General features: G+C 62.1%; 54 protein-coding genes, 1 tRNA gene and 1 pseudogene (2 of these 56 running past the window's edge). 34 read left to right on the forward strand and 22 right to left on the reverse strand.

The features are described 5' to 3' along the window. Together JQ597_RS27505 and galE are read right to left on the reverse strand one after the other, a co-directional pair. A protein-coding gene (locus tag JQ597_RS27505; protein ID WP_212268612.1) for a hypothetical protein crosses the window boundary here: on the reverse strand, positions 1 to 1,562 show its 5' portion. Its footprint begins 613 nt before the window's first position; 1,562 of the gene's 2,175 nt are visible here — the first part of the coding sequence; the start codon lies at positions 1,560 to 1,562; its stop codon lies off the left edge, out of view. Positions 1,563 to 1,809: 247 nt separating this feature from the next. Further along, entirely contained in the window at positions 1,810 to 2,796 is a 987-nt protein-coding gene (gene galE, locus JQ597_RS27510; protein ID WP_212268614.1) for a UDP-glucose 4-epimerase GalE, read from the reverse strand. A 39-nt stretch (positions 2,797 to 2,835) separates the two neighbouring features. On the opposite strand from galE, the gene JQ597_RS27515 reads away from it, so the two are divergent. Next, positions 2,836 to 3,765: a GNAT family N-acetyltransferase gene (locus tag JQ597_RS27515; protein ID WP_212268617.1), complete on the forward strand. Its 930-nt coding sequence runs from the start codon at positions 2,836 to 2,838 to the stop codon at positions 3,763 to 3,765. Between the two features lie 5 nt (positions 3,766 to 3,770). Here JQ597_RS27515 and JQ597_RS27520 read toward each other — a convergent pair whose 3' ends face one another. From JQ597_RS27520 to JQ597_RS27530, 3 genes are all read right to left on the reverse strand, one after another. Continuing rightward, positions 3,771 to 4,559 carry a class I SAM-dependent methyltransferase gene (locus JQ597_RS27520; protein WP_212268619.1) on the reverse strand — a complete coding sequence of 263 codons (789 nt, stop codon included), beginning with the start codon at positions 4,557 to 4,559 and terminating at the stop codon, positions 3,771 to 3,773. A 60-nt stretch (positions 4,560 to 4,619) separates the two neighbouring features. Next, positions 4,620 to 5,549 carry a glycosyltransferase family 2 protein gene (locus tag JQ597_RS27525; protein WP_212268621.1) on the reverse strand — a complete coding sequence of 310 codons (930 nt, stop codon included), beginning with the start codon at positions 5,547 to 5,549 and terminating at the stop codon, positions 4,620 to 4,622. Between the two features lie 482 nt (positions 5,550 to 6,031). Further along, complete coding sequence (locus JQ597_RS27530; RefSeq protein WP_212268623.1) at positions 6,032 to 6,199, reverse strand: hypothetical protein; 168 nt, start codon at positions 6,197 to 6,199, stop codon at positions 6,032 to 6,034. A 315-nt stretch (positions 6,200 to 6,514) separates the two neighbouring features. On the opposite strand from JQ597_RS27530, the gene JQ597_RS38140 reads away from it, so the two are divergent. The 3 genes from JQ597_RS38140 to JQ597_RS27540 all read left to right on the forward strand — a co-directional run bounded on the left by JQ597_RS38140 (position 6,515) and on the right by JQ597_RS27540 (position 7,994). Next, on the forward strand, positions 6,515 to 6,637 hold the full coding sequence (locus JQ597_RS38140; RefSeq protein ID WP_283813455.1) for a hypothetical protein: 123 nt from the start codon (positions 6,515 to 6,517) through the stop codon (positions 6,635 to 6,637). 28 nt (positions 6,638 to 6,665) lie between these two features. Then, positions 6,666 to 7,406, forward strand: a complete 741-nt coding sequence (locus JQ597_RS27535; RefSeq protein ID WP_212268625.1) for a hypothetical protein — start codon at positions 6,666 to 6,668, stop codon at positions 7,404 to 7,406. Positions 7,407 to 7,532: 126 nt separating this feature from the next. After that, a complete protein-coding gene (locus tag JQ597_RS27540) occupies positions 7,533 to 7,994 on the forward strand; it encodes a hypothetical protein (RefSeq protein WP_212268627.1) in 462 nt (153 codons plus the stop codon). Positions 7,995 to 8,078: 84 nt separating this feature from the next. Here JQ597_RS27540 and JQ597_RS27545 read toward each other — a convergent pair whose 3' ends face one another. Continuing rightward, positions 8,079 to 9,095 carry a polysaccharide deacetylase family protein gene (locus tag JQ597_RS27545; protein WP_212268629.1) on the reverse strand — a complete coding sequence of 339 codons (1,017 nt, stop codon included), beginning with the start codon at positions 9,093 to 9,095 and terminating at the stop codon, positions 8,079 to 8,081. Positions 9,096 to 9,307: 212 nt separating this feature from the next. On the opposite strand from JQ597_RS27545, the gene JQ597_RS27550 reads away from it, so the two are divergent. Beyond that, entirely contained in the window at positions 9,308 to 9,586 is a 279-nt protein-coding gene (locus tag JQ597_RS27550; RefSeq protein ID WP_212268631.1) for a hypothetical protein, read from the forward strand. Positions 9,587 to 9,768: 182 nt separating this feature from the next. Further along, positions 9,769 to 9,984 (forward strand): hypothetical protein, encoded by a 216-nt coding sequence (locus tag JQ597_RS27555; protein WP_212268633.1) that lies wholly within the window; start codon positions 9,769 to 9,771, stop codon positions 9,982 to 9,984. A gap of 61 nt (positions 9,985 to 10,045) precedes the next feature. Here the strand turns inward: JQ597_RS27555 and JQ597_RS27560 are convergent, their stop codons facing one another. Continuing rightward, positions 10,046 to 11,734: an MFS transporter gene (locus JQ597_RS27560; RefSeq protein ID WP_212268635.1), complete on the reverse strand. Its 1,689-nt coding sequence runs from the start codon at positions 11,732 to 11,734 to the stop codon at positions 10,046 to 10,048. Positions 11,735 to 11,883: 149 nt separating this feature from the next. Here JQ597_RS27560 and JQ597_RS27565 point away from each other — a divergent pair, with 149 nt between their 5' ends. The 7 genes from JQ597_RS27565 to JQ597_RS27595 all read left to right on the forward strand — a co-directional run bounded on the left by JQ597_RS27565 (position 11,884) and on the right by JQ597_RS27595 (position 19,898). Next, positions 11,884 to 13,248: a hydrolase gene (locus tag JQ597_RS27565; RefSeq protein WP_212268637.1), complete on the forward strand. Its 1,365-nt coding sequence runs from the start codon at positions 11,884 to 11,886 to the stop codon at positions 13,246 to 13,248. A 162-nt stretch (positions 13,249 to 13,410) separates the two neighbouring features. Then, the gene (locus tag JQ597_RS27570) at positions 13,411 to 14,814 is read left to right on the forward strand and encodes a cytochrome P450 (protein WP_212268639.1); all 1,404 of its coding nucleotides are present in this window, start codon (positions 13,411 to 13,413) and stop codon (positions 14,812 to 14,814) included. A 57-nt stretch (positions 14,815 to 14,871) separates the two neighbouring features. Next, complete coding sequence (locus tag JQ597_RS27575; RefSeq protein ID WP_212268641.1) at positions 14,872 to 16,284, forward strand: adenylate/guanylate cyclase domain-containing protein; 1,413 nt, start codon at positions 14,872 to 14,874, stop codon at positions 16,282 to 16,284. A gap of 204 nt (positions 16,285 to 16,488) precedes the next feature. After that, a complete protein-coding gene (locus JQ597_RS27580) occupies positions 16,489 to 17,016 on the forward strand; it encodes a tellurite resistance TerB family protein (RefSeq protein WP_212268642.1) in 528 nt (175 codons plus the stop codon). A 216-nt stretch (positions 17,017 to 17,232) separates the two neighbouring features. Then, complete coding sequence (locus JQ597_RS27585; protein ID WP_212268643.1) at positions 17,233 to 18,012, forward strand: SDR family NAD(P)-dependent oxidoreductase; 780 nt, start codon at positions 17,233 to 17,235, stop codon at positions 18,010 to 18,012. 140 nt (positions 18,013 to 18,152) lie between these two features. Beyond that, positions 18,153 to 18,959: a glutamine amidotransferase gene (locus JQ597_RS27590; protein ID WP_212268644.1), complete on the forward strand. Its 807-nt coding sequence runs from the start codon at positions 18,153 to 18,155 to the stop codon at positions 18,957 to 18,959. A gap of 129 nt (positions 18,960 to 19,088) precedes the next feature. After that, positions 19,089 to 19,898 (forward strand): enoyl-CoA hydratase, encoded by an 810-nt coding sequence (locus JQ597_RS27595; RefSeq protein WP_212268645.1) that lies wholly within the window; start codon positions 19,089 to 19,091, stop codon positions 19,896 to 19,898. 136 nt (positions 19,899 to 20,034) lie between these two features. Here the strand turns inward: JQ597_RS27595 and JQ597_RS27600 are convergent. Then, positions 20,035 to 20,110, reverse strand: a tRNA-Ala gene (locus tag JQ597_RS27600). A 182-nt stretch (positions 20,111 to 20,292) separates the two neighbouring features. On the opposite strand from JQ597_RS27600, the gene JQ597_RS27605 reads away from it, so the two are divergent. From JQ597_RS27605 to folD, 3 genes are read left to right on the forward strand one after another with little or no spacing between them, the layout of a single operon-like run. Continuing rightward, positions 20,293 to 20,583, forward strand: a complete 291-nt coding sequence (locus JQ597_RS27605; RefSeq protein WP_212268646.1) for a YggT family protein — start codon at positions 20,293 to 20,295, stop codon at positions 20,581 to 20,583. Positions 20,584 to 20,602: 19 nt separating this feature from the next. Then, on the forward strand, positions 20,603 to 20,932 hold the full coding sequence (locus JQ597_RS27610) for a DUF167 domain-containing protein (RefSeq protein WP_212268647.1): 330 nt from the start codon (positions 20,603 to 20,605) through the stop codon (positions 20,930 to 20,932). Between the two features lies 1 nt (position 20,933). Beyond that, positions 20,934 to 21,818: a bifunctional methylenetetrahydrofolate dehydrogenase/methenyltetrahydrofolate cyclohydrolase FolD gene (gene folD, locus JQ597_RS27615; protein WP_212268648.1), complete on the forward strand. Its 885-nt coding sequence runs from the start codon at positions 20,934 to 20,936 to the stop codon at positions 21,816 to 21,818. 145 nt (positions 21,819 to 21,963) lie between these two features. Here folD and JQ597_RS27620 read toward each other — a convergent pair whose 3' ends face one another. From JQ597_RS27620 to JQ597_RS27630, 3 genes are all read right to left on the reverse strand, one after another. Beyond that, positions 21,964 to 23,445 (reverse strand): M20 family peptidase, encoded by a 1,482-nt coding sequence (locus JQ597_RS27620; RefSeq protein WP_212268649.1) that lies wholly within the window; start codon positions 23,443 to 23,445, stop codon positions 21,964 to 21,966. A 173-nt stretch (positions 23,446 to 23,618) separates the two neighbouring features. Next, entirely contained in the window at positions 23,619 to 24,152 is a 534-nt protein-coding gene (gene ppa, locus JQ597_RS27625; RefSeq protein ID WP_212268650.1) for an inorganic diphosphatase, read from the reverse strand. 222 nt (positions 24,153 to 24,374) lie between these two features. Further along, positions 24,375 to 24,884, reverse strand: a complete 510-nt coding sequence (locus JQ597_RS27630) for a GNAT family N-acetyltransferase (protein ID WP_192739389.1) — start codon at positions 24,882 to 24,884, stop codon at positions 24,375 to 24,377. Positions 24,885 to 25,172: 288 nt separating this feature from the next. On the opposite strand from JQ597_RS27630, the gene JQ597_RS27635 reads away from it, so the two are divergent. The 5 genes from JQ597_RS27635 to JQ597_RS27655 are packed head-to-tail and all read left to right on the forward strand — an operon-like array spanning position 25,173 to position 29,453. Continuing rightward, complete coding sequence (locus tag JQ597_RS27635) at positions 25,173 to 26,072, forward strand: alpha/beta hydrolase family protein (RefSeq protein WP_212268651.1); 900 nt, start codon at positions 25,173 to 25,175, stop codon at positions 26,070 to 26,072. 7 nt (positions 26,073 to 26,079) lie between these two features. Then, entirely contained in the window at positions 26,080 to 26,547 is a 468-nt protein-coding gene (locus tag JQ597_RS27640) for a DUF2269 family protein (protein ID WP_212268652.1), read from the forward strand. 9 nt (positions 26,548 to 26,556) lie between these two features. Further along, on the forward strand, positions 26,557 to 27,888 hold the full coding sequence (locus tag JQ597_RS27645) for an SDR family oxidoreductase (protein WP_212268653.1): 1,332 nt from the start codon (positions 26,557 to 26,559) through the stop codon (positions 27,886 to 27,888). Next, complete coding sequence (locus JQ597_RS27650) at positions 27,885 to 28,292, forward strand: thiol-disulfide oxidoreductase DCC family protein (RefSeq protein WP_212268654.1); 408 nt, start codon at positions 27,885 to 27,887, stop codon at positions 28,290 to 28,292. Before JQ597_RS27645 ends, JQ597_RS27650 begins: the two co-directional genes overlap by 4 nt. A gap of 6 nt (positions 28,293 to 28,298) precedes the next feature. After that, positions 28,299 to 29,453: a serine hydrolase domain-containing protein gene (locus JQ597_RS27655; RefSeq protein ID WP_212268655.1), complete on the forward strand. Its 1,155-nt coding sequence runs from the start codon at positions 28,299 to 28,301 to the stop codon at positions 29,451 to 29,453. A 155-nt stretch (positions 29,454 to 29,608) separates the two neighbouring features. Here JQ597_RS27655 and JQ597_RS27660 read toward each other — a convergent pair whose 3' ends face one another. Further along, positions 29,609 to 30,868, reverse strand: a complete 1,260-nt coding sequence (locus tag JQ597_RS27660) for a flavin monoamine oxidase family protein (RefSeq protein WP_212268656.1) — start codon at positions 30,866 to 30,868, stop codon at positions 29,609 to 29,611. Between the two features lie 226 nt (positions 30,869 to 31,094). On the opposite strand from JQ597_RS27660, the gene JQ597_RS27665 reads away from it, so the two are divergent. Then, complete coding sequence (locus tag JQ597_RS27665) at positions 31,095 to 32,972, forward strand: hypothetical protein (RefSeq protein WP_212268657.1); 1,878 nt, start codon at positions 31,095 to 31,097, stop codon at positions 32,970 to 32,972. A 24-nt stretch (positions 32,973 to 32,996) separates the two neighbouring features. On the opposite strand, the gene typA is transcribed toward JQ597_RS27665, so the two are convergent. Continuing rightward, on the reverse strand, positions 32,997 to 34,823 hold the full coding sequence (typA, locus tag JQ597_RS27670; protein WP_212210332.1) for a translational GTPase TypA: 1,827 nt from the start codon (positions 34,821 to 34,823) through the stop codon (positions 32,997 to 32,999). Here typA and JQ597_RS27675 point away from each other — a divergent pair. Continuing rightward, a complete protein-coding gene (locus tag JQ597_RS27675; RefSeq protein ID WP_192739380.1) occupies positions 34,822 to 35,046 on the forward strand; it encodes a hypothetical protein in 225 nt (74 codons plus the stop codon). The genes typA and JQ597_RS27675 overlap by 2 nt on opposite strands. Positions 35,047 to 35,069: 23 nt before the next feature. Here JQ597_RS27675 and JQ597_RS27680 read toward each other — a convergent pair whose 3' ends face one another. Then, positions 35,070 to 35,825, reverse strand: a complete 756-nt coding sequence (locus JQ597_RS27680) for a Crp/Fnr family transcriptional regulator (RefSeq protein WP_212268658.1) — start codon at positions 35,823 to 35,825, stop codon at positions 35,070 to 35,072. Positions 35,826 to 36,025: 200 nt separating this feature from the next. On the opposite strand from JQ597_RS27680, the gene JQ597_RS27685 reads away from it, so the two are divergent. Next, positions 36,026 to 36,394 (forward strand): response regulator, encoded by a 369-nt coding sequence (locus JQ597_RS27685; RefSeq protein ID WP_212268659.1) that lies wholly within the window; start codon positions 36,026 to 36,028, stop codon positions 36,392 to 36,394. Positions 36,395 to 36,526: 132 nt separating this feature from the next. On the opposite strand, the gene JQ597_RS27690 is transcribed toward JQ597_RS27685, so the two are convergent. Then, positions 36,527 to 38,077 (reverse strand): alkaline phosphatase D family protein, encoded by a 1,551-nt coding sequence (locus JQ597_RS27690; protein ID WP_212268660.1) that lies wholly within the window; start codon positions 38,075 to 38,077, stop codon positions 36,527 to 36,529. Between the two features lie 199 nt (positions 38,078 to 38,276). After that, positions 38,277 to 39,704, reverse strand: a complete 1,428-nt coding sequence (locus tag JQ597_RS27695; RefSeq protein ID WP_212268661.1) for a TAXI family TRAP transporter solute-binding subunit — start codon at positions 39,702 to 39,704, stop codon at positions 38,277 to 38,279. A gap of 209 nt (positions 39,705 to 39,913) precedes the next feature. Between JQ597_RS27695 and JQ597_RS27700 the strand changes: the two are divergent. Both JQ597_RS27700 and JQ597_RS27705 read left to right on the forward strand, forming a co-directional pair. Next, positions 39,914 to 40,228, forward strand: a pseudogene (locus tag JQ597_RS27700) (4a-hydroxytetrahydrobiopterin dehydratase); the annotation flags it as partial. 160 nt (positions 40,229 to 40,388) lie between these two features. After that, a complete protein-coding gene (locus JQ597_RS27705) occupies positions 40,389 to 40,772 on the forward strand; it encodes a YkvA family protein (RefSeq protein ID WP_212268663.1) in 384 nt (127 codons plus the stop codon). Between the two features lie 62 nt (positions 40,773 to 40,834). Here the strand turns inward: JQ597_RS27705 and JQ597_RS27710 are convergent, their stop codons facing one another. The 4 genes from JQ597_RS27710 to JQ597_RS27725 all read right to left on the reverse strand — a co-directional run bounded on the left by JQ597_RS27710 (position 40,835) and on the right by JQ597_RS27725 (position 44,407). Beyond that, positions 40,835 to 42,022, reverse strand: coding sequence for a TAXI family TRAP transporter solute-binding subunit (locus tag JQ597_RS27710; RefSeq protein WP_212268664.1), 1,188 nt, complete (start codon positions 42,020 to 42,022; stop codon positions 40,835 to 40,837). A gap of 76 nt (positions 42,023 to 42,098) precedes the next feature. Continuing rightward, positions 42,099 to 42,977, reverse strand: coding sequence for a hypothetical protein (locus JQ597_RS27715; RefSeq protein ID WP_212268665.1), 879 nt, complete (start codon positions 42,975 to 42,977; stop codon positions 42,099 to 42,101). A 168-nt stretch (positions 42,978 to 43,145) separates the two neighbouring features. Continuing rightward, the gene (locus JQ597_RS27720; RefSeq protein WP_212268666.1) at positions 43,146 to 43,436 is read right to left on the reverse strand and encodes a hypothetical protein; all 291 of its coding nucleotides are present in this window, start codon (positions 43,434 to 43,436) and stop codon (positions 43,146 to 43,148) included. Further along, positions 43,433 to 44,407 carry an NADPH:quinone oxidoreductase family protein gene (locus tag JQ597_RS27725; protein WP_212268667.1) on the reverse strand — a complete coding sequence of 325 codons (975 nt, stop codon included), beginning with the start codon at positions 44,405 to 44,407 and terminating at the stop codon, positions 43,433 to 43,435. Before JQ597_RS27725 ends, JQ597_RS27720 begins: the two co-directional genes overlap by 4 nt. Positions 44,408 to 44,621: 214 nt before the next feature. Here JQ597_RS27725 and JQ597_RS27730 point away from each other — a divergent pair, with 214 nt between their 5' ends. From JQ597_RS27730 to JQ597_RS27760, 7 genes are all read left to right on the forward strand, one after another. After that, positions 44,622 to 45,461: an SDR family oxidoreductase gene (locus tag JQ597_RS27730; protein WP_212268668.1), complete on the forward strand. Its 840-nt coding sequence runs from the start codon at positions 44,622 to 44,624 to the stop codon at positions 45,459 to 45,461. Between the two features lie 162 nt (positions 45,462 to 45,623). Continuing rightward, the gene (locus tag JQ597_RS27735) at positions 45,624 to 46,262 is read left to right on the forward strand and encodes an invasion associated locus B family protein (protein WP_312011010.1); all 639 of its coding nucleotides are present in this window, start codon (positions 45,624 to 45,626) and stop codon (positions 46,260 to 46,262) included. An 84-nt stretch (positions 46,263 to 46,346) separates the two neighbouring features. Continuing rightward, positions 46,347 to 47,561 carry a dual-specificity RNA methyltransferase RlmN gene (rlmN, locus tag JQ597_RS27740; RefSeq protein WP_212268688.1) on the forward strand — a complete coding sequence of 405 codons (1,215 nt, stop codon included), beginning with the start codon at positions 46,347 to 46,349 and terminating at the stop codon, positions 47,559 to 47,561. Between the two features lie 192 nt (positions 47,562 to 47,753). After that, positions 47,754 to 48,245: a hypothetical protein gene (locus JQ597_RS27745; protein ID WP_212268670.1), complete on the forward strand. Its 492-nt coding sequence runs from the start codon at positions 47,754 to 47,756 to the stop codon at positions 48,243 to 48,245. 39 nt (positions 48,246 to 48,284) lie between these two features. Further along, a complete protein-coding gene (locus JQ597_RS27750) occupies positions 48,285 to 49,040 on the forward strand; it encodes a phosphatase PAP2 family protein (RefSeq protein ID WP_212268671.1) in 756 nt (251 codons plus the stop codon). A 118-nt stretch (positions 49,041 to 49,158) separates the two neighbouring features. Further along, positions 49,159 to 50,496, forward strand: a complete 1,338-nt coding sequence (gene argG / locus JQ597_RS27755; RefSeq protein ID WP_212268672.1) for an argininosuccinate synthase — start codon at positions 49,159 to 49,161, stop codon at positions 50,494 to 50,496. A 153-nt stretch (positions 50,497 to 50,649) separates the two neighbouring features. Beyond that, entirely contained in the window at positions 50,650 to 52,407 is a 1,758-nt protein-coding gene (locus JQ597_RS27760; RefSeq protein WP_212268673.1) for an alkaline phosphatase, read from the forward strand. Positions 52,408 to 52,423: 16 nt separating this feature from the next. Here JQ597_RS27760 and JQ597_RS27765 read toward each other — a convergent pair whose 3' ends face one another. Next, positions 52,424 to 53,044, reverse strand: coding sequence for a TetR/AcrR family transcriptional regulator (locus JQ597_RS27765; protein ID WP_212268674.1), 621 nt, complete (start codon positions 53,042 to 53,044; stop codon positions 52,424 to 52,426). A 233-nt stretch (positions 53,045 to 53,277) separates the two neighbouring features. Here JQ597_RS27765 and JQ597_RS27770 point away from each other — a divergent pair, with 233 nt between their 5' ends. Then, a complete protein-coding gene (locus JQ597_RS27770) occupies positions 53,278 to 54,234 on the forward strand; it encodes a homocysteine S-methyltransferase family protein (RefSeq protein ID WP_212268675.1) in 957 nt (318 codons plus the stop codon). 54 nt (positions 54,235 to 54,288) lie between these two features. On the opposite strand, the gene JQ597_RS27775 is transcribed toward JQ597_RS27770, so the two are convergent. Then, on the reverse strand, positions 54,289 to 56,330 hold the 3' portion of the coding sequence (locus tag JQ597_RS27775; RefSeq protein WP_212268676.1) for an OmpA family protein. The gene runs 61 nt beyond the window's last position; 2,042 of the gene's 2,103 nt are visible here — the last part of the coding sequence; the start codon falls outside the window, past its right edge; its stop codon occupies positions 54,289 to 54,291.

Here is a 56,330-nt window from a genome sequence, read left to right on the forward strand (position 1 = left end):
GACTCCGGCCAAATATCAACGGTGATAACGCCGACGCAAACAATCAAGAATGCCGCTGGCCGTATGGAGATTTTGCGGCGAACGGCTGTAGACATGAAGAATGCCATCGTCAGCGCAGAAACGACGCCCATGAGCGGGTACCACCAAGCGGGCCCAAGCTGAGCTACGGCATAATGGAGCCAGTAGTAATCAAACGTTGCACCGAACAAAAGGCCGAGTTGAACTGCGACCACGAGTGCCATGAATGAATACAGAGCGAACTTACACGACCGAGATAGATCGCTTGGCGAAATCAGCTGTGTTTCGAAGACTTGCCAAGCGCGAGCAAGAAGGAGCGCGAAGACCGGAAGCAATACGATATTCAGGCGGCCCCAAATTCGCAGACCTTGCAGAAAAGGAAATGTGCTCCAGACCATGTCAAACAAATATGAATACCGCCCGAGTGTCATGCCAGTTACGGTCGCGATCCAGCATGCGCTGAGTACAATGAGCCAAAAGTCCTCGCTTCGCGTCTTGGGCCTGTGCAGCACAATCACAACGAAGAATGAAATGATGAAGAGGCTGAGCGTACCGAAATAGACCCACCCCTCTGGATTTCCCACGGGCGGGAAGACGTAGGCACCGAGAGTCTGAAGTGGCGAGTAAGAGTATTTGGTGGCGAAGTCATAGTCAGCAGTTGAGCGCGCGGCGGTAAAGCTCAAGATCTGGCGCACTTCCAACAGCCAAGGCAAGCTTGCCAGACCGCCAATTGTCAGGGCGGAGGTACCCACCACCAGATTTTTGAGAAATCCCCCTCCTGGAACTCCTTCGTTCAAGGAGATGACACCTCGCGTCGGGCCGTAGCTCACGATCAACAAGTAGGGTCCGATTAGAAATAGGGCGTAGATTATGAAGTATGGATAGCCAGCGGTGCAAAGATTCAAGGTCGAGGCAATCGTGACAAGCCATCCGACCAATGCGAAGCCCTTACGCGTGCATAACGTCAATCCAATGAGTATCCACGGATACCAGGCTACGCTGAACACTGCGTTTGGGAACCGCAGAATGTCGGTCATCTTGAAGCTGACTGCGATAATGAGCGCAGCAAACAACGCGGCTCGTGCTGAAAGGCCCAGTTGGCGGCGTAGCCAAATTACGATTCCCAAACTGAAGAGGCAGACATGGAGTATGGTGTACCAATGATAGTCAAAGCTGCTGAACCCACCGACCACGCGGTAGAAACCAACGAGAAGGATAGTCGGCGGATAGAATGGTTGGGCGAGCGCACTTCCAATCAGGGAAAAGCCGGCTGCCTCAGTCGGCGACCAAATCGGCATGCGAAGTTGCGCATAGAAATCCAGCAAATAAGGCTTGTACACGTAGTATAATAGGAAATCGTTGCTGATCGTCAGGGAATAGCGGCCGCCGACGCTCCCGATCAAATAGCGATGCAAGAAGATGACTGGCCAGATAAACGCGAGTATTTCCACATAATGCTGCTGTAAAAATAGCCGCACTCGTCGCGTTGCATGCCAACTGCGTCTAAAAAGGCTTATCGCAGTCGCATAATATTGGGAGCTCATAAGGTATCGTCCGATAAAGTCATACGTTTAAACGGCAAGAAGCGAGAGGGGCGGGGGTCGACATCGATTCAGTTGCTACCACAGTGCCGCCCTATCTTGCCATCACTGAAGTGGGCTGAGCGAGGGTCGCGGTTCGGATGGCTTTGATATCGTCCATGACCCGATGGGTCACGCCGATGGCCAACTAACTCGCTATCGTAAGCGGCAGCGATTCCAACGAAAATGAACTGACCCCCATCGAACGAGATTACTCCGGGTCGTAATTAGCCAAAGTCATTTCCCAACTGTAAGCGTGTTCGATGATCGTGGACAAATTGTCGAACTTTGGCTTCCATCCTAGACCGCGTAAGCGTGAACTATCTGAGACGAGTGACACAGGATCACCGATCCTCCTGCTGGCGATACGCTTTGGAATTGTTTTACCCGTCACGGTCTCTACCGCCTTCAAGACCTCCTTTACGGAATAGCCTCTGCCGTAGCCGCAATTCAAGGTGATGCTTTCCCCCGCAGTTTGTAGATGTTCGAGCGCGAAGATATGTGCGCTGGCAACGTCCGAAACATGGATGAAATCACGGATGCAGGTGCCATCTCGCGTCGAATAATCATCGCCGTAAATCTCGATGAACGGCCTGCGCCCGATTATGACCGACAATGCCGTCTTGATGAGATGAGTAGCGTTTCGTGTAACCTGTCCACATCGTCCGCCAGGATCAGCGCCCGCCACATTAAAATACCTAAGGATCGCATAGTTTAAGCCGTGAGCAGCGTGGGCATCGCTAAGGATTTGCTCTGTCATCAGCTTTGACCGACCGTAGGGAGAGATCGGAGCTAGCGGGGACGCCTCATGTACTAAAGAGGATTCCGATCGCCCGTACACAGCTGCAGTTGAGGAAAAAATGAACGTTTTGACTCCGCTATCCGCAGCGGCTTTGATGATCGATTGAGCCTTGATCGTATTGGTTAGATAATATTCCATTGGATTCGCGATCGACTCCGCAACATCCACCTTTCCCGCAAAATGAATAATGGTATCTATTTTATTCTTCTGAATGACGTCGATTGCCAGATCTCTATTGCCGATATCTCCGACGACGAGTTCAACATTCTTTGGCACAAAGTCACTGAATCCGGCGGAAAGATCATCTAAAACGATTGGACAAAGCCCTCGTTCCAGCAGCGCCAAAACTGTGTGAGCGCCGATATAGCCGGCGCCACCAGTCACCAATATTGCCATTGTTGGCCCTCCTTTCGATTGACCGAGTCGAGCACGAAAATGCAAGTCACAGTCGTCAACGCCCGCGAACTGGATATTGATCGTCACATTCGATTGCTACGCGAGGCATTCGAACGGTCTACTTGGGCGAACCAAATCGGGGCGACACTAACTCGGGAGTTCTATCTCTGGAAGTATTTCTCGCCCGTTGGTGAGACCGTAATTTCCAGCGTTCGGGACAAGGGAACGATCGTTTCCAGCGTCTCTGCGATTCCAACATTATTCCGCACGCCCTCTGGTGTAAAAAACGGATGGCAAGTAGGGGACATCGCAACGCTCCCTTCACAACGAAGCAAGGGGCATTATCGCACATGCCTGAGCGCATTGGTTGAAAAACTAGGGAGCCAACTCCTTGTCTGTTTCCCCAACGAAAACTCAAGGCGGGGGATCGAGAGCCAAGGCTTCGGGCTCGCCGCTGATGTGCTGACGTTTGTAAGGCCTCTAAATCCCTTTGCGACAAGATCGAGGCTTGATGATCCTGGAAATAGTCGGATCACCTTTGGAGATTTCAATCCAGTTGATCGCGATGGCAGTTACTCGTTCTTCAGAAGCCGAGAATATCTTGAATGGAGATACAAGAAAAATCCGGCTTGTCGATACGACATCATTCAGAGAGAAGAAGGGTATTGCGTGCAAAGATCGTTCAATATCTTTGGACGCAAGGTCGGCATAGTCATGGAAGTCGCAGCTCGCAGCGAAAGGGCACTTGCTGATCTGATAAAGGAATCAGAAAGCGTCGGTGCGGGCAAGGGCATGCAAGCGAATTTCATTATGACCAGCCCGCCGTTGTACCCCAGCTTAAGAAGAAGATATCTGCGACTTCCGCAAGTTCTACTGCCAAAACGTCAGTCGCTCTATTTTCGGGCACCCGGCGCCGAGCAAGTTCCAGCTGATTGGAACGTCCAGATCGGCGATTGGGATGGGCTCTAGATGCCCTATGGTTTTTGCCAAACTGAAAGCGTTGCAAACGAGAGCGCCCGTCCCAATGCATTTTTATAAAAGAGCTTATCGAACGAGTACAACAAACTCACAAACGATTTCCCACCAATGTTCAGGGCAGGAAATGCGTCGGGATTGTAGTAGAGAATGTAGGAAAGCAGGCCTGGATATCGGATGAGCTCTCGCCTTAATCCAGCGTCAACAAACAATTTGCAGAGCTCACTTACAGGAAACGCACGTTCGGTTTGTTCATCGAACAAAGAGTTGTTCTTATAGATGCCTTCGCGCACCATTCGAAAAAGCGGGTTGCCGTGCGTCGGCTCATAGCTGACAAACAGACCGCCAGTTCGTAAACCTGTTGTGAGGTTTCTAACAATGTCTTGTGCGTCCAGGGGGGTGTGATGGAGGCCGCCAATCAAGATGATCAGGTCATAACTATCGACTGCAGGCAAATACTTGGTTGCATCGGCTTGCCATACTTGAATTCCGGGATTGGTCTTCTTGATCGACTCAACAACCGCGTCGCTATAATCGAATCCCTGGTAGCTGATATCTGCTGAAAGGTGATTTCGGACGATATCATACCCGTCGCAAAATCCACACATCGGCTCGAGAACATCAAGATGCGAGCCCTTTAGATTCTGAAAACTGGAGAAAATATCACTCCACATCAGATCTTTTAGGAAGCGATGATTGGAGGCTTGCCGTCCTTCATGGTAACGATCGGCAATCGAATTGAAATGCTCTCGTTGCCGTTCCAGCAGCTGCACTTTTTTATCGTCCATGTGCGCGACCTCCGAGGTCTGTATGGATGGTATAGACATCCTCGTGTCGAAAGACCGCCATCATTCTCCTGCTCGATCAATGTTTGATTGCGAAATCACATATCCAGGTCGGTTCCGGGTCTCCCGAAGAATTCTTCCCACATACTCTCCCACCACTCCGAGCACAAACAGCTGGAGAGCCCCGATGACCGAGACCACCAATGCAACTGATGTCCAGCCAGGAACGACTCGGCCATAAGTCAGGAATATCATCATCGCGTACATCGCGTAGAGAGCACTAAGACTTGCGATAATGAGAGCTAGAATTGTAGCCAGCCTCAGGGGCTGAACGCTATTTGCAATAACACCGGTGATCGCGAACGAGATCATCTTTCGCAGGGAATACTTGGTCGAACCGTATAGCCTCTGATCCGGTGTATAATCAATTTTCGTAACGGGAAATCCGACCCACGGAATGATGCCTCGAAGGAAAAAATCATGTTCGGAAAGGTTATTGATAACGTCCACTACTTTGCGATCGAGCAAACGGAAATCAGCACTCCCTGGATCGATTGAAACGTCCGAGACAGAATTCATGAGCTTATAAAAGAGGGAGGAAGTTAGACGCTTAAAGCCAGAAAGATTTTCGACATCCTTTCGTATGGTCAAAACAATCTTGAAACCTTCACGCCACTTCGACACCAAGTCAGGAAGCAGGCGCGGAGGATGTTGAAGGTCGGCATCCATGGTGATGACGCAGTCGCCAGTCGCGGCCCTCAATCCGGCGCGGAGAGCAGTCTGGTGCCCGAAATTTCGCGAGAACCCGATATATTTTATCCGTTGATCTGAGTGAGACGCCGCCTTGACAAGGGCAAGAGAGTCGTCGGTGCTTCCATCATCCACGACAATTATTTCATGCAACCCCGTCGGAATAGCGTTGAGAATCTGATCAAGCAATACCGGCAAGTTCTCTTGCTCATTATGAGCCGGGACTACTACGGAAATTTGCATTCGTGTCGACCACTATTGGCGGGATTTACGTACTTCTGGGACTGCTTCCGACAGTTTGCCCAGATCATTGTTTTGATTGGAACCGCAATTGAAGAGAGTGTCAAATCTCGGCGCTTAGGGTTTCCCTGATGGGCGCCGTCCCTAGATTCTCTCACTCGTGCAGGCACAAATCGTTCTGTAATAAGCCGCGCTTCATGCGCCCAGATTACGAATGGTGAATCAAAGCCAGGCCCGGTACACGACTTGTCGCGGGGACGCGGGGACCGGCGAAGACCCGCCAAGATACTATTAGCTAACTGGCCGAGGGGACCCTGTGGCACCAGCTTTTGCGGTTTGACGGGCCTTAGGCGAACTGCTGCACCATCCCAAGCAATGGCGGGGAACAGGTTCGAGTCCTGTTTGCGGCACCAGCTTTCCGACGAGTCCGAGGCGTCTTGCGGAGTACCAAGATCATTCCGACAACCTCAGGGCTCGAGATCTATCTAGAACAATCCAAAAAAAGTTTTGGGCTTACTGTCAGCGATCATCTTGGCAAGGATGCGCTCATATTCCGCTTTCGTAACTTGCTGCTTCGCGCCGCCGTACACAGCTGCAAGCGCTTCATCGGTCAGCACGTCAGGGGCTGCAATCTGCTGGGTCTGCGTGTTCATGGCTCTCTCTGCTGTTGAGTCGGGCGCGACCGTTCGCGTCCTGTGATTGGGAGAATGCCTGAAGGTGAAACGGCGCGCTGTTCCCCAGGTAACAGCTGGTTCTGTAGCCGACTACGTTCCAGCGATGGTGCCCGCTGTTCTCAGCCCCGAGGTGGCCGTGCCGGCATTTTCCGTGCCCATCCCGCGCCGTTAACCCTCCATTAACCATGTCGGCGCACCCTGCGTCGTCCCTTCTGGAAACGAGTGTGCGGCGAGAAGCCGTCTCCGCTGTCCCGGTGACCGGCTTTTTGCCTTTCCGAACCGTGGAGTAGAGCCATGTCTGAACCGGGCAAGGTGCAACTGGGGGTAAATTTGCTTTCCGCATTCACATCGACAATTGCCGTTGCCCTGGTCTTGGGCTTGCCAATGGCGGTCGCTATTATCTGGCTTTGCTCCTGATTTCTTCGCCTGGCCAGAGGGCAAGGCAGTGTTTGACTGGTGGAAATCGAAAAAGCCTTCGACGAAGTCCGCCGACACGGGGCGCGTTGGCGGACCGCACGCGATCCTTGAAGAAATACGCAGCCGCGTTCCGCGATACCTCGATGATGCCGATAACGGCAAACTGATCTATCCGGCCTGCAAGCGGGCGCTTTCGGATCTGGATGGCGATATCAGCTCGGTTTGGGATCACACCCGGCTCGAAGCGATGCGATATGTGACGATGGTGCCAAGCCCGCAATTCGAGTTGCTGACCGGTGCGGACCGCCAGATCGAGATGATGAACGCTTATCTGTTTCAGCGCCCTCACGACGAGACCGTGATCGATTTCACCGGAACTGCGACGACCGATTTTGCGATCGCTATTTTGGCTGGCCTCAATTGGATGACACATTGCGCTCAATTGTCCGGCGTTCACCCCGGCAAGCAGTCCGGCACGATTCGTAATTTTCGAAGGATTGTCACGTTGGCGCACCAATGGTGGCTCACCGAGGGAGCCGGCGAACGCGCCAGCCAATTGCTTGATAATGGAGAGCAGCCACCACTGATGTTCTATTTGATTTGGAACGACTACACGCAACTGGCAAAGCACGTCGCGGCAGCCACCGTATTTGGATCGTCCATCAACCGTGCAGCAAAGCTGGTTGCACTTCCCGCCGACATCATTCCCCGTTTTGAGGCCGCTCAAGATCCCCTGGAACTGGCCGACGGCGCAGCACGGCCCCGCTAGTGTTGTGCGCCCACGGGTTCGAATGCCGGCACCCCGCCCATCGTACACGCCCTTACGTGACCTATCTCACATAACGATCCGCGGTCCTCGCCTAGTTTTCCCGCCACCAAAAACGGGAGACACATCATGCGCAAACTCATTCTGATCGCAGGGTTCGTTTTGGCGTCTGCCACCGCGCAAGGAGGGGATAACCGGAGCCTCTCGCTGGCCGGAAGCGGCCTGCAGACGACCGCCCCGGCACCCGCCCCCAAGGCAAACACAATTTCGCAGACCGCCGAAGCCCCGCGCGTTGCGGAAGTCGCGCAAGCAGCCGAAGCGCCAAAGGCGGACGCGCCGAAGACCGAGGCTCCGAAATATGTCGAGCGTCCGGCGATCGTCGAACCCAAGCCCGAACGCTACAGGGACGAGCCGCGATACAAGGAAGAACCGCGATATCGGGATGAGCCGAAATACAAGGACGACCCCCGATACTCGGACTCGCGTCGGCCGTATGACGATGGTCCGCGCTACGATAAGCCCCGGAAGAAGCGTTACTGGAACGAAGCGCGCATCATCAACGAACTGCGTCGGCACGGCATCTACTGGTAATCCGAGAAAACAAGATGCGCCCCCGGATCAATCCGGGGGCGCGTTGCTGCTTGGGATGATTGCGTTGGCGGCGCCGCGATCGCCTTAGTCCTGAGCCGTCTGCACCACGCTGGCGATCGGGCGGCTGGCAACGGTCGGGACCTTGAGGTCCTTGACCAGCATCGCATCATACTCGGCCAAGGTCTCAAGCTGCACCTTGGCCTTCATCAGCACGACCTTGTAGCCGCCGGCCTTGAGGCGGCGCAGCAGCGTCGGCAGCGCGGTCGCCGTGTGCTTCTGCAGATCGTGCATCAGGATGACGCCTTTGCCCTGCTTGTCGAGCTTGGTCATGACGTTCTGGATGACCTGGTCGGGACCGCTCGATTTGAAGTCGTTGGAATCGACGTCGACCGAGAACATCGAGATGTTTCGCGTGCCGAGATAGGCCAGCGTGGGTTGGGTGTGTCCGAGCCCGGGGAAGCGGAAGAACGGCGCGGGTGCAGCGCCGATCGCCATCTTCACGGCGCTGAAGCCCTTCTCGATCTCTTCCTTGGCCTGCGCTTCCGTCATCTTCTTACTGTCGAGATGCGCGTGCGACCAGGTGTGCGAGCCGACGGTGTGGCCGGCTACGAAAACCTGGCGGAGGATTTCCGGGTGATAGGTGGTGTGCTTGCCGACCGGGAAGAACACCGCCTTGGTGCATTCGTCCGCCAGCGCCTTCAGCACCGCAGGCGTGGTCGGCCACGGACCGTCGTCGAAGGTCAGCACGACCTCTTTCTCGGTCAGGAAGTCGAATTGCTTGTATTGCAGGAAACCGAAACCCGGTCCGCCCGTGGTGTCGATAATGACGGTGCGGCTGACGCCGAGCGCATCGGGATTGGCGCAAACGGATTTTGCGACCACCGGCGCAGCAGGTGCCGGCGGCGGGGCCGGCTTCGTGAGCGAAGCCGTTACCTCGACGTCATCCTTTGGCTTGGCGGCGGCCGGCAACGGCTCGGCCTTGCGGGCGGCGACAGTTTGAGGGGCCGCATCAGCACGCGGCGAGGAGGTCCAGAACCAAACACCGGCGATCACAGCCGCCGAAACAACAGTGGCCAGCATCAGGCCTAACGCATTACGCATCGCTACACTTTCCACATAACGCAAGGGACACAACGCAACGGGCCATTAATGCCAATAAGGTCTTAACGCCTCCCCAACACGGCGCCGGGAGTTCAGGAAAATTAGGGGCTTATCTCTGTGTGATGAACGTCACAGCGGGGTGTGGGAACCCCGGTGCATGGTGCGGTCATCAACAAGGGGCCCCGCATCCGCGGCGCCAATGGGAGCCGAAAATGACCGCTTTCTTCACCACCGTTCGCAACGTCAGCATTGCGCTCGCCGTTGCCGCTTCGCTTTCCGCTGTTACCTCGACCGCGGGCTACGCCTTCAGCGAAGAAGCCCGCTCGCAGTGCACGGGCGATGCCTTCCGCCTCTGCAGCTCCGAAATCCCGAACATTCCGAAGATCACCGCCTGCATGGTCAAGAATCGCGGCAATCTCTCCAGCGGTTGCCGCGCGGTGATGGACCGCGATTTCGCCGCGCAGAAGTCCAGCAAGGTCGCCGCGCAATAATCCCATTCCGCTTCGGCTCTCGAAAAGCGCTTGCGTCGATGCGACGCAGGCGTTTTTTCGTTTCCCGGCCGCTGACTTCCTGCACCAAACCGTCTTTTGCCGGATCAGGTCCGGGCTGGCTTTCGCCTGAAAACGCGATAGAAGGCGGGGATCGTTTATTGCTGTGTGTGAAGGCAACTAAGATGACCAGATTTCTTTTCGTTATTCCCTTGGTTCTGATGACCTCAATGGCTTCGGCGCAGCAGCAGCCGGGCCATGACGCCTGCGCCCGCGACGTCTCGCGCTTTTGCCGCGCCCAGATGAATGACGGCGACATGGTCGTGCTGGCGTGCCTGCAGCAGCACCGCACTCGTATCAGCAAGGGCTGTCAGCAAACGCTGGCGAGCCACGGACGGTAGTTAGTCTCTCCGTCATTCCGGGTTCGATGCTTCGCATCGCCCCGGAATGACGTGATTGGATTTACGTACTGCTCCCCGCCACGGTCGCGACCGGCAACACCTCGTTAGCCGCGCGATCGGGCGTATCTTCCTTCCAGCGCACCGATCCGAACGGCCGCTCCAGCATGCGGCGCACGCGGATCGGCTCGGGTCCGAGGTGGAAGTCGATCGCGCGCTGATGCAACGCGCGTTCGGATTGCGTCGCGCGGTTGCGCTGGCGCAGATAATCCAGCCAGGTCGGGCAATGATAGCGTTCGGTCCACAATTCGGGATCGGCGATGTCGCGCGCGATCGACCAGCCATAGGCGCCGTTGCGCTGGCGGCTCAGCTGCACTTCCTGCATCACATTGTGGAACAGCCGGGCGTTGTCCTGTGCCACGCGATATTCGATCTCGACCACCAGCGGTCCGCTGCGTCCGGTCAGCGACAGCCGCACTTCGGGATCGGCCAGCACTTCGGTGGCAGCCTCGTTGCGCGCGCCGACCGGCGGCATGCGCAGCCAAATGCCGAGAACAGGCGAAACCAGCATCAGGCCTGCGGAGACCAGCAATGCGGCCTCGACGCCGGCGTAGTCCGTAAGATGGCCCCAGCCCCAGCTCCCGACCGCGATGCCGCCGGCGATCGCGGCCTGGAAGGCCGCCAGCGAGCGGCCCGCGACCCAGCGCGGCGCCGAGAGCTGCACGCCGATGTTGAACAGGGCGACCGCCAGCATCCACACGCCGCCGGCGAGTACGAGGGCCGCTGCGGTCAGCGCCGCGTTCTTGCTGAATGCGACGGCGGCAATCGCGCCGGCCATCGATATCGCGCAGGCGCGCACCGCGGCTTCGCCGCTTAGCCGCTTGCGCACTTCCGTGATGTTGAGCGCCCCGATAACGGCGCCCATGCCGAAGGCGCCCAACATGATGCCGTAGGTTTGCGCGCCGCCATGCAGCAGATCGCGCGCCACCAGCGGCATCAGCGCAGAGACCGAACCGCCGATCAGTCCGGTGACCAATGTTCGTATCAGCACGATGCGGATCGACGGCGAGTTGGCGATATAGCGCACGCCGGAGACCATCGCGCGGTTGAGACGCTCGCGCGGCAGGCGCGACGGCTCATGGGTGCGGTTCCACAGAAACAGCACGACCATCAGCGGCAGATAGAGCACCGCGTTGACCGCGAACGCCGCGACCGCACCCGCGGTCGCGACCACGATGCCGCCGACCGCCGGTCCAAAGCTTCGCGCGATGTTATAGCTGATGCCGTTGAGCGCGACGGCCTGCGGCAATGTTTCCGCCGGCACCTGCTCGCTGACCGAGGCCTGCCAGGCCGGCCCGAACAACGCCATGCCGCAGCCGACGATGAAGCACAGCGCCAGCAGCACATTCGGGGTGACGAGGTCAAGCCACGCCAGCACGGTCAGCGCGGTGGCGCCGACCAGTGCGATCGACAGCGAGACCAGCGCCACGACGCGCCGGTCGTGCATGTCGGCGATGGCGCCGGCCGGCATCGAGATCAGCATGATGGGGAGCATCAGCGCGGTTTGCACCAATGCGACCTTGTCGGCCGAGGACGTCATCTGCGTCATCGCCCAGGCCGCGCCGACGCCCTGGATCAACAGGCCGAGATTGGACACCAGGCTGGCGAGCCATATCCGGCGGAACACCGCGTGCCGTAGCGGCGCTGCGATGCTGTCGGCGGCAAAACGCGAGCGCTTCGGCTGGTCGGTCATGGTCCGTTCCGCCTGTCCCCTGTCACTGGTTTGATTCCATTTGATTTTAAAGTGATGCCTGCGAAAACCCCGCCCTGTCCAGTAGTTACACCGCTCTCGGTGGTGCTAGGACACAGCTAAAGTACTGAAAAGTAACGGAAGGTCACATAATGAGTCTATCGCGGCGATCGATCCTGAAAAGCGCCGGCGCGCTATCTTTGCTGGGCGGCCCCTTCGGATTCGGGGCGTTGGCACAGGCTGTGCCTGCGGCCGCCGAGATTCCGCCGATCCTGTTCGTGCACGGCAATGGCGATCATGCCGCTCTCTGGATCACCACGCTGTGGCGGATGGAGTCGAACGGCGTGCCGCACGATCGGATGTTCGCGATCAACTTCACCGATCCCCTGGCGCGCAGCGACGACAAGATGGAGCAGCCGAACCGTTCGTCGACCGAAGACCAGCGCCGCGAACTCGCGGAAGCGATCAAGGAACTGAAGCGCCGCACCGGTGCGCCGCGCGTCGCGCTGGTCGGCAATTCGCGCGGCGGCAATTCGATACGCAACTACGTCAAGAACGGCGGCGGCGGCGATGTCGGCCATGCCGTGCTGTGCGGCGTTCCCAACCACGGCGTCTATGACTGGGACGACGGCCTCGGCGGCGAGTTCAACGGCCGCGGGCCTTTTCTGCGCGGCCTCAACGAGGGCGAAAACGAGGTTACGGCGGGCACGGCATTTCTGACGCTGCGCAGCGATGGCATCGACAAATTCGCGCAAGCCGACGGCCGCTTCGTCGGCAAGCCGGGCACGCCAACCGGCGTGACCGCAGAAGGTCCGGCGCTGAAGGGAGCAACCAATCTGGCGCTTGGGGCAATCGATCATCGCGAGACCGCGTACCATCCGCGCGCGTTCCGCGAGATCTACAAATTCATTGCCGGCCGCGAACCGTCGCGTCTCGATATCGTGCCGGAAGCGCAGGTCAGGCTGAGCGGGCTGGTGACGGGCACGCCGACCGGCGTTCAGACCAACCGTCCGGTTTCCGGCGCAACGGTCGACGTCTATCGCGTCTCCGCCGAGACCGGCGAACGCAATGGCGGGCCGATTCATTCTTCGCAGACCGGCGCCGATGGCCGCTGGGGTCCGGCGCAGGTCGATCCCAGCTGGTACCTCGAAATCGTGCTGACCTCGCCGCACGCGACCACGACGCATTTTTACCGTTCGCCATTCCCGCGCTCCTCCGACATCCTGCATTTGCGGGCCGCCCGGCCGCTCGGGTCTGCCGATTCCGGGGCCGGCGCTGTCGTGCTGATGTCGCGGCCGCGGGGCTATTTCGGTCTGCCGCGCGACGTGGTGCTGTTCGACGGCAAGGAGCCCAAGGACGTGAAACCGGGCGTGCCGACCGATTCGGTCACCACCTTGCGGCTTCCGGCCGAGGAGGCGGGCCGCGCCGTGGTGGCGCTGTTCAACCAGGAGCGAATCGTGGCGCGGGCCTGGCCGGCAGCGGAAAACCGGATTGCGGTAGCTGAGCTGACTTATTAGCTGTTTCTCGACCATTCCCGGTGCCGACGCCTTTGTCATGCCGGGATCGGAGACATAGATAGATATTGGATAGATTTTGGCCCGCATGAGCGCAGCGATATGCGGGGCTTTGGCACCATCCCGGATATCGCTTCGCTCATCCGGGCTACGAAAGTGGCGCCCATGAGCATTGCCGAAGCCTACGATATGCCGGTCGCGCAGCCGCTGGTGCCACCGAGCCCGCCGCGTGCGCCTGACGACATGACGATGCTGCGGCGGATCAAGGCGATCCGCGAGAACGTGATCGGCAGCTGGGGCCAGCGGGCCTATGAAGAGGACATCGTCCGCGGCCGTTTTTTCCGGCGCAGCACCTTCATTCTCAACACGCCGGACGCCATCCGGCATGTCCTGGTCGACAATTACGAGAATTATACGCGCACGCCGGCCAGCTTCCGGGTGCTACGGCCGCTGGTCGGCGACGGATTGTTGACCGCCGAGGGACGCGCCTGGAAACATCAGCGCCGAACGCTGTCGCCGGCCTTCACGCCGCGCGCGGTGACGACGCTGGTTCCGCACATGCTGGCCGCTACCGACCAGACCATCGCCAAGCTCAGGGCCGCCAGCAATGCGCCGGTCGATTTGCGCGAAGCGATGCAGCGGATGACGCTGGAGATTGCCGGACGCACGATGTTTTCGTTCGGTATGGACCGCCATGGCGCCGCCTTGCGCAATTTCGTGACGGAGTATGGCGAGCGGCTGGCGTCGCCGCATTTTCTCGACATGCTGCTGCCGCCGCGCTGGCCAAGCCCGCAGGATTTCGCGCGCGCCCGCTTCCGCAAGCGCTGGACGGCCTTTGTCGGCATGCTGATGGAAGAGCGCCGCGCCGCCGGCAAGACTGAAGGCGCCCCGCCGCGCGATCTGTTCGACCTGATGGGCGCGGCGCGCGATCCCGAAACCGGCGATGCCTTCACCGACGAACAACTCGGCGATGAAGTCGCGACCATGATTCTCGCAGGCCACGAGACGACTGCCACCGCGCTGTTCTGGTCGCTCTATCTTCTGGCACTCGACCCCACGACCCAGGAACAGGTTGCGGCCGAGGTGCAGGGCGCGAGCGTCAATGGCGAGCTCGCCACCGTAAACGGGGCGGTTGACATCGAGCGGTTGAAATTCACCCGCGCGGTGGTCGACGAGACCATGCGGCTTTACCCGCCCGCTTTCCTGATCATACGCGCGGCGGCCGGGCCGGATACGATCGGCGGCATGCCGGTGAAGAAAAACGACGTCGTGCTGATCGCGCCGTGGCTGCTGCACCGGCACGAAAAGCTCTGGCGTGATCCGAACGCGTTCGTGCCCTCGCGCTTCATGACGGGGACGCCGCCCGATCGCTTCGCCTATCTGCCGTTCGGCGTCGGCGCGCGCGTCTGCATCGGCGCGCATTTCGCGCTGGTGGAGGCGGTGCTGGCGCTGGCCAAGATGATCGGCGCGTTCCGTATCAGCATGGTCGACAAGGCGCCGGTGATGCCGGTCGGCGTGGTGACGACCCAGCCGGACCGCTCACCGCTGTTTGCCATCGAGCCGCGGTAATGCGCATGGCGCATTGCCTGGCTTGGAGGCCCGCTCAAACTGCTCTAGGCTGCGATCATGAGTGACGTAAAAGCGCAATTTTCCATGCTCAATCAGACCGCCGATCCCGCGGTGGCCGATGCGATCCGGCTTGCGGTCGAGAACGGCCAGGACCATGAGCTCAACCGCATCAACGTGCTGGATTTTGCGAAACGCAGCGGGCTGGACGAAGAGCGGGTGATTTCGGGCTTTCTGCACGCGTCGCGGCTTGGATTGTTCGACCTGACCTGGAACGTGTTGTGCCCCGGTTGCGGCGGTGTGCTCGGCGCCCACAGCACGCTGAAATCGCTCAGTCCGGACGACTACCATTGCGGCCTTTGCGCCTGCGGTTACGAGGCCTCGGTCGACGAGCAGGTCGAGGTGGCCTTTACCGTCAGCCCGCGGGTCAGGCGTATCGCCGCGCATGATCCCAATACGCTGCCGGTCTGGGAATACTACAAACAGATGTTCTGGAGTTCGGGCATCGATTTCGACGCGGCTGATATCGCGACGCTGGCCGACGAAGTGACGCTGGATACGCTCGAACTGCCGGCGGGCGAGAAGGCGGTGCTGTCCCTGCAATTGCCGAAAGAATTCATCATCGTGTTCGAACCGGTGACGCATTCGGCGGAGTTCATCGACGTTCAGGGCGAGCCGACCAAGGAACGCCAGCAGCTGTCGCTGGTCTACAACAAGACCGCGACGCCGACGGGCGGAACCAGGACCCTGCGTCCAGGACCGCTGCGATTGTCGCTCGACAATCAGGCCGATGTGCGGACGTTGCCTACGGTCTTTATCGCGGGTGATGTGATGCATCACCTGATCGGCAAGCGGAAACCGTTTCTCACGGCCAAGCGGATGCTGTCGAACCAGACCTTCCGCGACGTGTTCAAGGCCGACAATCTCAGCGTCGATCAACGCCTCAAGATCACGTCGCTGACCTTCCTGTTCACCGATCTGAAAGGATCGACCGCCTTGTACGAGCGGGTCGGCGATCTCGCCGCGTTCGATCTGGTGCGCGCACATTTCCACGCGCTGCTGGAAATCATCTCGTCGGAAAAGGGCGCCGTCGTCAAAACGATTGGCGATGCCGTGATGGCGACGTTCATCAAACCTGAACACGCGATCGTTGCAGGCTTGCGCATGCGCTCCGCGATGGACGCCCTCAATGCTGCGCGCGGCACCGAGGACCTCGTCGTCAAGATCGGCATTCACGAAGGCCCGTGTCTTGCGGTCATGCTCAACGACCGCCAGGACTATTTCGGCCAGACCGTGAATATCGCCGCGCGTGTGCAGAGCCTGTCGACCTCGCAGGAAATGCACATCACCGGTCCGGTGATCGAGTCGCCTGCGGTTGCTGGCATCCTCGAGAGAGAAGCGATCAAGCCGATCCAGAAACAGGCGGCGCTGCGCGGCATCGCCGACAAGATCGTGGTGTACGAAATACCGTAGAGATGGGTCCGTCATTCCGGGGCGATGCGAAGCATCGAACCCGGAATCTCGAGATTCCGGGTCTGGTGCTAACGCGCCATCCCGGAATGACGACGTGATCCAGATTGCGTAAACGTAATGCTTCTCCAGCAGCCCCCGCGCATTGCGCGGCCTGATTTTCCACGCCATATAACCGCTATCAATCTTCGTTCCATAGAGGTGTCGATGCTCGACGGACTTCGCCAATTCATCGCCGACATTGTCTCCCCCGATGCGAATCAGGATCGGGCGTTCGACGATACCGGGTATCTTCTGGCGGCGACGGCGCTGCTGGTTCACGTCGTCTCGCTCGACGGCGAGCCGACGGCGCTGGAGAAGCGCAAATTGCACAGCCTGATCGAAAGCCGCTTTGAGCTCGATCCCGGCACCGCGGACCGATTGATTGCCTCGGCGACGCGGGTCGAAGGCGACGCGGTCGATCTCTATCATTTCACCAGCGTCATCATGCGCAGCGTGAATGAGGAGGGCAGGCTCCGCATCGTCGAGATGATGTGGGAAATGGTCTATGCCGACGGTGACGTCACCGAGTTCGAGGATAACGTGCTCTGGCGCGCCGCAGATCTCCTGGGCGTCTCGTCGCGCGACCGTATCGATCTCAAGCACCGTGTCGCGGAGCGGCAAGGAAATTCCGAAGGCAAGTCTCAAGGCAAGCCCCTCGCGGGCGCGACGAAGGCGGCCGACGCGACGACGTAAGCGCTGTGCCTAGCCGCAGATGACGAAACTTTAATGTGGAGCGCGGCCCGCGATCCCGACGCGCGATAGACCCTGAAAATACTGGACTTCGATCCAGCAAACGCGTGCCTTTGCATGGCGATATGCTTGCGGGGTGGCTTGCGTCGCACCACAAGCCTATGCTCTCGTTCTCCCGTTGGGCGGCATTTCCGTAATTCATTTTAAGAGCATTCGATCGTGACTGAGCGTGTGGCGCTGATTACCGGTGCATCGGCGGGCATCGGCACCGAACTGGCGCGCGTGTTTGCTTCCAGGGGCCATCGCGTGGCGCTGGTGGCGCGGCGCGCGGACCGGTTGACGGCGTTGGCGGCTGAAATCACGGCGGCCGGCGGTGCTGCGCCGATCGTGATTCCCTGCGATCTCACCCAAACGGGGGCGACCGACCAGATTGCCGACGCACTGACGGCGGCCGGCGTCGAAGTGGAATATGTCGTCAACAATGCCGGCTTCGGCGTGTTCGGCAAAGCGATCCAGCGCGATCGCGCCGATCAGCTCGACATGATCACGGTCAACATCCGTGCACTGACGGATCTGTCACTGCGGTTTGCCGATCAGCTGATCCGCCATCGCGGCGGCCTGCTCAATCTGGGCTCGGTCGCGGGTTTTCTGCCCGGCCCGGGGATGGCGGTCTATTACGCGTCGAAGGCCTATGTATTGTCGTTCACCGAAGCGATGCGGGCGGAACTGGCGCCGCGTGGCGTCCGCGTCACCGTGGTGTGTCCGGGCCCGGTGCCGTCGGAGTTCCAGGCCCGCGCCGGCTTTGCGCCCGGATTCGATTCGGTGATCCTCAACGTCCTGCCCGCCGATGTCGCCAGACAGGCCTATGACGGGCTGATGGCCAACAAGCGCGCGGTGTTGCCCGGTCTTGGCATCAAGATCGTGCCGTTCCTGCTCAGGTTCTTCCCGCGCTCGTTCATTCTGGCGGCGGTCGGCCGTTTCCAGCTGCGCAAGCGCTGAAAAGCGGCGTGATACGCCTCACAGACGCTCTGGCCCGCGATTTGCTTACAGATATTTGCAAATATCTGCAGGCCCCGCATGAACTCACCTGAAATTAAGACTCACTTAGGTATGGTTTTGGTTTGAGGCCCTGAGCATCGATGTCGTTCCGGTCGCGAAAAAATGGCGAAAACGTCCTGCCCTTTCCGGGGCGAAGGGCGCTGGCTGCCGCACCGACCCAAGAAACCCTACCTCTGCTGCCGGTCCTGATCGTCCTGCACCAGGAGAGCTCGACGCCGGGCCGGGTCGGCAACGCGCTGCGTGCGCTGGGGCATACCCTCGACATTCGCCGCCCGAGGTTTGGCGACCCCCTGCCGGAAACGCTGGATCTGCATGCCGGCGCGGTGATCTTCGGCGGCCCGATGAGCGCCAATGACGGCGACGAATATGTGCGCCGGGAGATCGACTGGATCGAAATTGCCCTGCGCGAGCAGCGGCCGTTCCTCGGCGTCTGCCTCGGCGCCCAGATGCTCGCCAAACAATTGGGCGCGCCGGTAGCACCCCATCCGCAAGGCCGTACCCAGATCGGCTATTACCCGATCCGCCCGACGAAAGCCGGCCACGCGGTTTGCCCGAACTGGCCGGATCAGGTTTACCACTGGCACCGCGAGGGGTTCGAACTGCCGGTCGGCGCCGAATTGCTGGCGGAGGGCGACGACTTTCCGGTGCAGGCGTTCCAGTCTGGCCATGCCTTCGGCTTCCAGTTTCACCCCGACGTGACCTACGCGATGATGCATCGCTGGACCACGCGCTGCGAGACAATGGATTTGCCGGGTGCGCGGGCGCCGCATTCGCACTTCGCCGATCGCGCGGTGCACGACGTCGCTGAGCGCGAGTGGCTGCAGCAATTCATCGCCGGCTGGCTCAAGCGCATGCCGATGTCGATCATGTCGGAAGCTGCCGAATAGCCGCCACGCGGAATTTCCCCGCGCCTCCACGCGCCTTTCAAAATCATCAGATGTGCTAATCTGTCCGCAAGGCGTGGCCGAAAGGCTCGCGCGCGAAACTCAATAAAAGAAAACAAGAGGGAGATCGCCGTGGACTATCAGCATATTCTTTATGAGGTCAGCGAGAAGGTCGCGACCATTACGCTCAACCGGCCGGACCGCATGAACGCGTGGACCGCGATCATGGAGCGCGACGTGCGCCATGCGATGGAAACGGCGGCCGCCGACGACAATGTGCGCGTCATCGTGCTGACAGGCGCGGGTCGCGCGTTCTGCGCCGGCGCCGATATGGAAGGGTTGAAGGGGATCGATCCCAACGAAATCAGGCGCGGCGAGAACACGCCGTTCGACATGAACCGGCGTGCCGACTGGCAGACGCGTTACGCTTATTACCCGGCGATTCCAAAACCCGTGATCGGCATGCTGAACGGCGCCACCGCCGGCATCGGCCTCGTGCATGCGCTGTATTGCGATCTGCGCTTTGCCGCCGACAACACCGTGTTCACGACCGCGTTCTCGCGCCGCGGGCTGATCGCCGAGCATGGCATCAGCTGGATGCTGCCGCGAATCGTCGGCCACGCCAACGCGCTCGATCTGCTGATGTCCTCGCGCCGCGTTTCCAGCGAGGAAGCGCTGCGCATCGGCCTCGTCAACCGGCTCTATGCGCCGGATCAATTGCGCGAGCAAACCAACGCCTATGCCCGCGACCTCGCCGATTTCGTCTCGCCCAGCGCGATCTCGGTGATCAAGCGCCAGCTCTACGACGTGCCGTTCCAGACGCTCGCCGAGGCCACCATCGACGCCAACCGGGAAATGCAGATCGCGCTCAAGGGCAGCGATTTCAAAGAGGGCGTAGCGAGCTTCATGGAGAAGCGGCCGCCAAGGTTTACGGGGAAGTGAGGGGGAGTAGCCCGGATGAGCGAAGCGATATCCGGGACTTTCCGGCAGACCCCGCTACGTACTCTGTGTGTTGAACCAGCCCGTCGTCGCCCTTCGGGCTATGCCGGGCGCCACGCGTAGCCCGAAGGGCGAAGCGTGGTGGAGCCAGGCGGGATCGAACCGCCGACCTCGTCATTGCGAACGACGCGCTCTCCCAGCTGAGCTATGGCCCCGTCGCGGCCGCCCAAACTGAGAACAGGCGACCGACAATCGGCGCCATTTACAGTCCGGCCCAAGGTCAAGTCAAGAACGGTTAAAGCGCCGATTCCGGGGTCTTTTTGATGGGAACTTCCCTTGTTTGCGGGGGGATGAACCGATATCTAGCAGGTTACCCCACCTGCGAGCCCCCTCCATCATGCGCGCTGTCCTCGACATCATCTCCATCGTCCTCGACCTCTATATCTGGCTCTTGATCGCCTCCGCCATCCTGTCCTGGCTGATAGCCTTCAATGTCGTGAATACGCGCAACCAGTTCGTCGCGGCGGTGGCCGAATTCCTCTACCGGATCACCGAGCCGGTGCTGGCGCCGATACGCCGGATGCTGCCCAGTCTGGGCGGGCTCGACATCTCGCCGATTGTCCTGATCCTGATCATCATGTTCATCCAGCGGGTGATCGCCTACTACATCTATCCCAACGTCATCTGATCGAGGGCGCCGCGAATTGATGGATCCTTGGCGTTATTCCACCGAGGGCATCAGTGTGGCGCTGCGGGTCACGCCGCGCGGCGGCCGCGACGACATCGACGGGATTGAAACGCTCGCCAACGGGCGTTCCGTGGTCAAGGTGCGGGTTCGCGCCATCGCCGAGGGCGGCGAGGCCAATCGCGCGGTCATGGAACTGATGGCAAAGGCGCTCGGCGTGCCCAAGGCCAGGGTGAAAATCCTGTCGGGCGTGACATCGCGTCTCAAGCAGGTTGCCGTCGACGGCGATCCCAAATCGCTCGGCGATACCTTGCGCAGGCTGACCGCAGTCAAACCGGATACGAAGGATTGAGATGACCGCCCGCATCATCGATGGAAAGATCATTGCAGCAGAGCTCCGCGGCCGCGTTGCCGGCGAGGTCGCACGGATCAAGGCCGCGCATCAGATAATTCCGGGGCTCGCGGTGGTGCTGGTCGGCAGCGACCCGGCGAGCCAGGTCTATGTCCGCAGCAAGCACAAGCAGACCCAGGAAGCCGGCATGGCGTCGTTCGAGCACGTGCTGCCCGAAGACGTCGCGCAGACGGACTTGCTGGCGTTGATCGCGCAACTCAATCGCGATCCCGCGGTGCATGGCATTCTCGTGCAACTGCCGCTGCCGAAATCGCTGCATACCGAGACCGTCATCAATGCGATCGATCCCGCCAAGGATGTCGACGGGCTGCATCCGAACAATGCCGGGCGCCTCGCCGGTGGCTTTGCCGCGCTGTCGCCGTGCACGCCGCTCGGCTGCATTATTCTCACCAAGAGCGTGCATGCCTCGCTCGAGGGCATGAACGCCATCGTGATCGGCCGCTCCAACCTGGTCGGCCGTCCCCTGGTGCAGTTGCTGCTCAATGAAAACGCGACGGTGACGATCGCACATTCGCGCTCGCGCGATCTGGCGCAATTATGCGCCCGCGCCGATCTGGTCTATGCGGCCGTCGGCAAGCCGGAAATGGTGCGCGGCGACTGGATCAAGCCGGGCGCTACCGTGATCGACGTCGGCATCAACCGCCTGCCGGCCGCCGACGGCAAGACGCGCCTGGTCGGCGACGTCGCCTATGCCGAAGCGCTCAACGTCGCCGGTGCGATCACGCCGGTGCCGGGCGGCGTCGGGCAAATGACGGTGGCGTGCCTGCTGGTGAACACGCTGCGCGCGGCGTGTGCGATTCATGGGTTGCCGAAGCCGGCTGTTTAGGGTCTCACACGCGAATCTCACCTCGTCATTGCCTGCGACAAACGCGAAGCGTTTGCGCACGGGAGCGCAGCGACGAAGCAATCTATTCTTTCCCCGCATGGAGGGCTGGATTGCTTGGACTCGCTCGCAATGACGAAGGAAAGTTTCACCCCGCAGCGTTCTCGATCAGCCGCCGATAAAACCGGATCATGTCGGCATAGCCCTCAAGGCTGAGGCGTTCGTTGGTGCCGTGGAAGCGCTTCAGATCGTCGGAATTGGCGCGCACCGGCGAGAAGCGGAAAATCTTGTCGGTGATCCCGGCAAAGTGGCGCGAATCGGTTGCGCCCACCATCAGTCCGGGCGCCACGATGACGTCAGGAAAAACCTCGCGGATGGTACGGTTGAACATCTGGAACGATGGGCTCGCGGTGCCCGTCACGGGTGGCGGATCGGTGTTACCGGGGAACGGTTTGATCGAAATGCGGTCGTTGCGGATCGTGCTGCGCACATGGTCGGTGACACTGGCCTGGGTGTCGCCTGGGATCATGCGGAAGTTGACGGTGGCTTCGGCGTTGCCGGGCAGCACGTTATCCTTGTCGCCGGCATTGAAAATCGTCAGCGCCGTGGTGGTGCGGATTGTCGCCTCGCTCGGGCCGTTCTTCTCGAACTCGCGGAGCAACAGCGGCTTGAACAGCCACAGGTTCGACAGCACCACGCGGTTGAAGCCGTTCATCTCCGGCGCCAGCGTGTCGAACATTTCGGCGACCGTGCCGCGGATATGCATCGGCAGGCGATGGTCTTCGAGCCGCGCCAGCGCCGCGCTCAGCATGCCGATCGCGGTGTCGCGCGGCGGCATTGAGGAATGACCGGGCGTTGCCTGCGCGTTCAGGACCAGCGTGGCGTAGCCCTTTTCGGCAACGCCGATCAGCGCCGCTGATTTGTCGAGGCCCTTGATCATGCCTTCGGTGATCAGGAGGCCCTCGTCGACGACGAAATCGAGGCGGACGCCGCGCGAGGCCAGCAACGCCGCGATGGCCTTGGCACCCGCGGTGCCGGCAGTTTCCTCGTCATGGCCAAAGGCAAAGTAGACCGTTCGCTTCGGCCGGAAGCCGCCCTTGGTCATCGTCTCGGCGGCCTCCAGCATCGAATAGAGGTTGCCCTTGTCATCCCAGGAGCCGCGGCCCCAGATGAAACCATCGGCAACGACGCCGTCAAAAGGCGGTTGCTGCCAGTCCTTCTCGGTGCCAGGCGCCACCGGCACCACGTCCTGATGCGCGAGCAGCGCGATCGGCGGCGCTTTGGAGTCGGAGCCTTCCCAAGTGTAGAGCAGGCTGTACTGGCCGACGATCTCGCGCTTCGCCGCGGCGTGGAACGCCGGAAAGCTCTTCTCGATATGCGCCTGCATGCCGCGCAAGGCCTCGGCGTGCTGGTCGGGGTTTTCGTGGCTCGAAATGGTGCGGAAGCGGATCGCCTCGCTGAGGCGCGCCGCAACGGCCTGCGCGTCAACCGCCACGCGCGGGATGGCCGCCACCTGAATTTGCCGCGAACCATGGCTGACGACGTTGAACGCCAGCACGCCGGCGAGGATCACGATAACAGCGATCAGGAGCAGCGCGAGATTGCGGATAATTCTGACCAGCCGGCGCATGGGTCTCTCCGTCATGGCCGGGCATAGCCGTCTGAAGGACGGCGTCGCTTCCGCTCGCCTATGTCCCGGCCATCCACGTCCTTCTTTCTGCGCGTGACTAAAGACGTGGATGCCCGGCACAAGGCCGGGCACGACGATCTATCACAAAGAATTGGTCCCGTGGCGCTAACCGCCTACTTCTTCCCCTGCGCCCGTTCGATGCCTTCGAGGATCAGCCTTTGGGCGTCGTTGGCATCGCCCCAGCGCAGCACCTTGACCCATTTGCCGGGTTCGAGATCCTTGTAGTGCTCGAAGAAGTGCTGGATCTGCTGCAGCGTGATGTCGGGAAGGTCGTTGTAGTTCTTCACCTTGTCATAGCGCTGCGTCAGTTTCGACGTCGGTACCGCGATGATCTTCTCGTCGCCGCCGGCCTCGTCTTCCATCAAGAGCACGCCGACCGGCCGCACGCTCATGACGGCGCCCGGCACGATCGCGCGGGTATTGGCGACCAGCACGTCGCAGGGATCGCCGTCGCCCGACAGCGTATGCGGGATGAAGCCGTAATTGCCGGGATAGCGCATCGCCGTATAGAGGAAGCGGTCGACGACCAGCGTGCCGGCCTCCTTGTCCATTTCATATTTGATCGGCTCGCCGCCGACAGGCACTTCGATGATGACGTTGACGTCATGCGGCGGGTTCTTACCGGTTGAAATGGCGTCAATGCGCATGGAGGGCTCCGTGGTTGCTTGGCGCAGTCGTGTTTCGACTGGCTGAATGGTCATGCCTGGCAAATGCGCCAGGCGCGTGTTCCGCGCTGGATCCCCGGCGTATCCATCGCATGCAGGCGGCTATTAGAAATGATGGGAGGCTAGGTCAAGCCATACTGAAGGCGCGAGTCGCGCTTTCGTCTGATATGACGATCAGGTCGAAAATGGGCGTTTCAGGCTGGCTCAGTTGGTCCAGGCGAAGGCGACCTTGTCGAGCGATTTGGGCCCGAACTTCTCCGACGAGCGGGCGACCATGCGGCCGCCGAGCGCGCGATAAAACTCCGTCGCGGGATCGTTGTCGGACAGCGCCCAGATCACCATGCTCTTGAGGCCGCTCTGCAAGAGATCGCGGCGGGCGGAGGTGAAGAGGCGGCGGCCGAAGCCGAGACCCTGGAATTCCGGACGCAGATAGAGCTCGTAGATTTCGCCTTCGAAATGCAGGCTGCGGGCGCGGTTTCGGCCGTAATTGGCATAGCCCGCGACCTTGTCGCCGAACACCAGCACGCTGACGCGGCTGCCCTTGCGGATCGCGCTGTCCCACCATTGCGGACCGCGACGGTTGATCAGCTTTTCAAGTTCGGCGCCGGGAATGATGCCCTGATAGGCCGAGCGCCAGGCTTCGTCATGGGTGGACGCCACCGCGGCTGCATCCGCAGCTTTGGCCGGTCGAACCTCGATCAGGGTTGTGCTCATGACCCCAATCAAAGCAAGTCAGCGCGTTGTCTTCAAGGTCCATCGTTAATTATCGGTTAACCTGTGGATTTTCTGCATCAGTTTCCGGTCCGGTTGTACCGAAAAAGGACAAGAGGCTGACTTTACCGGCATTTCGTTGATCCTCGGCCGGGCTAAACCATGCTCAGAATGATATCCGGGAACGTCTCCAGGAATTCTGGCACGGAAAAATGCGCTGGATTTGATTCGCCGCCGGTATTCTGTTGTCGAATTCGGATTCCCCATCCTTCGGCTGCGTCAGGCCAATTCATGCATCCGGCTAAAGTGTTAATCGCAGTGGTTGTGCTTGCCGCGCTCGGTGTGAAGCCCGGTGGGGCCCAGCAAAACCTCGGCGCGCAAGGCACCGAGGGCGAACCTAATCGCCTGCAGCAATGGCTGGTGCCGTCGCCTGACTTCGGTCCCCCGTCGCATGCGGTGTTGTTTCGTCCACCGGGCGCCGGCCCGTTTCCGCTCGCGCTGATTGCGCATGCTACCACCCAGAACGTGTTGCGTCGCGCGCAAATGCCGCAGCCCGAATACCGCGCGCTCGCCGCGTGGCTGGTGGCGCGCGGCTTTGCCGTGCTGGTGCCGGAGCGGCCAGGCCATGGCGCCACGGGCGGCAAATATCTCGAGGATCAGGGCGGCTGCGACGAGGCTGACTACGCCAGGTCAGGCCGCGCCACCGCTGACGTGATCGCGGCGGCAATGGGCTTTGTGCGCAAGCAACCGTTCATCCGGTCAGATGGAATGATCGTGATCGGGCACTCGGCCGGCGGCTGGGGCGCGCTGGCGCTGGCCAGTGAAGATCCGAAGGATGTTGCCGCGATCATCGCCTTTGCGCCCGGCCGCGGCGGCCATGCCAATGATTTTCCGGGTCGGGTCTGCGCGCCGCACACGCTGATCGCCGCCGCACGGGAATTCGGCAAAACCGCGCGCGTGCCCGTCACATGGCTGGTGGCGGCCAATGACAGCTATTTTTCGCCTGTTCTGTCGCGGCAACTGGCGGACGCGTTTCGCAACGCCGGCGGCAAGGTCGATTTCCGCGTGCTCGGGGCCTATGGCAGCGAGGGGCACTGGCTGCCGGAAACCGAAGGTGGTGTAACAAGCGTGGCAAGTGAGCTCGATCGCGCCTTGAAGCCGCGTCCGCAAAACCCGGCCAAAAAACGATGACGCAACGATGACGCTGTATTTTGCGATCAAATACCTGCATGTGCTTGGCGCCATCGTCATTCTCGGCACCGGCAGCGGCATCGCGTTCTTCATGCTGATGGCACATCGCAGCGGTGATGCTTCCTTCATCGCCCGCACGGGGTCGACGGTGGTGATTGCCGACATGCTGTTCACGCTGACGGCGGTGCTGCTGCAGCCCATCACCGGCGGTCTCTTGATGATGCTGTCATCGACGGGATTTGGCGAACTCTGGATTTCGGCCTCGCTCGGGCTGTATGCGGCGGCGGGGCTGTTCTGGGTGCCCGTGATTTTCATGCAGATCGAGATGCGCGATCTGGCGCGCGTCGCCGCGGCTGCGAATGCAGCGCTGCCGCCGCGCTATTTCGCGCTATTCCGGCGCTGGTTCCTGTTCGGTATTCCAGGCTTTGGTTCGGTCATGGCGATCCTGTGGCTGATGATCGCGAAGCCGGTTTAGGTGGGGTAAATGAACGCGGAAATTTCATCGCGCAAAATTCTCGTCCTCGGCGCCTCCGGCCTGATCGGACGGTTCGTCACCGACGACCTGCGATTGCAGGGCTTTCAGGCGATCGGGGTCGCGCGGCATTTCGAACCGTCACAAAAGATCGGCGCTTCCGACGTTGAGCTTCCGATCATGTCGATGGACGCAGCCTCGCTGGCGCGGTTGATCCGCGAACGTGAGATCGATGTCGTGGTCAATTGCCTCGGCGTACTGCAAGACGGGCCGGGCAGCGACACCCGCGCGGTGCATCGCGATTTCGTCGAGCGGCTGCTGGCGGCGCTCCGCGACAGCGGCCGCGCGGTGCGTTTTGTCCATATCTCCATTCCCGGCACCGCCGATGAGGACCGCACCGCCTTCAGCACCACCAAGCGCGAGGCCGAGCGGCTGATTGCTGCGTCCGGTATTCCCTACGCAATCCTGCGTCCGGGATTTGTCGTGGCACCTTCGGCCTATGGCGGCAGCGCGCTGCTGCGCGCGCTGGCGGCATTTCCGCTGCAATTGCCCGGTGACGAATCGGCGACGCCGTTCCAGCCGGTGGCGGTCGAGGATGTTTCCGCGACCATCGCCTGGCTCGCCACACGCGACATCGGCGATCCCGCGGCAAACGCCGTGACCTGGGACCTGATGCAGCCGCAGCCGATCACGCTTGGCAATGTCATTGATCAATTCCGCTGGTCGTTCGGCACTTCCCACATGCCGCGGATCACGCTTCCCGGTTTCCTGCTCAATCTCGGCGCCAAATCTGGCGATCTCGCCAACAGGCTGGGCTGGATGCCGCCGATGCGCTCCACGGCGATTGCCGAACTGCGCCGGGGCGTCACCGGCGATTCCGCGAGTTGGATGGCGGCGACCGGCATTGTGCCGAAGACGCTGGCGCAGGCGGTGGGCGGGCATGCTGCCACCATCCAGGACAAATGGTTCGCGCGGTTGTTCCTGGTCAAGGCACTCGTGATCGCGAGCCTTGCGGTGTTCTGGATCGTGTCGGGCTTCATCTCGCTGGTGATCTCGTTTTCCGCCGCTGCCGATATTTTGCGGGCGCACGGTTTCCCGCAATGGCTGGTCGCGCCGATGACGGCGATTACCAGCCTGATGGATATGAGCATCGGGGTGTTGATCGCTTTCCGCCGCACCGCCGCGGTCGGACTGATCGCCGGCATCGTCGTCGCGCTGGGCTACATGGTGGGCGCTGCGATCCTGACGCCGGATCTCTGGATCGAGCCGCTCGGCGCTCTGGTCAAGACGGGACCGGCGATCGTGCTGATGTTCGTCGCCTTACTGACGCTGGATAATCGATGAACAGATGGCCGGACGATGACGTGATCCTCTACGACGGCGTCTGCATCTTCTGCTCGCGCTGGGTCCGCTTCGTCGCCACGCGAGACGCTGAACGCCGCTTTCGCTTCACGCCGATCCAGTCCGGCTACGGCACGCGGCTGGCACAGGCGTTCGGCATCAATCCCGATGATCCCGATACCAACGCCGTCGTTCATGGCGGCGTCGCATATTTCAAATCCGACGCGGCGCTGACGGTGCTCGGCGCGTTGCCCGGCTGGGGATGGACGCGTGCGCTGTTTGCTGTGCCGAAGCCGTTGCGCGACGGCGTCTACAGCCTCGTCGCGCGTAACCGCTACCGGATTTTCGGCAAGTATGAGCAATGTTTTGTGCCCGATGCGGATATGCGCGCGCGGGTGATGGAGTAGATTCGCATGACTGGCCCTATTGCCCATCCAAAACACCACGTCCCAGCGGGTGAAGATTTTCTTCTGTTGTCGCCGACCGAGCAGGCTTACGCCTATCGCAGTGTCGATCAAATGTTTGTCACGCGGGCGATCCGCCGGGGGACAAATGTTCTCCCACTGCATCGTAGCGGAGAGATCGCGCCGCAGTATCAGGCCGATGGGCAAACGCATGGAGTCGACGCGTATATCGGTCGCGCTAACGTCGCAGGATTGCTTGTCGTCAAGGATGAGCGAATCGTTCTAGAGCGCTACGCGCTCGGACTGGGGCAGAACGTGCGCTGGTCCTCGATGTCGATGATCAAGTCGCTGACGTCGACGCTGATCGGCGCCGCCTTGCAGCAGGGCGCCATCGGCAGTCTCGAAGATGCTGTCTCGAAATACATCCCGGCATTGCGCGGCTGCGCCTATGACGCCGTCACCATTCGCCATCTGATCACGATGTCCTCCGGCGTGCGCTGGAACGAGGATTACACCGACCGTAATTCCGACGTGAACCGCTACAGCAAATCGCTCGGCGACAAGGTCCCCGGCGGCGTGCTGGCGCTGATGCGCAGCCTGAAGGCCGAACACCGGCCCGGGAGTCACTTCAACTACAACAGCGGCGATACCTATTTGCTCGGCAGCCTGCTGTCGGCCGCGACAGGGAAAACGCTGGCCGACTATATGTCGGAGACGATCTGGTCGCCGCTCGGCATGGAGTTCGACGCGTTCTATACGCTGGAGTCCGACGGCGGCCAGGAAATCGGCGGCAGCCGTGCCGGAATAGCTTTGCGGGATTTTGGCCGCTTCGGAGTGTTTCTCCTGCGTGGCGGCGTGATCGACGGCACGGCCGTGCTGCCATCCGACTGGATCGAAAGCGCCGCCCAACCCGCCTTCGTCCTCGATCCCGAAACCAATCGCTACGGCGCGCGCGGATACGGCTACAGCTGGTGGATCGATCCCGACGGTTCGATGGTCGCCCTCGGCTTCGCCGGCCAGGCGCTCTACGTCAACCGGAAAGCGGGGGTCGTCATCGTCACCCTGTCATGCCAGCCGCAGCCGCCGTATGCGGCGAGCTATCGCGTCGATCTCAAGGCGGAGCAGCATCTGTTCAAGGATGCGGTGCTGGCGGAGTGCGGGTGATTAAAGACTGACTTATTCTGACGCTCTTTGATCCGTCATTGCGAGCGAAGCGAAGCAATCCACGTCACCGCTCGGGGAAAAATGGATTGCTTCGTCGCTATCGCTCCCTTGCGCAAACGCTTTGCGTTTGTCGCAGGCAGTGACGGGATTGAGGGCTATTGCTTGGGCAGCGAAGCCATCACCTCTCCCGCCGCCCGCTCGCCCGAATCCCTTGCCCCATGCGCGGTCGAGAAGAACCCCGGCGAGGTTGCCTCTCCTGCAAAGAACAGCCGTCCATCCACGGGCGCTGCCAGCACCGCGCGGTCGCCGGCGTGGCCGGGCAGTGCGTGGGAATAGGAGCCGCGGGCGAAGGGGTCGTGGGCCCAGCGCGATTCCGCGAGCGGCTTTAATTTGCGGCGGAAGTCGTTGCCGAGAAAGCCGGCGATCTCGTTGATGCTTTCGGCGGCCAGTGCGCCGGGGCCGGCATCTTCCAGCGATCGCGCGAAGCGGCCGCCGAAAAAGCCTTCGATGCAGGGCTGGCCGAACGGGCGCAGATGATAGGTGCCCATCGCGGTGCGCATGGTGGCGCCGCGCAGGCTGCCATCCTTCGGCAGCGCGTCGCCATCGCTAAGTGCCAGCATCACCTTGTCGGCGAGACCAAGCGGCAGGCCGCGCGCGGCGTCGAGCTTTGCCGGCAATGGCGGGTGAAAGCGGAGGGCTTCATCCGCGATCAGGTTGGTCGGAACGGTGACGATCACCCTGCCTGATATCAGCGTGCCCTGCGAAGTCTCGACGCGAATGCTCTTTCCCGAATGGTCGATCAGCGTCACCGCGCAGTTGAGCGCGAGCGGGATCGAGGCGCCGTAGGCCGCGACCAGCGCGCCATAGCCGCGGCGGACGCGCCAGTTGATCTCGGTGTCTTCATAGGCGTCCATGTCCAGGATCGAGACCTGATCCAGCTCGCAGCCGTTGACGTAGGTCGAGATCGCGTCGATCATCGGGTTCCAGCGATTGCCGGGCTCGAGACATAGATCGGCGGCGCTGTCGCGGCCGCTCTGCCCGGCCTGCTGCGCGGCTTCCTCGGCGCGGTCGTAGAAGGCGTCGAGCGCCCTCAGGAACTCCGCCCGCTGCTCAACCGGAAACGCCTTGTTGTGCGCCTGCTCGCGCCAGGGCGGGCGGGTCTTGTCGATTTCAAACTTCAGTTGTTCGCCAATCGCGACGAATGAATTTTCATCCGCCGAATGCAGCCAGCCGCAGCCGAGGTCGAAGGTGACGTCTGGTGCTGCCTGAATCGTATGGGCGCGGCCGCCGACGCGGTCGCGCGCTTCCAGCACGACATAGGAGAGACCGGATTGTTTCAGCGCATGCGCGGCGCCGAGGCCAGCGGCGCCGGCACCGATGATGGCAACATCGACTTCGGAGGGGAGGGTCGTCATGTCCGAGCCTCTAGCACGTTCGCCAGGGGGCCTGAAGCCGGTCCGCAGAGGGCTCCCGGTCCACGGCAGGCAGAGGAGGGATGCGGTTTTCGCATCGATCGGCCGGTCTCGGTCATTGCCGGCTGGCAGTGCGACATCTTTGTGAAAAGTGCGGCTTGTTTCTCCCCCTGTAGTTGTATTGAATAGGTCGTTCTCCCTAACGTCATTTCAGATCCGGATTTCAGCCATGGCCGAATTCGATCCCGCCGCCGCGCGGAAGAGAACCGCGATCCTTGTCGTTCACGGCATCGGCAGCCAGCGCGCGCTGGAAACGGTGCGCGGCGTCATACGGGGCGTCTGGCTGGACGAGAAAAACCCGGCCGACAAAGGCAAGCGGATCTGGACGCACCCCGAAAAGGACGGCGCCGATATCGACTTGACGGTCACGACGACGAGCGCGGTGCCGGATTCGGCCGATGGGCGCCGCGTCGACTTCCACGAACTGTACTGGGCTCATTTGATGAGTGAGACCAAGGCTGTCGCGGTGCTGCTCTGGCTGTACGAGCTGGTCCGAAAGGGCCCGATCATGAAGCTCGGCATGAACGGGCTTTGGTGGGCCGCGGCTATTTTCCTGTGCCTGATGAATCTCTCTTTCGCCGTGCTGGTGTTGCAGGCCATTCTGCTGTTTTCGGGAAACGTCGCGCAAATCATGCTGGTCGCGCCGTTCCTGCTGCTGTTCGCCAGCCTGGTCGTGGGCCTCGTTGTCGCGGCGAAATGGAAGGCCTACCGCCTCATCAAGATGCTCGCGGTTTTTTGCGTCATCGGAATTATCGTCATTGTGGCTTACTTCATCGTCGAGAGGCTTGCGCCGGGCGATCGCAATGTTCCTGACGGGGCTGAACTCTTTACGCTGGTCGCACTGCCCACGCTGATTGCGCTGCTGGCGAGCTTTATGCTCATGGGCCGTCAGGGCTTGCGCGCTTTTTGCCGCGCGCTAGTGATTTCGGTGGTCGTGTTTGGCATCTTTGTCGGCACCGACCGGTACTGGCATCCGGACACCTCCTTTGCCGTAACCGTGGTCAAAGCCTGGGTATGGGGGCTGAACTCGCCGTGGAGCGTTGCTGCGGCTTCGGCCGTGATCGGGCTCTATTTGATCGTCAATGCCACATTCCTGCAGCCATATCTCGGCGACGCCGCGCGCTATTTCCGGAATTCGCCGGGTAATGTGGCGGTGCGCCGGGCGATCAGGAAGGAGGCCGTGGACAGCCTCGCGAGCCTCCACGCGTCCGGCCAGTACGACCGCATCGTCGTCGTCGCGCATAGCCTTGGCACCGTCGTCGCCTACGACATGCTGCGCGCTTATTTCAGTAGGGTTCGCGCTGAGCTACCACCTGGCGAGGAATTGGGGACGGATTTTGGCGTGATCGATAACGCCAAATGGCAGCCGGAAGACGCTGCGTCGGTTGCGGACAAGAAGGCGTTGCGCGTCATGGCGCGCGCCACGATTGCCAACATCGCCGCTGCTGCGGCGAAACGTCTGCCTGAGCAGAAAAAATCCAAAACCTGGCTGGTTACCGATTTCGTCACGCTGGGAAGCGCACTGACCCACGCCTATTTCTTGATGTGCCTGGGCAAGAGTGAGGCGGATCTGAAGGCGGAGGGGAGGGAGAATACCGAGGCTGATCTGAAGGAAGATTTCGCCCGGCGCGTCGAGGAAAGAGAGTTTCCAACCTGCCCGCCGAAACGGTTCGATCAGGACGGCTTGCTAGCCTTCACCAATCCGAAGACGAACAAGAAGCAGATCCACAATGCTGCGTTGTTCGGATTGACCCGGTGGAGCAACATCTATTTTCCGCGCCGCCAGCTGTTTTGGGGAGACGCGATCGGCGGCGCGCTGTCGCCGATCTTCGGCTCGCATATCGTCGATCTCAAGGTCTCAACCAAAAAGGCGGGGGGTGACGACTTCTTCACCCACACCGCCTATTGGGACGTGCGTCGCGAGCCCGACACGTATCAGGCCCCGCATATCGTCGCGCTGCGCAAGGCCATCGACCTGGCCGATACCGGCTTAGCCATCGACCTGGTCGACGAAGGCGACGATCCGAGAGTGCACGACGGGAATTGACGCGGGCGCTTGCGCGAGCGGTGCTTAAGCCACCGCCTCCTTGGCCTTTTCCGCGCGCTTGCGGTCGTTGGCGTCGAGGAACTTCTTGCGCAGGCGGATCGACTTCGGGGTCACTTCCACGAGCTCGTCGTCCTCGATATAGGCCAGCGCCTTTTCCAGCGTCATGCGGATCGGCGGGGTCAGGCGCACCGCTTCATCCTTTGAGGTGGTGCGGATGTTGGTGAGCTGCTTGCCCTTGAGCACGTTGATCTCGAGGTCATTGTCGCGGGTGTGCTCGCCGACGATCATGCCCTTGTAGACCTTCCAGCCCGGCTCGATCATCATCGGGCCGCGGTCTTCCAGCTTGAACATCGCGTAAGCCACCGCTTCGCCCTGGTCGTTGGAGATCAAGACGCCGTTGCGGCGGCCCTGGATGTCGCCCTTGTAGTTGGCATAGCCATGGAACAGGCGGTTCATGATCGCGGTGCCGCGGGTATCGGTGAGCAGTTCGCCCTGGTAGCCGATCAGGCCGCGGGTCGGCGCGTAGAACACCAGCCGCAGGCGGTTGCCGCCGGAGGGACGCATCTCGATCATCTCGGACTTGCGCTCGCTCATCTTCTGCACGACGACGCCGGAATGCTCCTCGTCGACGTCGATCACGACTTCCTCGATCGGCTCCTGCCAGTCGCCGGTGGTTTCGTCCTTCTTCAGCACCACGCGGGGGCGCGACACCGAGAGCTCAAAACCTTCGCGGCGCATGGTCTCGATCAGGATCGCGAGCTGCAATTCGCCGCGGCCGGAAACTTCCATCGCATCCTTGTCGGTGGCTTCCACCACGCGCAGCGCGACATTGCCTTCGGCTTCGCGCAGCAGGCGGTCGCGGATCATGCGGCTGGTCACCTTGTCGCCTTCGGTGCCGGCGAGCGGTGAGTTGTTGACGATGAACGACATCGACACGGTCGGCGGATCGATCGGCTGCGCCACCAGCGGGGTTTCAACGGACGGATCGCAGAAGGTATCGGCGACGGTGCCCTTGGTGAGGCCGGCGATGGCGACGATGTCGCCCGCTTCGGCTTCCTCGAGCGGGGTCCGCTCGATGCCGCGGAAGGCTAGGATTTTCGTGATCCGCCCGCTTTCGATCTGCTTGCCGTCGGCGCCGAGCACCTTCACGGCCTGGTTTGGCTTGATCGAGCCCGAGGTGATGCGGCCGGTGATGATGCGGCCGAGATAGGGGTTGGCTTCGAGGATGGTGCCGATCATCCGGAACGGGCCTTCTTCGACCGTCGGCGGCGCGACATGGCGCAGGATCAGGTCGAACAGCGGCTGCATCCCGGCTTCGTGCGACGCCTCCGGGCTATCGCCCATCCAGCCCTGCTTGGCTGATCCATAAAGAATCGGAAAATCGAGCTGCTCTTCGGAGGCGTCGAGTGCGGCGAACAGGTCGAACACTTCGTTGATGACTTCGGTCGGCCGCGCGTCGGGACGGTCGACCTTGTTGATGACGACGATCGGCTTCAGCCCGACCTTCAGCGCCTTGGAGACCACGAACTTGGTCTGCGGCAGCGGGCCCTCGGCGGCGTCGACCAGCACCAGCGCGCCGTCCACCATGTTCAGGATGCGCTCGACCTCGCCGCCGAAATCGGCGTGGCCGGGGGTATCGACGATGTTGATGCGGGTGTCTTTCCACTGCACCGAGGCGGCCTTGGCCAGAATGGTGATGCCGCGCTCGCGCTCCAGGTCGTTGGAATCCATCGCGCGTTCGACCACGCGCTGGTTGTCACGGTAGGTACCGGATTGCTGCAGCAGCTTGTCGACCAGCGTGGTTTTGCCGTGGTCGACGTGGGCGATGATGGCGACGTTACGAAGGTTCATGGCTCTTCTTCTGGTCGTGCAATGGCTGGAGCGCGATCTCGCCGGAAAACCGGGACCCACTTTTCCGGATCGTGCTCAAAACCTGAAATGCGAAAGGGGCAACGGCCTCGACCTTGGCCCCAAAAAGGAAGCCCGGCCTAAAGGACCGGGCACACCTTACGCGTTGCGGCGCAATATAGTCAGAAAACGCCAAAAAACAATGATTTGTTTGGCATTTGGTTAGTCGATTTTCGGGCAATTGCCCGCTTAATTGCCCTTTTCGGGGTCCGGATAGACCCCCCGCAAAACCTCCTCGAAATGGCCCTTCACCGCCTCATTGCAGAGGCAGGACCGGATTCGCAGCGCATCGGCGTTGCGGACCAGGATCGAGCCGCGACGGGTCTCCACAATGCCCTCGGCCTTGAAGGTCTGGATCACCCGGCTGGTATAGCTACGGCCGACCCCGAGCAAGGTCGCCAACTGCTCATGGGTCAGCGGCACCACTTCGTCGCCGTCGGCGCGTTCCATCGCCGAAATGATCCATTTCGCCGTGCGCTGCTCGATCGAGTGGATCGCGTTGCAGGCGGTGGACTGGAATATTTGCGCCAGCATGCAGTCGGCGTAGCGGGCAAAGATGTTGCTGAGCGTCGCCGATCGCTTCTTGGCGGCCTCGAGCCTGACGACGGGCAGCCGCACGAACGGCCCGGCGAACTTGACCATGATACGGGTATAGGCCGGCAAAAAACCCTGGCTGACGATGCCGCCGACCGCGCCTTCGCGGCCTATCAGGATGGTCTCGACATCGCGGCCATCCTCATTGGGGACCAGGTAAGAGACGAGGCTCGGTCCGCAGGGGAAATGCACGATCTCGACGTCATCGCCGGGGCTGTACAGCACTTCGCCGGCATTGGCATCGACCTCGGCAAGGTTCGGCGCGACCAGGGCGAAATCGGCGGCGTTCAGACGACGCAGCAAATTGTTGAACGGCCGTACGCCGGCCGGCTCCTCGCGTCGCGTCTGCATCCGAGGTTCCTCTGTTCCCCAGGCGCACAATAACGAAGCTGTGCGCGTTTATATGTGCACTAGTGAACAGACAGCATAACTACGGTGTGGTGGTTTCAGTTCCGGAACCGATGGACGCGCTTCAAGGCGTCGTCGGGCCTCCTTCGGGCTTCGGCCCGGGCAACCGGACAAAAACAGTGAACCTGGGACTGACGCATACAATGCAACCCGTCGCCGACGGCATGCCCAATGACGTCCTGATCGTCGAGGACGACCCGATCATCGCACTCGATTTCGAGGATACGATTCTCGGCTTTGGGGTGAAAACGGTTCGTGCGGCCCAAAGCGTGGCCAAAGCGCTCGCCATGATCGCCGAACGGCCGCCCGATTTTGCGCTGCTCGACGTCAGCCTCGTCCGTGAAAAGAGCTTTGCGATTGCCGAACGGCTGGACGCGCTGAAAATTCCCTATGCCTTCGTCACCGGTTATGGCGCCGAAGTCAGGCTTCCGGCAGCTTTCGCAAACACGCCGCGGCTGGCGAAGCCCTATTCGACCGAGGCGTTGCTCGCGCTGCTGAACGTCAGGCGTTGAGACGCCAACCAGCGCGTCTGATCTATTGGCGGCGGATGGCGTCCGCTTCCGGGCCGCCCGAATGGTTCACCCGGGGAACTGGTTCTGACTGGATCAGAACCGGCGACCCGATTCCCACTTCGCTCGAAAGCGCTACGTACGTTTCGGATCGAGCGTCGTCGACCAGAGCGCGACGTCGGCGCGATCGCGCAAGGTCACGATCATCTGTCCGGTCGCGCCGTCGATCTTGACGTGGCCGAAGAACTGCATGCCGGCCGACGGCGGCAGGTTCTGCTTGTCCGGCCCCGGCGCCTTGATGAACTTCACCTCGGGCCCAAACGTGTTGTCGAGTTCGTTCGGCCCGAACGTGCCGGCATGCAGCGGGCCGGCGACGAATTCCCAGAACGGATCGAACTCCTGGAACTGCGCCTTGTCCGGGTTGTAATAATGCGCGGCGGCATAGTGCACATCAGCGGTCAGCCACACCGTGTTGACGACGCCTGATGTCTTGATGAAGCGCAGGATATCAGCAATCTCGAGTTCACGGCCGCGCGGCGGGCCGTCCCCTTGCGCGAACGCCTCGGAGCCTTTTTTGTTGGCGGCATCGTCATAGACGATGATGCTGAGCGGCATGTCGGAGGCGATCACCTTCCAGGTCGCGCGCGAGTTCAACAGCCCGCGCTTCAGCCAGGCGAGTTGATCCGGTCCGAGGAAATAGCTTTCGGGACCGTAGCTGGTTTGCAGGTTAGGCCCGTTGCCGGCGCGATAGCTGCGCTCGTCCAGCATGAAGACGTCGAGATGCGGGCCGTAGTGAAGCGTGCGATAGAGCCGGCCCGGCTCCACAATGCTTTCTCGCATCGGATACATTTCGTGGAAGGCGCGGCCGGCGCGGGCGGCGAGCAGGCTGATGTCGCGTTCCTTGTAAGAGTCCGGCAACTGCTTCGACAGCGACCAGTTATTGGTGACCTCGTGGTCGTCCCATTGCACGAAGACCGGCACCTCGGCGTTGAAGGCGCGCACATGCTCGTCCATGAAATTGTATTTATGGGCGGCACGGAACTCGTCGAGCGTCTCGGCCACCTTGGCCTTTTCCTCGATGGTGACGTTCTTCCACACCTTGCCGTCGGGAAGCTTCACCTCGGACCTGATCGGGCCGTCGGCATAGACGGTGTCGCCGGAATGCAGCAGGAAATCCGGGCGGTGCTTGCGCATGGTGGCGAAGGTGAACATGCCGCCGTCGTCGGGGTTGATGCCCCAGCCCTGTCCCGCGACATCGCCGCCCCAGACGAAGTTGACATCGCGGCGATCGGCCGGCGCGGTGCGGAAGCGGCCGACAACGGCCTCGCTCGCGATGTCGATATGCGACAGATCGCGAAACCGCACGCGGTAGAAGATCTCCTGTCCCGCGGGCAGGTTTTCCAGCAGCATCTTGGCGGTGAAATCGCTCTCGGGCAGCGCTGCGATCGGCGGCAGCGCCCGGGCATTGGCAAACGACTCCGTGGTCGCGACCTCGACCACCATTTGCGAAGGACGGTCGGCGCGCGCCCAGACCACGCCGCCATCGGCGCCGACGTCGCCGGATTGCACGCCATTGCTGATGACCGGCCGGTCGCCGGCGCGGCTGAGATAGGGCATCGCAATGACGCCAAAGCCCGTTGCCGCGGTGGAGGAGAGAAACTTTCGGCGGGAAATTCTAACGGTCATACGAACCTCTTTGCGGGTCTGAGAGCACGCGTGTCGAAGACTTCGTCATTCCGGGATGGTGCGCTGGCACCAGACCTCAGATGCGCAACTGCGCATCTGGAGTTCGATGCTTCGCATCGCCCCGGAATGACGGAATCCTCTCGTCGTGTGAGCTGGCTTTAGAAAAATTCCATGACGGCCGAATTACAGGAATGCCGGCTCAGGCGCCGGCGGCCCGGAACTGCGCGCTGGCCCGTTGCAGGTTCTGCGGCATGCTCATCAAGAGCGCCTTGCGGTCGGCGACCGCGTTGTGGAACTGTTCGAGCGCGATGTTGAAGGTGGTCAACGCGCCCTCCTCGACGGCGCCGTGTTCGAAACACTCCAGCATATGGCGCAGGATGCCGTCGGCTTCCGTCTGCATCTGATCAAGCTCTTCCCCTGAATCGCAGTTGCGTGCCGCGGTGAGCAAATCGAGCAGCCGGTCGCGCTGCGAATTGCTGGCAATACGCTCGTCCTTCTTCAGGTAGCCCGCGAACCAGGCGCCGGCAGAGCCCATCGCCGAGAGCCCCATCAGGCCCCACCAGATGAAATCGCTGTAGCGTTCGAAGAAGGTTTTTTCCTCGCCATCGACAAAGGCTGCCGCGCCGGGATGCGCCGGGATATTGGCATCCTTGTCGGTGTCCGGCGTCTCGATCTTGGCGGCGAGCGGAAATTCGTTCTTCAGCGTTTGCCTTATCGCAAACAGCTGCCGGGTAAAGATCGCGATGGTGGAGTCGGATACGCCCTTCCGCGCCACGATGTGATGCGAGAAGCTGATGGTCTTGACTTCCTCTTCCGGCTTGGCCGGCGCGCCGCCAAAGGTCCCGGCGGGAATCTCGGAAGACTCATAGGCCGGATGGTTTTGCGCAATCGCTTCCGCCGAATCGATCGCCAGGAAGGTCGGCGTGCCGCCGTCGCGCATCGAGGCTGCGATCGCATCGGACGTAATCTTGCTGTTGAGCGGGCCCGCCGCGAGATAGACATCCGCCTTCTGGTTGCGTATGGCCTCGACGGCTTCGGTGACCGGAAACTGCACGATCTCGACCTTGGCCGGATCGAGGCCATATTGCTGCAGGATCACCTTGAGCAAATTGACGTTGGCCTCGGTGCGGCCGACGACGCCGACGCGATGTCCGCCGAGCTGCGTGATTTTGGTGATTGCGGGCGCGGCCTTCTTGCCCTTGGCCTTGGCTTTACTGGCGGGTGGCACCCAGAGGACCACGACATTCTTGCGCAGCGTCGCCACCGCCTGCGCGTTTTTGGGCACGTCGAGGTCGCCCCGGATAATGGCGAGATCGGCCTTGCCGTCGCCGAGCAGCTTGGCGCTCGCCTGCGCGCTGTCGGTCTGTGTCGGACGCAGCCGAATTGGACCGTGCGGCTGGTTGTTGAGGGCTTGCGTCAGTGCCTGAACCACCTTGAGGTCGTCGCTGTTGGCCGGGCCGACCGCGATCCGCAACGTCACCGGCCGCGTCGCAATGTGATAGCCGGCCGCCGCCACGCCGATGATCGCCAGAACGCCGGCCAGCATCACGAATGCCAACCGCCGTCGCGCCGAACGGGGCGAGGGGGGAGGCAGTGCTGCTTCGGCGGGATGAGGGCCGTCGGTCATCAATTCCTGAACAATCGTTTGCGGTTCGATCTTCGGTTGCCAACGTGCTTACACCGGGCATTCTAGCAAATTCCTCGCCGGCCCGTGGTTACATCTCCGTCATGGTTACCGGCACCCGAGCGGCCATTGGACGCGCCTTTCCGTCTTAATTTGGGCGGGGATCCCGCGGGGGCCCATCGGTGTTAGGGTAAAGCTGGTGTCAAACGCGGGAGGCGAGCATGGCGGAACGGCTGTCGGCAGAAGCGCGGAAATCGGCGCTGGCGGAACTTTCCGGCTGGTCGGAGACGCCCGGCCGCGAGGCGATCGCGCGAACTTTTACCTTTAAGGATTTCAACGAGGCGTTCGGGTTCATGTCCCGCGCGGCTTTGGTGGCCGAAAAGAACGACCATCACCCGGAATGGCGCAACGTCTACAAAACGGTCGAGGTGGTGCTGGCCACCCATGACGCCAATGGCGTCACCAAGCTGGACATCGAGCTTGCGGCCGCCATGAACGCCATCGCCAAACAGCTCGGCGTCTCCTGAAGCCGTCTTCGGCGTCTCCGGAGCGCCGTCTTCGGCGTCTCCTGAGCGCCGGCCTTGAAGTGATCTTGCAGCAGCGATCTTGCGGCGGCGGCTGGACATCCCCAATTCTTGGACAGCCAGCCGCGTCGATCCGCCGCGCCTGTCTTGAGGGAGCGCCGTCATGGCAACGTCCGAGCACAGCGTGGGTTTTGAACCGGCCGATCGGCTGGCGCAGGACCGCGAAAGCGTGCGCCGGCGCTTCTGGAGCAAGCTGAAGCGGGTGGTGGCGAAGCTTCCCTTCGCCGAGGACCTGCTCGCGGCCTATTACTGCGCGTTCGACAAGCAGACGCCGCGCCATGTGCAGGCGGCGCTGCTCGGCGCCATCGCTTATTTCGTTCTGCCGTTCGATTTCGTTTCCGACGTGCTGCCGGTGCTCGGCTTCACCGACGACGCCGCTGTCCTGGCCACCGCCATCCGCCTGGTTGCCAATTATATCACGTCGGAGCACCGCGACGCCGCGCGCGCTGCGCTAAAGCGAGGCGTCGGGAAGGACGACGCGGAATAGTCCCGCATCGACGTCCGCCACCGGGCATCGCCTGCGGCGATCCCGATGACGTCCGAGGTTTCCTACTTCTGCGATCCGGGGCGAACTTGCGCGCGCGCGTTCCGTTCGGTTTCCCAGGCCTGAAACTGCTTGAACAGCGTCTCGCGGTCGGCATCGGTCTTGATGTTCGCCGCGGTAGTCGGGCTCTGCTTCAGGAATTCATCGAACCGGGTACGCGCGACCGCTTCGACGTTGTGGGTCTTGAGCCATTGCTCGGCGACCGGCAGCCGCTGCCAGTCGGGCAGTGGCGCCGACAGCGAGACTTCCCTCCACTTCGGATGGAAGGGCGGATTCTGGAAGGTCGGGAATTTGGTGAAGAACGCATCCACGAACTGCGACAGCTTGCGATAGCGCTCGGTGTTCGGCGCCCAATTATAGGCCGCGAGCACCGCCGGCACCGCGATGGTGTCGACGCGATCATCGCCCGAAATCAGGTTGGGATAGTCCTTCGACGACAGGCTGGCGGGCAGATAGTCCTTCTGCAGCGGCTTCTCGTAATTCACCGTCACCAGATGGAAGCGGTCGTCCTTGAACGTGCTGACGGACTTGTACGGTTTGCCGCCGCAAACGATCACGGCGTCGATTTCGCCGGCCTTCAATTTCTCCAGCGCGATGCGTTGCTCGACATAGACTACCTTCGGCTTCATCCCAAGCCGTTCGAACACGGTCAGCGCAGTCACGAACGTGCCGCCATTGGGAAGGTCGACGCTGACGGTCTTGCCTTCGAGGTCCCTTAGGCTGCGGACCGATTTCGACGCGATCACGTGCATCTCTTCATTGTAGAGCTTGGTCACGTAGGTGAACTGCTTCTTGATATCCTTCGCAAAGCCCTTGCGTTCGAGATAATCAAGCGTGTCGGAGCGGACGATGCCGAGATCGACACCCTGTAGGAACAGGATGTCCGCCACGCTCTGCACGGAACCGCGCCCGACGATGGGCAGTACGCGCAACTTGTTGCCATCGTCGAGCACGGAAGCGAGGTCGGCGCCGAACTGCACGTAGGTGCCACCGATCGTCCCCGACATCAGCGTCACCGTGTTCGAGTTCAGGCTCTGCTTGGTGGCGACAGAACCGAACTGGAAAATAGCCTTCAGACTCTCGCTGACCTTGGCCGGATCGTATTCGGTTTGCTGGGCCTGGGCTTGGGCCTCGGCCGTCAGGCCGCAAGCCATCATGATGGCAAATACTGCCATTCCAAACAGTCGTCGCATTTGTTGTTCCCCTGCGTGATGTCGCGTGATGCGCGGTCGTAAGCGATGCGTGCCGGTGATCCGGTTCTGAAGATGCCTAGTTTTGAATCTGGCTGAGGCGCCGCTTGGCGTCGGACGAGCCGAGCTGGGCGGCCTTCTGGTACCAAAGCCGCGCCATCGCCGGATCGGGCGTGATGCTGCGCATGTCCTGCTTGCCCAGCACCTGCGGATCATAGGTCCCCGCCAGCATCAGCGCGGCGTCGGCCTCCTGTGCGTCTGCCGCACGCTCGAGCAGCAACCGGGCGGAGGTGATGTCGCCAATCGCGAGCAGGCCCTTCGCCCGCTTCAACAGGACAGCCAGTTCATCCGAATCGATGCGCCGTGCCGCTGGTGCAGGTTCGGGGGCCGCCGGTTCGATCGCCACAACCTTGGTCTTGATGGCGCTCTGGTAGGCCGCGGTGATTTCGTCGCGTGACGGTGAAGCGGACGCCAGCGCAACGGACTGGATACGGTGCGCGGTTACAGCATCCGGCGTTGCCGGCGGTGCCTCGGGATTCGCAGGCTGGGCCGCGACGCGCGGTGCCGGCGGCGCGGCGTCCTGTTGTGCGGCGCCTGACGGGGCGGGCGCTGCGCTGGCCAACGAAGCCGCGGCGTTGACGATGACGGCGCGTGTCGAATGGAAGGATAGCAGCGCGAGAACGGCAGCCGCGATGGACAACGCAAGCGCACCGGTCACGATGCGCGATGCGCGCGCTCGTCGTTTCTTGCCGCCTGCGAAGGAGTATTCGGGCGGTTCTTGATAGAAGGGCAGATCCTGATAGCGCTCTTCCGGTTGATAGCGCTCATCCTGTCGGTGGCGCGCATCCTGCTGGCTGGCGAGAAAAAGCGGCACCGGGTCGTCTGCCAGATGATCTTGTCGGACCAGCGGGTCGGGCTTGCGTGCTTCTGACCGCAGAAATTGATGCGTCTCATACAATCCGGGATCACCGATCGCTTCGCCTAATCTTGCGAACGGATCTCCTGATTGAACCTGCCTTGTACTCTCCACCATGGCGATGCTTCCCCGCTACCAAAACGCAACAACGGGAGGCCGGCATCTTTTTCTTGTTGTTATCGGTGTCCGGAAACCCGTTTACTGGGCGGTCTATTCGCATGCCGAATGGGTTGAAAAAACGACGCATGCCCGCTCGAATCGGGAGACATTTTGTTCTGATTGCGGCGAGCTGACGCAATCCAGAAATTTAAGATTGTATATCGTTAGCGCGCAATCGCCGTGGATGAAGGCATTTTCAGCATCGCGCGCCGAGCAAGGCGCAGGCGCGCCAATTACCAAACGGGCCACGTTGAGCGCAGCCCGTTCGTGTTTTGCCGAACGATGATCGTTCAAAATAGAAGAGACGTTGAATGAAGCGCGACCGCTGTCGCGCAGCATCATGGATGCAGAATCACCTTGCCCATCGCCTTGCGGCCGGCGAGCACTTTCAGCGCTTCGGCGGTTTGGGCCAGCGGGAAGGTGCGGTCGACATGCGAGGAGATCTTGCCTTCCGCGGTCCACTTCACGAGCTTCTCCAGATTGGCGCGGTTCTTCTCCGGGTTGAGCCGGGCCCAGGCGCCCCAGAACACGCCGCGGATATCGCAGCCCTTGAGCAGCGCCAGATTGAGCGGCATTTTCGGAATGTCGCCGGCGGCGAATCCGATCACCAGGAAGCGGCCTTCCCAGGCGATCGAGCGCAGCGAGGCCTCGGCGTAGGTGCCGCCGACCGGATCGAAGATGATGTCGACGCCCTTGCCGCCGGTGAGGCGCCGCAAGCCCTCCTTGAGATCTTCCTTGCTGTAGTTCAGGCCAAGCTCGGCGCCGTGCTGTTTCGCAAATTCGAGTTTTTCATCCGAGGAGGCGCAGGCGATCACCTTCAGGCCCATCAGTTTGCCGAGCTCGCAGGCGGCGAGGCCAGTGCCGCCGGCTGCGCCGAGCACGGCCATGGTTTCGCCGGGCTTGAGGCTGGCGCGATCTTCCAGCGCATGCAGCGCAGTGCCGTAGATAATAAAAATTCCGGCGGCGCGATCGAAGTCCAGATTGTCGGGAATCTTCACGATCGAGTTGGCCGGCAGCGCGATCTTTTCGCGCGCGCCATTATGGCCGCAGGAGGCTGCCACGCGGTCGCCGACCTTCAGATCGGTGACGCCACTGCCTACGCTTTCGATCACGCCCGCGACTTCGGCGGCCGGCGAGAACGGGAACGGCGGCTTGATCTGGTACTTGCCCTGGATCATCAGGATGTCGAAGAAATTCAGCGCCGCGGATTTGATCGCGATCACAGCCTCGCCCGGTCCGGCGACGGGATCGGGCACATCGGCCAGCACGAGGTCGTCGGGCTGGCAATATTGCGAGCAGAGAATGGCTTTCATGGACACACCTGATGTTAGGACGCACAAGGAAAGGCTGAATGCTTCTTGCCGGATTTGACGCCGGGCTACAATCCGATTCGGTGCTTAGGACGCGCATAGCTATCTGCCGTCATTGCGAGCGAAGCGAAGCAATCCATCGCTCCGCAAAAAAAGAAAGAATGGATTGCTTCGTCGCTTTGCTCCTCGCAATGATGAGGGGATAGGGAGTGAAACAATGTTTGAAAAAGGCCTGCTGGCGGGAAAGCGCATTCTGGTCACCGGTGGCGGCTCCGGGCTTGGCGCCGCGATGGGGCGGCGCTTTATCGAGCTCGGGGCGGAACTCATCATCTGTGGCCGCCGGCTCGAATTGCTGGAGGCCACGGCAACCCAGATGCGCAGTGAATTCGGCGGCAAGGTTTCCGTGGCGCGCTGTGATATCCGCGACGGCGCGGCGGTCGATGCGATGATGGATCAGGTCTGGCGCGAGGCGCCGATCGACGTGCTGGTCAACAATGCTGCCGCGACCTTTCTCGCGCAGACCGAACATCTGTCGTTCCGCGCGGCAGACGCGATCCTGGGGCCGACGCTGCACGGCACGATGTATTGCACGCTCGCGGCCGGCAAGCGCTGGATCGAGGGCCGTCATAGAGGCGTGGTGCTGAGCATCCTCTCGACCTCGACCATCACCGGCCGCGCCTTCACGGTGCCATCGGCGATGGCGAAGTCCGCCATACTGGCGATGACGAAGAGTCTGGCGGTGGAGTGGGGGCCGAAGGGCGTTCGCACGGTCGCGATCGCGCCCGGTGCGTTTCCGACGCCGGGCGCGTCGGGCCAGCTTCGTCCCGAGGGCCGCGACGAGAGCTGGGCGCACCGCAATCCGCTCGGCCGCGCCGGCGAGCATGGCGAGCTCGCCAATTTGGCGAGCTTCCTGATTTCCGACCATGCCGGCTACATCAATGGCGAGATGGTGGTGCAGGATGGCGGCTCGCATTTGCGCAGTTCCGGCGCCGAGGACCTGCTGCAATGGACCGACGCGCAGTGGCAGAAGCAGCGCGAAGGCCGTACCAAAGGCTAACTCCGCAAGAGGCGCGCGATACCTCCAACATGACCGTGGATACAGCGGCTGGACAGCTCGTAAGTGCCTTCCCAAAAAGGCATTTCCCGGTTATCCATGGTTGACGGCCCGACCCGTCGCCGGGCCATCTTCCAGTCACAATGATGAGGGAACCAGTTGTCCGTGCGGCAGATACTGACATCCCTTGTTCTGAGTGCGTTGCTGTGCGGGGCTTCCAGCCTTGCGCAAGCGCAGAGTGCTGCGCCGAAGGGCGCCAAAGACGCTGCCAAGCCCGCGGCATCGGAAAAGCCCGCGGCCGCTGCTAAGTCTGCCGCCAAGCCTGAGTCGGCGGCAGCCGCCGCGGCCGGTGGCGCGGAGCCGACCCTGATCGGCCAGTTCGGAACCTGGGGCGCCTACACCGCGACGCCGAACGGCAAGAAGGTGTGCTTTGCGCTGGCCAAGCCATCCTCGTCGAAGACCAATCCGCCTAACCGTCCGCGCGATCCGGCCTATGCCTTCGTCTCGACGCGCCCGGCGGAAAAAGTCATCAACGAAGTCTCGGTCATGATCGGCTACGCGCTGAAGCCGGGCTCGGAATCCTCGCTCGAGGTCGGCGGCGCGTCGTATGCGATGTACACGCAGGGCGACGGCCTCTGGATCAAGAACGCCGCCGAGGAAGAGCGGATGGTCGATGCCATGCGCAAGGCCGCCGACGTCACCGTCAAGGGTGTCTCGGCCAAGGGCACCGAGACCACCGACACCTTCTCGCTGAAGGGGCTGTCGCAGGCGCTCGACAAATTGGCGCAGGATTGCCGGCGTTAACCTAGCTTTTAGCCCGAAACTAACGCATTTCGTGGCTTTCCAGCGGACGCTGGAAGGCCTATTTGATGGCTCATGACCGACACCATGACCAGCGCGACCGCGGCTACTTCCGGGGCCAATGCTCCTTTGGAGAAGATTCCGCTCGAAACCTATGTGCCGCCAGCCAAACCATCGCTGATCGGCCTCTCGCGCGCGGAAATCGCCGACCGGCTCGGCGAGATCGGCGTTCTGCCCGCGCAGCGCAAGATGCGCACCCAGCAGCTCTGGCACTGGATGTATGTCCGCGGCGCCAAAGACTTCGACGCGATGACCAGCATCTCCAAGGAAATGCGCGCGCAGCTGGTGCAGCATTTTACCGTCGATCGTCCCGAAGTGGTCGCCGAGCAGGTCTCCAACGACGGCACCCGCAAATGGCTGCTGCGGCTGCCGAGCGGCAATGCCCTCGAGAAGGCACATGAAGTCGAGTGCGTCTATATCCCCGAGACCGATCGCGGCACGTTGTGCGTTTCCTCGCAGGTCGGCTGCACGCTGACCTGTTCGTTCTGCCACACCGGCACGCAGCGGCTGGTGCGCAATCTCACCGCGGGCGAGATCGTCGGCCAGATCATGGTGGCCCGCGACCGCCTCAACGACTGGGCCGATCGCGAGACCCCGACCGGCAGCCGCCTCGTCACCAATGTGGTGATGATGGGCATGGGCGAGCCCTTGTACAATTTCGACGCCGTGCGCGATGCGCTGCTGATCGTGTCAGACAATGAAGGCATCGGCATCTCGCGCCGCCGCATCACGCTGTCGACCTCGGGCGTGGTGCCCAACATCGTCCGCGCCGGCGACGAGATGGGTGTCATGCTGGCGATCTCGCTGCATGCGGTGCGCGACGAATTGCGCAACGAGCTGGTTCCGCTCAACCGCAAATACCCGATCGCCGAATTGCTGCAGGCCTGCCGCGATTATCCGGGCTCGTCCAACGCGCGCCGCATCACCTTCGAATATGTGATGCTTAAGGGCGTCAACGATTCCATGGACGACGCCAAGCTGCTGGTGAAAATGCTCAAGGGCATCCCGGCCAAGATCAATCTCATTCCGTTCAACCCGTGGCCGGGCACCAAATACGAATGCTCGGACTGGGACCAGATCGAAAAATTCTCCGAGTATATTTTCAACGCGGGCTATTCCTCGCCGGTGCGCACGCCGCGCGGCCGCGACATCCTCGCCGCCTGCGGCCAGTTGAAATCGGAAACCGAAAAATTGTCCGCGCGCGAGCGGCAGGCGCTGCGCGCGATGGCGATGACGGATTGAGTTGACCGATATCAAATTCGTCATGGCCGGGCTTGACCCGGCCATCCACGTCTTAACGTGGTCTCAGCGAAGCAAGACGTGGATGCCCGGGCATAGGCGAGCGGAAGCGACGCCGTCCTTCAGACGGCTATGCCCGGGCATGACGGTGGAGAGGTTCGTGACCGAGCAGCGACGCAATGACGGATTGATGCTATGGCGCTGATCGGCCGCTTCTTCGTCATCCTGTTCGGATTCCTGTTCGCCTGTCTGGCGGCGGGGATGATCGTGGTCGGCGCGGTGCTGTATCCCGAATTCAGCGATCTCGGCGCAGGGCCGATCGATCAGGGCGCGATCAATGTCGTGCTCGGGTTCGGCTTCATTTTCATCTCGGGCTTTGCGCTGTTGCCGGCGCTGATCGTGGTTCTGATCACGGAGGCGTTTTATGTCCGGGGCGTGCTGACCTATGCGATCGGCGGCGCGCTCGTAGGCTGCGCCTGCTATCTCGGTCTGGTCCCGTTCGATCCCGAAACGATGCGCTTTGACGGCATCGTCCGCCGCCATCTCGAAATCATGACCGGAGCGGGCATCGTCGCGGGCCTGGTCTACTGGGTGATCGCGGGCCGCTCCGCCGGCGCATGGCGCGAACCGCCAAGACCTTTGCGGCCGCCACCGCCGCTGCCGGCGCACTCACGGCCGCATCCGTGAGCCTTTTCAAGACCCATCCCCTCGGTTAAACACCGCGCCATGAACCGGACCGGACTTTTCATCGCGCTGGGGCTGGCGCTCATTATCGGACTGCTGTTCGGGATTTTCCCTGAACTCGATCTGAAATTGGCGGCGTTGTTCTACGATCCCGCGACCCATTCGTTTCCGTTGAAGCAGAGCTGGCTCGCCGCCATCGCCCGCGACGCTGCGATGTGGATCGCGTGGGCGCTCGCATTGCCGTCGCTCGCGGCCATCGTGGTGAAGATGGTGCGGCCGGATTTGCCGATGTTCATTCGCGCGCGTACCGCCGTATTCCTGCTGAGCACGATTTTGCTATCTGCGGTCGTTCTCACCAACCTCACCTTCAAGACCTATTGGGGCCGGCCGCGGCCGGTGGTGGTGACGCAGTTCAATGGGCCGCAGGAGTTCGTGCCGTATTGGGATCCGCGCGGCACCTGCGGACGCAACTGCTCGTTCTTCTCCGGCGAGGGAGCCACCGCATTCTGGGCCTACGCGCCCGCGGCGCTGACGCCGCCGGCGTGGCGGCCGTTGGCCTATGCGGCGGCGACCCTGTTCGGGATCACGACCAGCGTGCTGCGGATGGCGTTTGGCGGGCATTTTTTCACCGATGTGGCGGCCGCGGGCCTCGTCAGCTTTCTGGTGATCTGGCTGGCCCATGGCTGGCTATACCGCTGGCCGTCGACCCGGGTCTCGGATGTGGCGGTCGAGACCGCATTGGCCCGCCTGGCCCGGCCCTGGAACCGTCTGACCAAGGGCTCGCGCCAGCCGGGCTGAGCCATCCCGGCCAGCTGCTGCCTCGTGCTATTAAAGGCGTGCCGACAAGCGCAAAGTTTGATATTCGCGCACCCAAAGCCGCACACGACATCCACCATTTCGACCGATTGGAAGCACGATGAGCACGATCCTGAAGAGCCTGCCCAAAGGGGAAAAAGTCGGCATCGCTTTTTCGGGCGGCCTCGACACGTCAGCGGCGCTGGTGTGGATGAAGCAAAAGGGCGCACGCGTCTTTGCCTATACCGCCAACCTCGCCCAGCCTGACGAGGCCGACTACGAGGAGATTCCGCGCAAGGCGCTCGAGTTCGGCGCCGAAAAAGCCCGCCTGGTGGATTGCCGCACGCAACTGGTGCACGAAGGCATCGCCGCCATCCAGTCCGGCGCCTTCCACGTCTCGACCGGCGGCAACACCTATTTCAACACCACGCCGCTTGGTCGCGCGGTGACCGGCACGATGCTGGTCGCGGCCATGAAGGAGGACGGCGTCAACATCTGGGGCGATGGCTCCACCTACAAAGGCAATGACATCGAGCGGTTCTATCGCTACGGCCTTTTGACCAATCCGAGCTTGCGGATCTACAAGCCCTGGCTCGACCAGCAGTTCATCGACGAGCTCGGCGGCCGTGCGGAAATGTCAGCGTTCATGACCGCCAACGGCTTTGCCTACAAGATGAGCGCCGAAAAGGCTTACTCGACCGATAGCAATATCCTGGGCGCGACCCATGAGGCCAAGGATCTCGAAAGCCTCGACAGCGGCATCAAGATCGTCAACCCGATCATGGGCGTGCCGTTCTGGCGCGACGACTGTGCCGTCAAGGCCGAAAAGGTTGTCGTGCGTTTTGCGGAGGGCCAGCCCGTCGCGCTGAACGGCCAGACCTTCGCCGATCCGCTGGCGCTGTTCCTCGAAGCCAACGCCATCGGCGGCCGGCACGGTCTTGGCATGAGCGACCAGATCGAGAACCGGATCATCGAGGCCAAGAGCCGCGGCATCTATGAGGCGCCCGGCATGGCGCTGCTGCACATCGCCTATGAGCGCCTGGTCACCGGCATTCACAACGAAGACACCATCGAGCAATACCGGATCAGCGGCATGCGCCTCGGCCGGTTGCTGTACCAGGGCCGATGGTTCGATTCGCAGGCCCTGATGCTGCGTGAGACCGCCCAGCGCTGGGTGGCGCGCGCCGTTACCGGCGAGGTCACGCTTGAGCTGCGCCGTGGCAACGACTACTCGCTGCTCAACACCGAAAGCCCGAACCTGACCTATCAGCCGGAGCGGCTGAGCATGGAGAAGGTGGAAGATGCCGCGTTCACGCCGGCGGACCGTATCGGCCAGCTGACCATGCGCAACCTCGACATCACGGATACCCGCGCCAAGCTGAAGCTTTATTCGGACACGGGCCTGCTATCGAGCGGGGACGGTTCCGAGATCTTCAAGCTCGGGAACGACAAGAGCTGAATCCGCCAGGCCGGACTTTGTTTGGCGCCCTCTGCACCGCTGCGGCCCGCCGTTACATAGCTGTCATCCGGGGTGGATAGAACTGGTCACCTTCACTTCTTGCTGAGCAATGGCTGTCGCTGTCCCGCCGGCAAGCACGCGCGGAGCCCGAGATTGATCAAGCCAGTCACCGTCATCACCCTCGCCGTCCTGTTCTCGGCATCGCCGGTTGTTGCCCAAACAGTTTATCCGATTGACCGTGCCGAAATTCTCTCCGGCGCGCGGTTCGACTTCAAGGTCGAATTCCCTGACCGGGTCGACCAGTCGAAATTGAAGGTAACGGTCAACGGCGAGGACCATGCCGCCGTGTTCGGTCGGTCCGCAACGTTTATCGAGCGTGAGGACGGCAAGGACCAATCCGCGCTGATGCTTCGCGATGTCGAGCTGGCAAAGCCCGGCCCGTTCGTCGTCGAGGTCAGTGACGGCACGAAGAGCCGCAAGGTGACGTGGATGATCTACGACACCGGGCCGCGCAAGGCGAAGAACGTGATCCTGTTCATCGGCGACGGAATGTCGCCCGCCCATCGCGTCGGCGCGCGGCTGCTTTCCAAGGGCATTGCGGAGGGCAAGAGCCTCGGCAAGCTTGCGATGGACGACATGCCGCATACGGCGCTGGTGGCGACCGCCGGCTCGGATTCGATCATCACCGATTCGGCAAACTCGGCCAGCGCCTATTCCACCGGCCACAAGAGCGCGGTCAACGCGATGGGCGTCTATGCCGACCGCACCAGAGACGCGTTCGACGATCCCAAGGTCGAAACCATCACGAGCCTTGCCCAGCGCCGGCTCAAGATGAGCATCGGTATCGTGACCACCACCGAAGTCGAGGACGCCACGCCGGCGGCGATGGTGGCGCATACGCGCCGCCGGGCTGCCTATGACGAGATTGTCGAGCAGCTCTTCGTGGCGAGGCCCGACGTGTTGCTGGGCGGCGGCAGCGCGAACTTCCTGCCGAAGTCGGCGGCCGGATCCAAGCGCAAGGACGAGATCGATTATATCGCCCGATTCCGCGAGGCCGGTTATGCCCTGGCGACGACCGCAGGCGAACTCAATGCGTTGGCGGCCAAACCCGAGACGCGCCAATTGCTCGGGCTGTTCGCCACGGGAAATATGGACGGGGCGCTGGATCGCAAATTCCTCAAGGGTGGCGGCGTCAAGAAATTTCCCGAGCAGCCCGACCTGACCGAGCAGCTCCAGGCCGCGCTGAACGTGCTGTCGAAAAACGAGGCCGGCTTCTTCTTGATGGTGGAATCCGGATTGATCGACAAATACGCGCATGCCCTCGACTTCGACCGCGCCGTCTACGACACCATCATGCTCGACAATGCGGTGCGCCTCGCCCGCGACTGGGCGAGCAAGCGCGGCGACGACACCCTGATCCTGGTGACGCCGGACCATAACCACCCCAACGCACTGGTTGGCACCATCAATCACGACATGAGCACGACATCGGAAGCGCCGATGCGCGAGCGCGTCGGCGTCTACGACAAGGCCGGCTTCCCGAATTACCCGGCGCCCGATGCCGACGGCTATCCCTCGCGTGTCGACGTCAGCCGGCGGCTCGCCATCTTCTCGGCCAGCCTGCCCGACCATTACGAGACCTTCCGCCCCAAACTCGACGGCCCGAACGACCCGACCATGAAGGGAGACGATGACGGAACCTTCAAGGCCAACGAAAAGTACAAGGGCGTTCCCGGCGCCGTACTGCGGCCCGGCAATCTGCCGGCGATGATGAACGCCAGCGTGCATTCCGGCGAAGACGTCATCCTGACCGCGACCGGGCCCGGCAGCGAACGGGTCAAGGGTTCGATGGACAATACGGAAGTCTTCCGCGTGATGGTCGACGCGCTGGGGCTTGCCGCTGCGAAATGAACTGTCGAAGCCTGCGTCAGGACAGCGATGGAGCTGAGAAGATCAGCTTCACGCAGCTTCGAAAGATCAGGATCTGCCGTTCCAGCCGGCTCGGATCGTTCAGCGTTTTCGACATGATGATCGCACCATCGACAATGCACGACATCATGTCGGCGAGATCGTCGAGATCGATCGGCTCCCGCAGTGGATGGACGGCGGCGATGCCGTCGAGGATGTGGCGGAAGCGCGCATTCCAGTCGCGCACCGACTGTGCGGTGAGCTCGCGCACCTCGCGGTCGAACAGCCGCTCCTGATAGCAGACGCTGGCAATCAGGCAGCCGGGATGCCCGTTCGGCAGATCGGCCATCACTTCGGCGAGCAGTTTTAGCGAAATCAGGAACGCCTGCAGCGGATCGTCCGAGAGCTGCCGGCCGCGTGCGAAGATGTCGTCGAACAGCTGGTCGTTGGTCTTGACGTAGCGGCGCAGCATTTCGCGCGCGAGCGCATTCTTGTCCTTGAAGTGATAAAAGAAGCCACTCTTGGTGAGGCCGGCCTCCGCGATCACTTCGTCGATCGATGTGGCGCCAAATCCCTTCGCGAGCACGGCCGCTTCCGCGATCTCGAGAATTCGCTCGCGCGTCGCTTCGCCTTTTCCCATCGCGTGTCTCCAGAAACTGTACTTGCGGTACGGTTTTGACTCCGTGCACTGGCGCCGCGATTTTGCACGCGCCGCGCAACCGTCTGATTTCCTAGCATTTTACGGCCCGAAATTCAGCCGCACCACGAGCCGCCTAGGAAACCGCGACACTATGCGGCACCAGTTCCACCAGACCAGGGCGCGCCGCGCTGGACCTACCAACAGCGCCTTTTGCCGATCACGGAGATATTGCAATGACAAAATATCGATACGACCTGCCGCAACGCCGCGGCGGCATTTTTCTCACCGATGGCGGCATGGAAACGACGCTGATCTTCCATGAAGGGATTGATCTGCCCCATTTCGCCGCCTTCGTGCTGCTCGACAGCGAGGTAGGCCGGGGCACGCTGAAGCGATACTACCAGGCCTATATGGCGGTCGCGCGCGACCATGGCGTTGGCTTTGTGCTGGACAGCCCGACATGGCGGGCCAATCCCGATTGGGGCGCCATGCTTGGTTACGATGCCGCCGCGCTCAGGGCGATCAACATTCGCGGGATCGGGTTGCTCGAGGAGCTGCGCGCCGAATGGGAAAAGCCGATGACGCCCTGCGTCGTCAGCGGCGCCATCGGCCCGCGCGGCGACGGTTACAAGGCCGGCAACATGGATGCGGCCGAAGCCGAGGCCTATCATGGCGCGCAGATTGCGGCCTTCGTCGAAGGCGGCGCCGACATGGTGACGGCTTATACGCTCACGAACATCAATGAAGCGATCGGCATCGCGCGTGCGGCCAGGGCGCAGCAGATTCCGGCGGTGATCTCGTTCACGGTGGAAACCGACGGCCGTCTGGTCAATGGCGGGACGTTGCGCGAAGCGATCGAGGCGGTGGATCGCGCGGCGCAGGATTCGGTCGAATACTTCCTGGTCAATTGCGCGCATCCGACGCATTTCGAGCATGCGCTGAAGGCCGACGAGGCCTGGGTCGAGCGCATCCATGGCGTCAGGGCCAATGCATCGACCAAGAGCCATGCCGAACTGGATGAGTCTGCAACGCTCGATGCGGGCGATCCGCAGGATCTCGGCCGGCGCTATCTGAATCTCAGGCGCTCGTTTCCGGCGATGCGCATTCTGGGCGGTTGTTGCGGCACCGACCATCGTCACGTGGCGGCGATCTGCGACGCCTGTCTGCCGCCGCGGGCGCTCAGCGCCTGACACAAAAAATGGCCGGGATTGCTCCCGGCCATTTTCATATTGTGCCGACCGACCTCAACGCCGCGGCGGCGCGGTGCCGGGCGGGGGCGGCGGCAGCGAGGCCTGGCCGCCATTGAGCAGCGGGGTGATGCGGCGGACCGTGACGCGCCGGTTGATCTCGCTCGGTCCGTCCGTCTGCTCCTTCGGATACTGCTCGCCATAACCCTGCGAGGTCAGGTTCTCCGCTGGCACGCCGAACTGCTGCGTCAGCAGCGTTGCGGCGGATTCGGCGCGGCGGTCCGACAGCGAGAGATTGTCGATGTCGGAGCCCACCCTGTCGGTGTGCCCTTCGATCAGGAACACCTCGCGCGGGTTGGCCTGGATCGCGCGGTTGAGGCCGTCGGCGATCGCCTGCAGCCTCGCCGCCTGGTCCGGCGGGATCTCCCACGAACCGGTTGCGAAGTTGATCGAGTTGACGTCGATGCTCGGCATCTGCATCCGGACATTGGGGCTGTAGCGGATTTCGTCGAGCGAGTAGCGCCGGTCGATCCGTTGTACCGGCGGCGCCACCATGGTGTCGTAGATCACTTCCGGGGTCGCTTCGTCCGCGCTGACGATGTAGCGGTCGTAGGGCATGTTGACCACTGGCGGCGGCAGATCGACATAGAAGCCGCCGACCGCGCGCGGATCGCGGTAGCTGTTGTCGATGATGATGACCTCGCGGCCCCGTTCGTCGCGGCGGATCCGGCGCAGCAGCCGCCCGTCGTTGCCGACCACGGTGATGATCCGGCTGCCGTCCGGCCGGATCACGACGGTGCGGGTTTCGCCGCCGACGGTCTCGGTCTGGATGTCACGCGCACCATAACGGAAGCGATAGAGATCGTTGCCGCGGACGTATTGCTGGCCGCTCGGGTCGCGGATGATGATCCGGTCCGGCTCGGTGTAGATGGTGCGACCGCCTTCGATGGTTTCGCGCCGCTGGCTGTGCATGTTGGCGATGGTCGCGCCGACCACGGCGCCGGCCACAACGCCTGCGCCGATCGCGAGTGGCGTCATGTTTTCCCGCCGCGGCGGTGGCGCTGACGGCAGTTGCGTTGTGACCGTGGGTGCGGCCCGGAAGGCCGGTGCAACCGTCGGCGGAGCGTTTTGCGATCTGCCGGGCGGTGCTGTTGCGGCTGCCGATCCAGGGACGGTACTTGGGGCCGGGGCGCCGGCGGGAGGTGCGGGCGGAATGACCGGGCGTCCCTGCTGGCCGGGCGTCGGCGCTCCGGCTGACGGGGGTGCGCCCGCAGGCGGCGTCGTTCCGGCGGCCGGCGGTGCGCCAGCAGGCGGTGTCGTTCCGGCAGCCGGCGGTGCGCCGGGTGGCTGACCGGGGCGTGGCGGCTGACCACCCGGAGGTGTCGTCGTCGCGCCGCCCGCAGCGGGCGGCGTTGTTGCGCCTGGACGCGAGGGCGCCGTCGGAGCTGCGCCGGCAGGAGGCGTCGAAGGCGTTGCAGCGGCCGGAGGCGTGGTCGGCGATGGTGTAGCGGTTGGCGTTGCCGTGGGGGCTGCGCCCGGCGCTCCCGGCACACGCTTGGTGCCAGCCGGAGGCGCGCCCGTGCCCGGGCGCGGTGGCGCACCCGGAGGTGTCGTCGTTGTGCTGCCTGCAGCGGGCGGCGATGCGGTCGGCGCAGGCGTGGTGGTTGCCGCTGGCGGAGGCGGCGTACGCGCGGGCGGAGCTGCGGCAGGCGGCGGCGTTGGTGTCGGACGTGCGGGCGGAGCCGCAGCCGGCGGCGGCGTTGGACGCGGAGGCGGCGCAGCGGCGGGCGGAGCTGGTGGCTTTGGCGCAGCCGCCGGTGGCGGCGCGGGAGGAGGTGTCGGCCGCGGCGGCGGCGCGGCAGCGGGTGGTGCCGGCGGCGGTGCGGGACGCGGCGGAGGGGCCGCTGCAGGCGGCGGAGCCGGCGGAGGTACCGGGCGCGGAGGCGGAGCCGCGGCCGGTGGCGGCGCGGGCGGTGTCGGTGGCTTCGCGGCCGGCGGCGGCGCACCCTTTGGCGGCGCCTTGGGCTTTCCGTCGGGACCGAGCTCCTCCCTGGCCTGTGCGACGACCAGTGGCGCATTTTGCGCGTGCGAGGCGGATG

The organism is Bradyrhizobium sp. AUGA SZCCT0177, from assembly GCF_018130125.1.
Taxonomy (GTDB): Bacteria; Pseudomonadota; Alphaproteobacteria; order Rhizobiales; family Xanthobacteraceae; genus Bradyrhizobium.

Coding starts and splice junctions, on each gene's coding strand:
- folD (WP_212268648.1), top strand. CDS start 20,934: ATGACCGCCCGCATCATCGATGGAAAGATCATTGCAGCAGAGCTCCGC.
- typA (WP_212210332.1), bottom strand. CDS start 34,823: ATGAACCTTCGTAACGTCGCCATCATCGCCCACGTCGACCACGGCAAA.
- galE (WP_212268614.1), bottom strand. CDS start 2,796: ATGGCAATATTGGTGACTGGTGGCGCCGGCTATATCGGCGCTCACACA.
- JQ597_RS27645 (WP_212268653.1), top strand. CDS start 26,557: ATGAACGCGGAAATTTCATCGCGCAAAATTCTCGTCCTCGGCGCCTCC.
- JQ597_RS27675 (WP_192739380.1), top strand. CDS start 34,822: ATGGCTCTTCTTCTGGTCGTGCAATGGCTGGAGCGCGATCTCGCCGGA.
- JQ597_RS27720 (WP_212268666.1), bottom strand. CDS start 43,436: ATGATGCTGCGCGACAGCGGTCGCGCTTCATTCAACGTCTCTTCTATT.
- JQ597_RS27635 (WP_212268651.1), top strand. CDS start 25,173: ATGCATCCGGCTAAAGTGTTAATCGCAGTGGTTGTGCTTGCCGCGCTC.
- rlmN (WP_212268688.1), top strand. CDS start 46,347: ATGACCAGCGCGACCGCGGCTACTTCCGGGGCCAATGCTCCTTTGGAG.
- JQ597_RS27745 (WP_212268670.1), top strand. CDS start 47,754: ATGGCGCTGATCGGCCGCTTCTTCGTCATCCTGTTCGGATTCCTGTTC.
- JQ597_RS27545 (WP_212268629.1), bottom strand. CDS start 9,095: ATGCGTAATGCGTTAGGCCTGATGCTGGCCACTGTTGTTTCGGCGGCT.
- ppa (WP_212268650.1), bottom strand. CDS start 24,152: ATGCGCATTGACGCCATTTCAACCGGTAAGAACCCGCCGCATGACGTC.
- JQ597_RS27695 (WP_212268661.1), bottom strand. CDS start 39,704: ATGACCGACGGCCCTCATCCCGCCGAAGCAGCACTGCCTCCCCCCTCG.
- JQ597_RS27650 (WP_212268654.1), top strand. CDS start 27,885: ATGAACAGATGGCCGGACGATGACGTGATCCTCTACGACGGCGTCTGC.
- JQ597_RS27610 (WP_212268647.1), top strand. CDS start 20,603: ATGGATCCTTGGCGTTATTCCACCGAGGGCATCAGTGTGGCGCTGCGG.
- JQ597_RS27705 (WP_212268663.1), top strand. CDS start 40,389: ATGGCAACGTCCGAGCACAGCGTGGGTTTTGAACCGGCCGATCGGCTG.
- JQ597_RS27710 (WP_212268664.1), bottom strand. CDS start 42,022: ATGCGACGACTGTTTGGAATGGCAGTATTTGCCATCATGATGGCTTGC.
- JQ597_RS27550 (WP_212268631.1), top strand. CDS start 9,308: ATGACCGCTTTCTTCACCACCGTTCGCAACGTCAGCATTGCGCTCGCC.
- JQ597_RS27525 (WP_212268621.1), bottom strand. CDS start 5,549: ATGCAAATTTCCGTAGTAGTCCCGGCTCATAATGAGCAAGAGAACTTG.
- JQ597_RS27690 (WP_212268660.1), bottom strand. CDS start 38,077: ATGACCGTTAGAATTTCCCGCCGAAAGTTTCTCTCCTCCACCGCGGCA.
- JQ597_RS27630 (WP_192739389.1), bottom strand. CDS start 24,884: ATGAGCACAACCCTGATCGAGGTTCGACCGGCCAAAGCTGCGGATGCA.
- JQ597_RS27605 (WP_212268646.1), top strand. CDS start 20,293: ATGCGCGCTGTCCTCGACATCATCTCCATCGTCCTCGACCTCTATATC.
- JQ597_RS27565 (WP_212268637.1), top strand. CDS start 11,884: ATGAGTCTATCGCGGCGATCGATCCTGAAAAGCGCCGGCGCGCTATCT.
- JQ597_RS27640 (WP_212268652.1), top strand. CDS start 26,080: ATGACGCTGTATTTTGCGATCAAATACCTGCATGTGCTTGGCGCCATC.
- JQ597_RS27530 (WP_212268623.1), bottom strand. CDS start 6,199: ATGAACACGCAGACCCAGCAGATTGCAGCCCCTGACGTGCTGACCGAT.
- JQ597_RS27660 (WP_212268656.1), bottom strand. CDS start 30,868: ATGACGACCCTCCCCTCCGAAGTCGATGTTGCCATCATCGGTGCCGGC.
- JQ597_RS27655 (WP_212268655.1), top strand. CDS start 28,299: ATGACTGGCCCTATTGCCCATCCAAAACACCACGTCCCAGCGGGTGAA.
- JQ597_RS27515 (WP_212268617.1), top strand. CDS start 2,836: ATGCAAGTCACAGTCGTCAACGCCCGCGAACTGGATATTGATCGTCAC.
- JQ597_RS27575 (WP_212268641.1), top strand. CDS start 14,872: ATGAGTGACGTAAAAGCGCAATTTTCCATGCTCAATCAGACCGCCGAT.
- JQ597_RS27540 (WP_212268627.1), top strand. CDS start 7,533: ATGCGCAAACTCATTCTGATCGCAGGGTTCGTTTTGGCGTCTGCCACC.
- JQ597_RS27680 (WP_212268658.1), bottom strand. CDS start 35,825: ATGCAGACGCGACGCGAGGAGCCGGCCGGCGTACGGCCGTTCAACAAT.
- JQ597_RS27520 (WP_212268619.1), bottom strand. CDS start 4,559: ATGGACGATAAAAAAGTGCAGCTGCTGGAACGGCAACGAGAGCATTTC.
- JQ597_RS27555 (WP_212268633.1), top strand. CDS start 9,769: ATGACCAGATTTCTTTTCGTTATTCCCTTGGTTCTGATGACCTCAATG.
- argG (WP_212268672.1), top strand. CDS start 49,159: ATGAGCACGATCCTGAAGAGCCTGCCCAAAGGGGAAAAAGTCGGCATC.
- JQ597_RS27580 (WP_212268642.1), top strand. CDS start 16,489: ATGCTCGACGGACTTCGCCAATTCATCGCCGACATTGTCTCCCCCGAT.
- JQ597_RS27620 (WP_212268649.1), bottom strand. CDS start 23,445: ATGCGCCGGCTGGTCAGAATTATCCGCAATCTCGCGCTGCTCCTGATC.
- JQ597_RS38140 (WP_283813455.1), top strand. CDS start 6,515: ATGTCTGAACCGGGCAAGGTGCAACTGGGGGTAAATTTGCTTTCCGCA.
- JQ597_RS27665 (WP_212268657.1), top strand. CDS start 31,095: ATGGCCGAATTCGATCCCGCCGCCGCGCGGAAGAGAACCGCGATCCTT.
- JQ597_RS27730 (WP_212268668.1), top strand. CDS start 44,622: ATGTTTGAAAAAGGCCTGCTGGCGGGAAAGCGCATTCTGGTCACCGGT.
- JQ597_RS27590 (WP_212268644.1), top strand. CDS start 18,153: ATGTCGTTCCGGTCGCGAAAAAATGGCGAAAACGTCCTGCCCTTTCCG.
- JQ597_RS27765 (WP_212268674.1), bottom strand. CDS start 53,044: ATGGGAAAAGGCGAAGCGACGCGCGAGCGAATTCTCGAGATCGCGGAA.
- JQ597_RS27770 (WP_212268675.1), top strand. CDS start 53,278: ATGACAAAATATCGATACGACCTGCCGCAACGCCGCGGCGGCATTTTT.
- JQ597_RS27560 (WP_212268635.1), bottom strand. CDS start 11,734: ATGACCGACCAGCCGAAGCGCTCGCGTTTTGCCGCCGACAGCATCGCA.
- JQ597_RS27570 (WP_212268639.1), top strand. CDS start 13,411: ATGAGCATTGCCGAAGCCTACGATATGCCGGTCGCGCAGCCGCTGGTG.
- JQ597_RS27750 (WP_212268671.1), top strand. CDS start 48,285: ATGAACCGGACCGGACTTTTCATCGCGCTGGGGCTGGCGCTCATTATC.
- JQ597_RS27685 (WP_212268659.1), top strand. CDS start 36,026: ATGCAACCCGTCGCCGACGGCATGCCCAATGACGTCCTGATCGTCGAG.
- JQ597_RS27725 (WP_212268667.1), bottom strand. CDS start 44,407: ATGAAAGCCATTCTCTGCTCGCAATATTGCCAGCCCGACGACCTCGTG.